Origin of the sequence: Paracoccus haematequi (assembly GCF_900631945.1) — a bacterium.
Taxonomy (GTDB): Bacteria; Pseudomonadota; Alphaproteobacteria; order Rhodobacterales; family Rhodobacteraceae; genus Paracoccus; species Paracoccus haematequi_A.
The window spans coordinates 1-55,046 of the sequence record NZ_UZWE01000014.1; the positions used below are offsets into that span (position 1 = coordinate 1).

Consider the following 55,046-nt stretch of genomic DNA (forward strand, 5'->3'; position numbering starts at 1 on the left):
GGGCATGGGGTCCAGGGGGGTGCGGCGTTGCGGACCTTGATACGCGCGGCGGGATGGGCGATCAATGCGCCGCTTCGGGCGCAATGAAGGAGTTAGATCATGGCCGACCGCAAGATCCTGCTGATCGGTTGCGTTGCAGCCCTTGCCCTGCTGGGCGCGGGCGGCGCCTGGCTGGCAAGCCGCGACGGCGGTGACCGCTTTGCCCAATGCAATGCCGGGGCGGTGGCGGGCGGCATGGACAGTTTCGGCACCGACTTCACCCTGACCCGCCAGGACGGGCAGCGCGTCACGGCGGAACAGGTTTTCACCAAACCGTCGCTGCTGTATTTCGGCTATACCTTCTGCCCCGATGTCTGCCCCCTGGACAGCGCGCGGAATGCCGAGGCCGCGGCCTTGCTGGCCGAACAGGGCAAGGACGTGCAGACGGTCTTCATCACCGTCGATCCGCGCCGCGACACGCCCGAGGTGGTGGCCGATTTCACCAGCCTGTTTTCCGACGACATGATCGGCCTGACCGGATCCGAGGATGAAATCGCCGCCGTCAACAAGGGCTGGCGGAATTACTACAAGGCCAATGACGAGGAGGACCAGGAATATTACCTGGTCGATCACATGACCAATACCTATCTGGTTCTGCCCGGAAACCAGACCGTCGCCTTCTTCCCCCGCGACACCTCGCCCGAGGCGATGGCCGAGCGCGTCGGCTGCTTCGTGGATGCCCTTGGCTGAGAAGTGATTGCCCCCGACCCGTCCTTGCGGCAGTGTTGCTGATCACGCAAGGTCGGTTAGGCATCTTATGGAAGACGATACCCTGTCCCGGACGAATCCCGGTTCCGATCCATCACTGCTGCTGGTGGACGACGATGAAATCTTCGTGACGCGGCTGGCCCGCGCGATGGAAAAGCGCGGCTTTGCCACGCGAACAGCCCTGAGTGTTGCGGACGCCCTGAAGATGATCCACCAGGCGCCGCCCGCCTATGCCGTGGTCGATCTGCGGCTGGAGGACGGCAACGGGCTGGACGTGGTCGAGGCGCTGCGCGAGCTGCGGGCCGACGCGCGCATCATCGTGCTGACCGGATACGGGGCCATCGCGACCGCCGTGGCGGCGGTGAAAATGGGCGCGACGGATTATCTGGCAAAGCCCGCCGATGCGAATGACGTAACGTCTGCGTTACTGTCCAGCGGCGAATCCCTGCCGCCGCCGCCCGATAACCCGATGTCCGCCGATCGGGTCAGATGGGAACATATCCAGCGGGTTTACGAGCAATGCGACCACAATGTCAGCGAAACCGCGCGGCGTTTGCATATGCATCGGCGCACCCTTCAGCGTATTCTTGCCAAACGCGGACCCCGTTAACAAACGCGGACCCCGTTAAAGATATTAAGCCGTCTTGTAATTGAAAGGGACTTGTATCAAATTGCGAATTAGCAATTCAATACGGGTGTAGACGAAATGAACTTTGACTTGGACAAGATGACGCTTAAGGAACTGCGTGATCTTCGGGGGAAACTGGACCGCGCGATTAACTCTTATGAAGATCGGAAACGCCGCGAAGCCCTGGCGGCGGTCGAAGAAGCGGCGCGCGAGCATGGTTTCAACCTGTCCGACCTGACCGGCGCAAAACCCCGGCGGTCGGGCACGGTCGCCCCGAAATACGCAAATCCCAGCGATCCGACGATGACCTGGACCGGCCGTGGCCGCAAACCCCGCTGGGTCCAGGAAAGCCTGGATGGCGGCAAGCAACTGGACGACCTGCTGATCTGAATGCCTTTTCGTCAAGGCCGCCCGCCTTGCGGACGGCCTGGATCAGGCGGGATTGTCTGCCGTTTCCATCAGTGTGTGAAAGCGATCCAGAAACGCCGCCCGCGCCTGCGCCGGGGGGCGCAATTGGATATGCAGGACAGACATAATGGCGTCGTTTTGCAGGGGAAACAGGCGCCGGGCCTCGGCTTCGCTGAAACCGGCGATTTGAACGGCCTCCAGCCGGGCTGAAATCCGGTCGGCGGCCTTGATTTTCGTCTTGATTGCCGAGGGCAGGGCCGCTGGCAGGCCGAAACGGCGGTGAATGGCGGCGGCAAGGCGTTCGTCCATTTGCCCGTATTCGGCGCCAAGCGCCGCCTTGACCGGGGAAATCATGTCGCCGATCACATATTCGGGGGCGTCATGCAAAAGCGCGGCCAGTTTCCAGCGGGTTTCGATCCCCGGATTCAGGCGCCCCAGAATATCTTCCACCAGCAGCGAATGTTCGGCGACCGAATAGGGCCAGTCGCCCTGCGTCTGGCCGTTCCAGCGGGCAACGAAGGCCAGCCCGTGGGCGATGTCGGTGATCTCGATGTCCAGCGGCGTCGGATCCAGCAGATCCAGACGCCGGCCCGACAGCATCCGCTGCCAGGCGCGGCGCGGTCGGGCGGCCATGGCCCGTCAGGACAGCCGCTGATCCGCCGGAGCGCCCGCCTGCTGGGACTGGGCGCGGCGCGCCAGTTCCTGGCGGTACAGCGCCACGAAATCGACCGGGTCCATATTGAAGGGCGGGAAGCCGCCGTCGCGCGTCACGTCCGAAATGATCCGCCGCACGAAGGGGAACAGCAACCGCGGGCATTCGATCATCAGGAACGGGTGCATCTGGTCTTCCGGCACGCCCTCGATCAGGAACACCCCGCCGTAATCCAGCTCGGCCAGGAACAGGGTCGAGTTGTCGCCCTTGTTGGTCGAGGTGACGCGGAACTTCGAGATCACCTCGTATTGGTTGTCGCCCGCGCGCTTGCGGGCGTCCAGGCTGACCTGGACGGTGATCTCGGGCTGGACCTCGCCCTGCGGCGCGCCCTTGGTCGCCACCGCGTTTTCAAAGGACAGGTCGCGGATATATTGCGCCAGGATCTGCATCCGCACTTGCGGGGCTGCGGGCGCCGCGCCGTTCGGGTTGGTTTCGTCGGCCATGGGTCTTTCCTTGAAGGATCGCTGTCGACGGCTTTCTATCAGGCGCGGGTCATGGCCTCAATGCCGCGTCCAGCCGGAATTGCCGCGCGGCGCGGGGCGGCCGTCATCGTCGGCCAGATCCTCGGGCAGGTCCACGGGGGGACGGCTGCGGGCGGGCGGCACGTCCTCGACCACGTAATCCGCGTCGATCACGCCGTCGGCATAGGGCGGGCGATGGGTCTCGCGCCGGGTCATGTGGACGGTCGTGACCCGCATCCGCCGCGAGGCCTGGCGCATGATCAGGTCGCGCACCGGCGGGATCAGCAGCAGCAGCCCGACGATGTCGGTGAAAAAGCCCGGCACGATCAGCAGGAGGCCCGCCAGGATCCGCATCATCCCATGGGCCAGCGGCCGGGCCGGGTCGCGCAATTCCGCCAGGCTGCGCTGTGCCTGCGCCCAGGCCTGGTTGCCCTGGCTGCGGATCACCGCCACGCCCAGCACGAAGGCCAGCACCACCAGGGCCAGCGTCGCCCAGACCCCGATCAGCCCGCCGACCTGGATGAACAGCGCGATCTCGACGATGGGCAGCAAGATGAACAGCCACAACAACCACATGCGGATTCCCCTTCCGGGCCGGGGATAACTGGACTTGCCCCGCCCTGATCCCTACATAATGGCGCAGATCGCAGATACCAGCCAAGACGGATATGAGGCCAATCGCATGAATAACCCGCTGTTGCAGTTGCTTGTCCTGGCAGGGATCGCGATTTTCCTGATCCTGCGGCTGCGCAATGTCCTGGGAACGCGCGGCGGGTACGAGCCTCCTCAGGTCGATGCCCCCGAAGCCCCGCGCCCCCGCTTCGACGTGATCGAGGGCACCGCGACCGAGGAGGATCATGACATCCTGGACCACGCCCCGGCGGGCAGCGCCACCGCCCGCGCCTTGGCCGCGATGAAGGCGGCCGAGCCGTCCTTCGGCGTGACGGATTTCCTGAACGGCGCGAAATCTGCCTATGAGATGATCCTGATGGCCTTCGAACGCGGCGACCTGTCCGAGGTGCGGGCGTTCCTGGCCGAGCCTGTGGCCGAGGCGTTCCAGTCGGTCATCGACGCGCGCGCCGCCAACGGCCAGACGGTGACCGCCCAGTATGTCGGCACGCGCGAAACCGCCCTGGCCGGGGCGGAATACGACCGCGACACCGGCATGGCCGAGATTTCGGTCCGCTTCGTCGGCGAACTGATCGCCTCGACCCGCGACGCCGACGGCAACGTCATCGAGGGCGATCCCAAGGCGCCGCGCAAGCAGCGCGACACTTGGACCTTTGCCCGCCGCATGGGCCAGGACGATCCGAACTGGCAATTGGTCGCGACCGGCTGATGGCCCGGCGCCGGGGCCTGACCCCCGAGGACCGAGAACTGTGGTCGCGCGTCGCCCGCAGCGCCGTGCCGCTGCATCCCGAACGGCCCCGGCCCGCCGCAGAGTCCGACATCCGCCCGGCCCCCAAACCCCCCGCGCCGCCGCCGCGCGCGCCCCTGGCCGATTTCAGCATCGGTCAGGCCGCCCAGTCGCGTCCTGCCGCGTCCCTTACGCAGGTTCATTCGCCCGCGCAGCGGCTGTCGCAGCAGCCCCTGCGCATGGATCACAAGGTCCATCGCCGCATGGCCCAGGGCAAGATCGCCCCCGAGGCGCGGCTGGATCTGCATGGCCTGACCCTAGCCGCCGCCCATCCCCAACTGATCGGCTTCATCCTGTCCAGCCATGCCCAGGGGCGGCGGCTGGTGCTGGTCATCACCGGTAAGGGGCGCGGCGATCACGGCCCGCTGCCGACCCGCCCCGGCGCGCTGCGCCATCAGGTGCCGCATTGGCTGCACATGCCGCCGCTGGCGCCGGTGGTCCAGCAGGTGACGGCCGCGCATTACCGGCACGGGGGCGAGGGGGCCTATTACGTCTATCTGCGCCGGGGCGGCTAGAAGGCGGGCGACAGCACCACTTGGACCGCCTGTTCGACCCGGCTGACCGCGCCGCCGATCAGGTCGGGGCCGGACCCGCCCCGGTCGGGCAGGATCCGGTCCAGGTCGCGGGTTTGCGCCAGGATGCTTTGCAGGGCCGGGGAATCGGCCACGTTGAAATGCCCATAGCCGGTGTTGAAGGCGCCGGTATCCACCACGACGACATTCAGGTCGGCCACCGGACGCGCGTCGGGGATATTGCCCAGCCGCAGCGGCTCGTCCGAGATCAGCGCCGACAGTTGTAAAGCCCGGTCGCGGGGCGAGGTCATGATGATGAAGGGGTCCGGCAGGAGCCCGATGGCGCGGACCTGGGACCGGAACAGCCGCAGATCCAGGTCGGGCGAGATCAGGATCACCGAATCGATCTGGTCAAGAAGGTCGCGCCGCCCCGACAGCGCCATCTGGCGCAACCCCTCCATCAGCAGCTGCCCGCCCATGGAATGCGCCATCAGCACGATCCGCCCCCGGCCCCGCGCCTGCGCCAGCAGATCGATCACCTGGACCAGCCCGTCGCGCGAATACAGCGCCGCGTCCCGGTCCCCCGAATAGGCATAGGGCTTCATCCGCGACGGCCAGGAAAAATGCGCGTGGATCCCCGGCAGTTGCAGGTCGTGCGCCAATTGGGCGGTGCGATAGACCCCCTCGGCGAAGCTGTAGTTATAGCCATGCACGAACAGGATGATGTCGCGGTCGTCCGGGGCATGGCGGGCCAGGTCGCGTTCGATGGCGCGGCGGAATGCCGTGGCATCGGCCAGGCGGCCGCCGCCGCTGATCAGGAACTGGCTGTCGGGGTCGCCGTCGGGCCGGGGATAGGCCAGATTGCCCGGCCCCCGGTCCACGGGAACCGACACGTCGAGGCGCGAATACCAGGGCTGCGGCATGTGTTCGCCCGACAGGCCGCGTTGCGAGGCGACCCAGATCGTTTCCGCGATGGGCGGCTGGAACCCCTGAGGCGCCATCACCAGGGCACCGCGCGGCGCGCAGGCCGCCAAGACCAGGACGAAGGACAAAAGAAGATGCCGCACACGCCACCTCTACGGAAACGGTTGCGGCAAACCTGTCAGAGAAATGCGTGCTGGGCCAGTCCCCAAGCGCCTAGCCGTAATTGGCCTTCGGCCCCATGAAGTACCAGATGATCAGCCCGACCACCGGCAGAATGGCGATCAGCGCGATCCACAGGATCTTGGTGCCCAGACTGACATTCGTGTTGATGACCGAGGCGATGGCCCAGACATCCAGCACGAAGATGATGATTCCGAAGACGTAACCCATATCGCCCTGTCCCGTTGTTCCGCTTCGCTAACCCTAGACCGGGGCGGGCGGTTCCGTCAAAGGACGTAACGCGACAGATCCGTGGACCGCGCCAGGTCGCCCAGGTGGCGTTCGACATAGGCCGCGTCGACCTGGACCGTCTCGCCGCCCTTGTCGGGGGCGCTGAAGGACAGTTCCTCGAACACGCGCTCGATCACGGTGTACAGCCTGCGGGCGCCGATGTTTTCCACCGCCGCGTTCACCTCGGCGGCGATGCGGGCCAGCGCCGCGATGCCGTCGTCGGCAAAGCCCACGGTGACGCCCTCGGTCGCCATCAGGGCGGTATACTGGCGGGTCAGGGCGTTGTCGGTCTCGGTCAGGATGCGGATGAAATCGTCCTCGGTCAGGGCGCGCAGTTCGACGCGGATCGGCAAACGGCCCTGCAATTCCGGCAGCAGGTCGCTGGGCTTGGCCACATGGAAGGCGCCGCTGGCGATGAACAGGATATGGTCGGTTTTCACCGGGCCGTATTTGGTGCTGACGGTCGTGCCCTCGATCAGCGGCAGCAGGTCGCGCTGCACGCCCTCGCGGCTGACGTCGCCGCCCCGCGCATCGGCCCGCGCGCAGACCTTGTCGATCTCGTCGATGAAGACGATGCCGTTCTGCTGCACGGCGTCCAGGGCGGCGGCCTTGACGGCGTCGTCTTCCAGCAGCTTGTCGGCTTCCTCGGCGATCAGCAGGTCATAGCTTTCCGACACGGTGACCTTGCGCCGGACGCGCCGCCCGCCGAAGGCCTTCATCAGCCCCGACAGATCCATCATGCCGCCCAGGCTGGCACCGGGCTGGCCGGGAATCTCCATCGCGCCCAGCGGGTTCGAGGTGTCCTGCACTTCAAGTTCGATCACGGTGTCGTCCAGTTCGCCGCGCTTCAGCTTGTCGCGGAACATCTGCCGGGTGCCCTCGCGCGCGTCCTTGCCTGCCAGGGCCTCGATCACGCGATCCTCGGCGGACTTGTGGGCGCGGGCCTTGACCGCCTCGCGCATCCGTTCGCGGGTGTCGATCATGGCGGCGTCGGTCAGGTCGCGGATGATCTGTTCCACGTCGCGGCCGACATAGCCCACCTCGGTGAACTTGGTCGCCTCGACCTTGATGAAGGGGGCGTTGGCAAGCTTGGCCAGGCGGCGGCTGATTTCCGTCTTGCCGACGCCGGTCGGGCCGATCATCAGGATGTTCTTGGGATAGACCTCGTCGCGCAGGTCGTCGCCCAGTTGCTTGCGGCGCCAGCGGTTGCGCAGCGCCACGGCCACGGCGCGCTTGGCGTCCTTCTGGCCGATGATGAAGCGATCCAGTTCGGATACGATCTCGCGCGGGGTCAGGTCGGTCATGGGTCTGCCTTTGTGGTCTGTCCGGCAGATATAGGTTCAGGCCGGAAATTTGAAGGGCGGCGGAACAGCGCGGCGGCCGACGGGCGGGTCAGGACGCCGGATCCGCCTCGTGCCGCATCAGCAGGCAGCCGCCGGTGCGGCCAAGGAACTCCGGGATCGGCCGGAACCCCGCCTTTTCATAGGCCCGCACCGCCCGCAGGTTGGCGGCATCGGGGTCGATCAGGATCGTCCGGTGCCCCTCGGCCCGCAGCAGGGCGACGAACCCCGCCAGCGCGCCAGAGCCGATGCCGCGCGACAGCAGGTCCGCCGGGCCGATGGACAGATCGACCCCCACGGCATCGTCGGGCAGGTCCATCACCCAGGGCGCCTCCGTGATCCAGGGGTCCACCCGCGCATCCGCGATGCGCCAGACCTGGACATAGCCCACGGGCCGGCCGTCCAGCCGGAACAAGAAGGGCCGCGTGCTGTCGCGGCCCTCGATCATGTCGCGGATAAAGCCAAGCTCGGTTTCGGCGTCGTCCCGCCACCAGTCGCGCCAATGCGGCTGCGCCAGCCAAGCCGCCAGCAGTGGCAGGTCGGCGGTGGTGACCGGCGTGAAGGAGATGTCAGCCGCCAATGACCTCGACCGTCAGGTTGCCGTTGGTATAGACGCAGATATCCGCCGCGATGGCCATCGCCTTGCGGGCCACGGCCTCTGCGTCGCCGCCGCCTTCCAGCAGCCCGCGCGCGGCGGCCAGGGCGAAGTTGCCGCCCGATCCGATGGCGGCCACGTCATGTTCGGGTTCCAGAACGTCGCCCGCGCCGGTCACGACATACAGTTCGCGCCCGTCGGTGACGATCAGCATGGCTTCGAGATTGCGCAGGTATTTGTCCATGCGCCAGTCCTTGGCCAGGTCGACGCAGGCGCGCTGCAACTGGCCCGGCGCGGCTTCCAGCTTCTTTTCCAGCCGTTCCAGCAGGGTAAAGGCATCCGCAGTCGATCCGGCGAAGCCCACCACCACGTCGCGCCCGCCGGGGCTGAGGCGGCGAACCTTGCGGGCGGTGCCCTTCATCACCGTGGGGCCGACGCTGACCTGTCCGTCGCCCGCGACCACCACCTTGCCGCCGCGCCGCACCGCCAGGATCGTGGTGCCGTGCCAGCCGGGGAATCTGTCATCTGCCATCGGGATCTTCCTTACCGTTCGGCTTGCAGATATGGCCGCGCCCCCGGCTTCGCAAGCCATCGCCCCTTCGCCCGGTGCCGAGAGGATGCCGACGACCGGCGGTCGGCAGCCATGAAAAAGGGCGGCCGGCCCGTGCAAGGCCGCCGCCCCTTCACCGGCAGGGACAGGTCAGATCGATTCGTCGATCCAGCTTTTCAGCGCGGCCTTGGGGGCGGCGCCCATGCGGTTCGACACGACCTCTCCGCCCTTGAACAGGAACAGGGCCGGGATGCCGCGGACGCCCAGGGCGGCGGCCTGTTCGGGGTTTTCATCGACGTTGATCTTCACGATCTTCACGCGGCCCGCATATTCGGCGGACAGTTCTTCCAGGGCCGGGCCGATCTGCTTGCAGGGGCCGCACCATTCCGCCCAGAAATCCACCACGACCGGGGTGTCGGACTGACGGACTTCGCTGTCGAACTGGTTGTCGTTGACATGCACGGTGGCCATGCTTTCGCTCCTTCATGGGTGCCGGCGGGAATGCGGCAAGGCAGGTTCTACAGCTAGGAAGCCATGGCGCGCCGGTCAAGGGCGGCCATGACCTGATCCAGGACCGGGTCGGGGATCGGCATCAGGCTGCGGGCGGCGGTCCACAGCACCGCGATCCGCACCGGCCGTCCGGGCCAGATCATCCGCAGCGCGGCGCGATAGGCGGCCATCTGGCGCAGGATGCCTTCGGGCGTGTCCTCGGGGCGACCGGGGACGACGGCGTTCGATTTATAGTCCACCGCCAGGATCCGGTCGTCGGTGACGATCAGCCGGTCGATGGCGCCATGGATCATGCCCAGGCCCGGCAGCGGCGCGGTCAGCGCGACCTCGGACAGGATCTGCGCGCCGGGACCGGGCGCCATGATCCCGGCCAGGTTGGGGGCGGTGATGACCGCCGCCGCCTCGGCCAGCAGTTCCGCCAGCTCGGCCGCGTCGGGCAGCCCGCCATCGGCCCCTGCCAGCAGGGCGCGGGCGCGTTGCGGCCAATCGGCGGGCGGCAGGTGCGGCAGGCGCTCCAGCAGAAGATGCAGGCGGGTGCCGCGCAGCATGGCCGCCGTCGGATCGCCGTCCCCGTCCGGGCCGCCGATCACCTTGGCCCCGCCCAGGGCGGTGGCGGCCATTGCCCGCTGGCGCGGCGGCGGCGGCGGGGCGGGCCGGTCGGACCAGTCGGGGCGGCGCATCTGCGGCGGGGTCGCGCGCGCCAGGCTGACCGGCAGATCGGGCCAGTCGCCGAAGGACAGGCGCTGCGCGGTGCCGATGCCCTCGATCTGGATGTCGGCGCGGGGCAGGGCGCAGCGTTCGGCGCCGGTGGCGATCATCGAATGCCAAGACTCCAGCCCGGATCCGCAATCGCCCGCCGCTGCCACGATCAGCCAGCTTTCCGCCCGCGTCATCGCCACATACAGAAGCCGCCGCCGTTCCTGTTCCTGACGCAGTTCAAGATCGGTGACGGCGTCCGCCACCGGGTCGGGCCGATCGGCGGCGCTGCCGCGCCAGGCGGGCCGGTCGTCCAGGCGGATCAGCGGCTGGCCGCGCCCGGCCCGGCGCTTGCGGGTTTCCGGCAGGATCACCACCGGGCTTTCCAGCCCCTTCGATCCATGGACCGTCATCACCCGGATCAGCCCGCCGCCGCCGCCCGGCAACTGCCGCTTGACCTGCACGTCGTCGCGGCCCAGCCAGACCAGGAACCCCGTCAACGAGGGCGTTTCCACCGCGTCATAGGCCAGGGCCTGCGACAGCAATTCGTCGATGCCGTCCTCGGCCTCGGGGCCAAGGCGGGCAAGCAGGGCGGCGCGGCCGCCGTGGCGCACCAGCAGGCGCGAGATCAGTTCATAGGGCCGCAACTGGTCGGCCTTGGACATCAGGTCGTTCAGCACCTCGTAGGCCGGGCGATGCGGCGACGCGCGCAGCCGTTGCCACAGGAATTCCCGGCCGCGCCCCGCCGCCAGGCGATACAGGTCGTCCTCGGTCAGCCCGAACAGGGGGGACCGCAGGATCGCGGCCAGGCACAGGTCGTCCTCGGGGGTCGAGACCACCGACAGCGTGGCGGTGATGTCGCGCACCGCCAGTTCGGCGGCCAGCTTCAGCCGGTCGGCGCCCGCCACGGGCAGGCCCGCTGCCTTCAATTCGCGGATCAGGTCGTCGAACAGCCCGGCCCGGCGCTGCACCAGGATCTGGATGTCGCCCGGCCCGATGGCGCGGATCTGGCCGGTCTTGGCGTCGGTGATGGGCGTGCCGATGATGGCCCCGACCTCGCGCGCCACCGCACGGGCCAGTTGCGTGTCGGCGGCGTTTTCGGCGGGGGCGTCCACCGGCGTCGTCCAGTCGCCGCGGTCGGGCTTGTCGGGTTCCGGCAGCGGCGGCCAGATGTCCACGCGGCCGGGCAGCCCGTCCCGGAAGGCGATGTGGCGGGGCGGGTCGCCCAACCCTTCGGCCGCGTCGCCCTGGAACACCGTATCCACCAGCGACAGGATCGCCGGGGATGACCGGAACGAATGGGCCAGCCCGCGCTGCTGCATGGGCTGGGCCACGGCCTCGAAATCCTGGCGAAAGCGGTCGCGCATCGATTCGAAGACCGCGATGTCGGCGCCCTGGAAGGAATAGATCGACTGCTTCGGATCGCCCACCACGAACAGGGTGCGCGGCCGGTCATGCGCGCCCTGACCGCTTGTGAATTCGTCGGTCAGCCGCCGGATCACCCGCCACTGTTCGGGGCTGGTGTCCTGCGCCTCGTCCACCAGGATGTGGTCGATGCCGCCGTCCAGCCGCCACAGAACCCATTGCGCCATGCTGGATTCCTCCAGCAGTTCGGCGGTGCGGCGGATCAGGTCGTCGAAATCCAGCCAGCCCTGCGCGGATTTTTCCACCGCCACCAGCCGGGTGAACCTGTGCGCGAAGCGGTGCAGGGCCAGGGTCTTCTGCGCCAGCGTCAGGCCCAGGGCCAAGGGGCGCGCATCGGCCACGCGGGCCATCAGCGCGTCCAGATCGGCCATGAAGGGGGCGCAGGCGCCCTGGCGCAGCGCCTTGGTCGGGATATCGCCGATCTTGGGACCGAAGGGGGACTTGGCGGTCGCGCCGAACAGCAGGCATTTGCACAGCAGATGCAGGTCGGCCAGGCCCGGTTCGCGCCAGTTGCCCTGGGCAAGCTGTTCGGCCAGCTTGCTGTCCTTGGCGCCGCTGCGCGACAGGATCGGGATCAGCGCGCCCAGCAGGTCGCCCTCGGCCCCGTCGAAGGCGCGGGCCAGCAGCGCCGCCTGATCCAGCCCCGGCGGCAGGCCGAAGGACCGCCAGATCGACGCGGGATCGGGATCGCGGGCGAAATCGGCCTCGGACAGGCCGGACAGGAATCCGTCCAGGTCGTTGCCCGAGACAAGCGAGGTCAGGTCGCGGATCGCCGGATCGCCGTCGGCGGCCATCCGGTCCAGGATCTGCGCGCGCAGCACGCGGGCCGAGCGGTCGTCCAGTTCCCGGAACCCCATCGGCACGCCCGCCTCCAGCGGGAAGCGGCGCAGCAGGGCCGCGCAGAAGCTGTGGATGGTCTGGACCTTCAGCCCGCCCGGCGTCTCGATGGCGCGGGCGAACAGGCGGCGCGCTTCGGCCAGGTCGGGCTCGCGGTCCTCGCCCAGTTCGGCCAGTTCGCGGCGCAGATCGTCCTCGGGCAGCATCGCCCATTGGCCCAGGCGGCGCAGAAGACGGTTCTGCATCTCGGTCGCGGCGGCCTTGGTATAGGTCAGGCACAGGATGCGTTCGGGCGCCGTCCCCGCCAGCAGCAGCCGCGCCACCCGGTCGGTCAGCACGCGGGTCTTGCCCGACCCGGCATTGGCCGTCAGCCAGGTAGAGCGCAGCGGATCGGCCGCGGCGATCTGGTTCAGGCTGGCCTCATTCATGCCCATTCCCCTGTTCGACCCCGACCTTTTCCACATGCGGCGCATCGGCCAGCGACCATTCGCCGAACCGCGCCAGATGATCGTAATCGCCCGCATAGCTGGTCTGTTCGGGCGCCCGCATCGAGGTGAAGCCCGTGTCCCCCGCCAGATAGGCCGCGATCAGCCGCACGAAGCCTTCCCAGTTCTCGTCCTCCAGGTCGGGGGAATGTTCGCGGATCTGGGTCTCGCCCTCTCCTCCCAGCTGGATATAGCGGATGCCCGCGACATCGACCGGGCCAATCGCGTCGAAGCCGCCGCGCCGGGCCATCGCGGCTTCCAGGATCAACTGCTTGTCGAAAGCCGCGATCTGCTTGTCGGTGGGCGGCTTGCCGGATTTGTAGTCATAGATCATCACCCGCCCGTCATGCAGCAGGTCGATCCGGTCGGGCTTGGCGGTCAGGATGAAGTCCATCCCCCCCAGGGCCACCTTGCCGCGCGTTTCGACGATCACCGGGCGACCCTCGGCCAGGCGGACCAGTTCGTCGGCGACGATCCGGTCGGCGATCCGCTCCATCCGCGCGGCCCAGAAGGCGCGGGCGGCGGGCCAGGGCACGTCGCGTTCCAGGATCGCGGCGGTCAGGGCCAGGAACCGGGCCTTCAGCGCCGCGTGGGTCATGCCGGGATCCGGCCTGGTGCCCAGCCAGGCCTCGACGATGGAATGCAGCGTCTGGCCGCGCAGGGCGGCATCGGGTTCGGGACGCAGCGCGGGAAGCGGGCGCAGGCCCAGGACGCGCTTGGCATAGACCGCATAGGGGTCGCGGATCAGCAGCGACACATCCGTCACCGGCAGGTCGCGGAAGGGCGGCGCGGGCGGGATCGGCGCGGGCCGGGGGCAGGGCGGCAGCGCGCGCGCGGGCCGGGACACCGCCGCGGCCAGGGCCAGCCAGGCATCGCCCCGCGCCCGCATCGCCGCAAGCGCCTGCGGCCCGCTGCGTTCGGGCAGCCCGCCCATCAGGTTGGTCAGCCGGTTCAGCCAGCGCGAGGGGATCGTTTCCGCCTCGGCATCGCGGCGGGCGCGGGTCAGGATCACCTGGTCCAGGCCCATCGCCTGCTGGAAGTCATGCGCGGCCAGACCGATCTGGCGTTCCGGCAGCGGCAGCCCGGCGGCCAGCCGCATCTGCCGCGACAGCCAGGGATCGGGCGTCAGTTGCTGGGGCCAGCCGCCTTCGTTCAGGCCCGACAGGATCACCAGGCCGTGGCCGACGATCCGCGCCTCTCGCGGGCCGCGGATATGCAGGTAATGGGCGTCGCCGTCGATCCGCACGGATTGCTGGTGCAGTTCGTCCAGCAGCAGGGCGCAGAAATCCTGCGCGCCCAGATCCGGGCCTTGGGCCGCGTGTTCCGCCAGATGATCCATGGTCGATCGCAGCAGCGCGCCCTCTCGCTCCTGCCACAGCCGGGATGCGGCGGCATCGCCGCCCGGTCCTGCGGCAAGCGCGTCGGCCAGGCGGATCAGGTCGCGCAGCCGGTCGGGCAGGGGACGGGGCGCGCGGTCCTGGGCCAGCGGCGTGATCCGGTCCAGCATGTCGGCCAGCCATTCCGCCCAGGTCTTGCGCAGCGCGTCGCCCCTGGAGGCCCAGTTGCGCAGGCATTCGCCGTCCGGGAAGGCCGGGCCGTTGCGGCGCAGTTCCAGTTCCAGGTCGCGGGCCAGCAGCCGCGCCTCGTTCGCGCCCACCAGGGGCGATCCGGTCAGGGCCAGCGGATGCTTCAGCAGCACCAGCAGGCGGTCGATGCTCAGCGTCTCGCCGAACAGGGCGGCGATCTGGCGCAGGAACAACCCGTGCCCGGTCAGCGACAGGGGCTGGCCCGCGCTTTCGTCCGGGCACAGCCGCCAGCGGTCCAGGGCGGCGCTGACCCGCCGGATCAGGTTGCCGTCCGCCGCGATCAGCGTGGCGGGGGCGTGGCGTTCGGCGGCGTCGCGCAGGATCAGGGCGATCACCTCGGCCTCTTGCCCCGGCTGCTCGGTCTCGATCAGGGTCAGCCCCTCGGTCGGCGCGATCAGGTCGGGCAGGCGCGGGCCTTCGGCGATCCACTGGTCGGTGACGGGCGCGGGGCGCAGCGCCAGCGATACCAGCCGGTTGCGCGCGGGCACCGGCGGCGGGGTGGCGGTCCAGCGGGCCGGGCGGCCCAGGGCGCGGATCAGGGGCGCGAAACGAGCCTGGGGATGATCCTCGGACGCGTGGTCCAAACCGTCCCAGACCGATTGGGGCTGGTCGAAATCGAAGCCCGGCAGCACCACCGCGCCCTCGGGCAGGCTGGCCACCGCCTGCATGAACAGCCGCGTGGCGCCGTGCGATCCGGTCGATCCGGCGACGATCACCGGCCCGTCGGGCAGGCCCACGCCCCGCGACCAGTCGTGCAGCAGGGTTTCCGCCGCCAGCCTCTGGCGCGCGGCCCGGTCCATCGGCGGGCCGGCCAGGTGGAACCGCGCGGCGATGCGCAGGAAGACCAGGGCGTTCTGCCAGTGCCGGGCGTGATCGCCGGTGTCGATGCCTTCCAGCGCGTCGGGGGCCAGGCCCTCGGACTGCATTTCCTGCATCAGATCGGCCAGCGACCGGGCAAGCGCCGCGATGGAATGGCCCGATGCCAGATCCGGCCGCGTCCTCAGCAGCCCCGCCACCAGCCGGGCCAGTTGCAGCCGCCGGGCCAGGGGCGCGGCCTCGGGCTGGTCCAGCAGCGAAGGGATGTCCAGGTTCGTGACCGGCAGAAGGCGCGGCAGCAGCAGCGGGCCGCGCAGGTCGAAGGCGCATTTCAGTTCCGCAAGCGTGCGCGCGGCATTGGCATAGATGGTGACGCGGGCCATCGCCTCGGGCGGCTGTCCGGCCATGCGGTCCAGGAAGCCCGTCACGAATTCATGGGCGAAATCGACGCCCGGCGGCAGGGCGAAAAGGCCGCGGAAGGCAGGCTCACGCATCCAGCATCGCCTCGGCCAGGGGGATCGCCTGGGGATAGCCCACGTCGCACCAGCCGCCGGGATGGGCGATGCCGAAGGCCCGGCCCTCGGCGATCAGCAGATCCCACAGCCGGTTCAGCGAAAAGGCGGCATCGGGGATCCGGGCCAGCCGGTCGGGGCGGATGATCTGCGCGCCGCCATAGACGAAATCGCCCCGGCGGCTGATCCGGCCCGCCGCATCCAGGCTGAAATCGCCGGCCCCCTGCCGCCCGGTGGCCCGGTCCAGCGGCACCAGCATCAGCAGCGCCTCCATCTCGTCGCGCCAGGCGGCGTTCAGGGCGGCCAGCGGGTTCGGCCCGGTCCAGACCACATCGGGGTTCAGCGTCATCACCGGGCCTTGTCCCAGCAGAGGCAGCGCCTGGCGCAGACCGCCGCCGGTGTCCAGGATCGTGCCCGGTTCGTCGCTGATCGCCACGTCGCGATCCGCCAGATGCGCGGCGATCTGGTCCCCCAGGTAATGCGTGTTCACGACCACCGGCCCTGCCCCGGCGTCTCGGCCCAGATCCAGCGCCCGGTCCAGCAGGGTGCGGCCCGCCACCGGGATCAGCGGCTTGGGCAGGCTGTCGGTCAGCGGCCGCATCCGCGTGCCAAGCCCGGCGGCAAAGATCATCAGCGGGCGCATCGGGCGCGGATCCTTTCGATGACGGCGGCGTCCGGGGCGGGCAGTGCGGCGACCGCCCGCGCCAGGGGCGCAAGCGCGGGATGGGCCAGGTTGCGCTGCACATGGCCCCAGACGCGCGGCATGAAATCCAGATAGCGCGGCTTGCCGTCGCGGATGCACAGCCGGGTGAAGATTCCCAGGATCCGCAGGTTCCGCTGCGCCCCCAGCAGCGCATAGGCGGCGCGGAAGCGGTCCGGGTCCAGCCCGGACGCGGCCAGATAGCGGCTGACGCAGGCGGCCTCGATGCCGGGGTCCACGTCGCGCCGCGCGTCTTGCAGCGCCGAAACCAGATCATAGGCGGGATGGCAGGACACCGCGTCCTGATAGTCGATCAGGCCCAGCGGCGCCTCGCCCCGCCAGATCAGGTTCTCGGCATGGAAGTCGCGCAGGGCCAGCACCGGGGGAATGTCGGCGGCAAGGTCGGCATGAAGCCGGTCGATCAGGGGGGCGATGTCGTGGCCGCCCGTCGCGCCCGCCGCCTGGGGATACCACTCGGCGAACAGGCCCGCCTGGTCGGCCAGGGCCGGCCCGTCCAGGGCGGCCACGAAATCCGGCACCGGATGGCGGTGCAGATCGACCAGCAGATCCGCGATCCGATCATAGATCGCGGGCGCCAGCGCCGGGTCGCGTTCCAGCACGCGGGCCACCAGATCGTCGCCCAGATCCTGGACCAGCAGCAGCCCGGCCGGATCCTGCGCCAGGATCGCGGGCGCGCCGAAGCCGTGGCCGCGCAGCCAGCCGGTCATCGCCACGAAGGGCGTGCAGGCGCCCGAGGGATCGTCCATCAGCACCGCGCGGCCCTGCGCCGCCTCCAGCCGGAAATAGAGCCTGGCCGAGGCGTCGCCCGCCAGCGGCAGGATCCGCGCATCCCCCCATCCCGCCTGCGCCACGAACCCCGCGCGGGCGGCAATGCGGGCGGCGTCCGGGGCGATCAGGGTGATGTCGCGCAGATCCGGGTCATCCTGGGCGGCGATGCTGATGGTGATCGCGCCGTCCGGCAGGCGTTCCAGCCGGTCGGGCCATTCGATCAGGCAGATGGCCTCTGTCAGCGCCTCGTCCAGGCCCAGTTCGGCCAGTTCGGACGGATCGGTCAGGCGATACAGGTCGGCGTGCCAGATCTCGGTGCCCAGGGGGTCGTCATAGGTCTGGACCAGCGTGAAGGTCGGGCTGGGCACGTCTTCGGCCGCGTCACCCTGGCGGGCGCGGATGAAGGCGCGGGCGAAATGGGTCTTGCCCGCCCCCACCGGCCCGTCCAGCAGGATCGTGTCGCCGGGCCGCGCCGTGGCGGCCAGCGTCCGCGCCAGGGCGGCGGTCAGGTCTTGGTCTGCGGTCAGGCGCGTCGTCATGGGGCCGTTCTAGCCGCTTCGGCGGGCGGGGGGAACCATCCGTGAACGGACCCCGGTGGCCTTTGGCGCCGAACCGGCTAGACTGCGCCGGACAGAACGGAGGCCCCGATGTTGCGCACAACCCTTGCCCTGACCCTTGCCCTGGCCGGTCCCGCCGCCGCGACGCAGGAATACATCCTGCCCACCCTGTTCGACGTGGCGGGCGTCGCCACGGGGGATGTCCTGAACATCCGGGCCGAACCGAACGCCCAGGCGACGATCATCGGCACCCTGGCCCCCGACGCCCGACGGATCGAGGTTGTCGAGGAACGGCGCGGCTGGGGCCGGGTCAACACGGCCGAGGCGTCGGGCTGGGTTTCCATGCGCTATCTGGCCTATCGCACCGATGTCTGGCAGCCGGGCGCGCTGCCCGCCGGTTTCCGCTGCCTGGGGACAGAGCCGTTCTGGGACGCGAGGCCGGAAGCGGGCGACCTGGTCCTGCGCAGCCCCGAGGATCAGGCGGGCGACCGCCGCCCCGTTCAGACCGTGCTGGATACGGGCATCTTCCGCGATCCCGCGCGGGTGGTCGTGGCACGGGACGTGACGCTGTTTGCCCAGCCGCAGATCTGTTCGGACGGCATGTCGGACCGGCTGTTCGGCCTGTCCGCGACGATCGTGCTGCATGGCGACCAGCCCAGGCTGCTGTCGGGCTGCTGCACGATCCAGCCCTGACAGGCCCGCCCTGTCATGGTTGCGGAGCGTGGCGGGGATGACGGCCCTTGTTCTGGTCGCCGCAAGGCGCTTCGCAGGCTGTTCGCGTCCGATCCCCTGTCGGCGGGCAGGTGGCGCGGTGCGGGACATCCGTCCAGAAGCGCCGGGACGGCAGAGATGTCGGCCTTGTTGCCATCGTGTCGATCTTTGGGCCGTGTCGTCAGCCTGTCCGATCGCAGCCCGCCGGTCGGCGGATGGGCGCGGCAGCCCGGTTTTTTCTTGACCTGGCCCGCAGCCGGTCCATCATTCCCGGACCCAGCGAATGAGGCCAGGGATGACGCGACTTCGTGTGAATGGCCGGGATCACGATCTGGACGTGGATCCCGAAACGCCGCTGCTGTGGGTCCTGCGCGACGAACTGCGCCTGACCGGCACCAAGTTCGGCTGCGGCATCGCGCAATGCGGCGCCTGCACGGTGATGCTGGACGGAATGCCCCGGCGGTCCTGCGTGACCCCCATCGGCATGATCGAGGGCAGCGAGGTCACCACCATCGAGGGCATGGAAGGCCCCGAGGTCGCCGCCGTGCAGGCGGCCTGGACGGCCATCGACGTGCCGCAATGCGGCTGGTGCCAGTCCGGGCAGGTCATGTCGGCGACCGCCCTGCTGCAACAGATCCCGCAGCCCAGCGACGAGGACATCGACAACGCGATGGCGGGAAATATCTGCCGCTGCGCCACCTATGTGCGGATCCGGCAGGCCATCCACGACGCCGCCCGGACGCTGGAGGGCTGACCATGTCCATTCCGACGACGCGCCGGGGATTTCTGGCAGGCGGGACCGGGCTGCTTCTGGCTGTGACGCTGCCGGTCGGGCGGGGTCGGGCGCAGATGACCGTGGCCGGGCCATTCGCGCCCAATGCCTTTGTCCGCATCGGGACCGACGATCTGGTCACGGTGATGATCAAGCACCTTGAGATGGGGCAGGGGCCCTATACCGGCCTTGCGACCCTGGTGGCCGAGGAACTGGACGCCGACTGGTCGCAGATGCGGGCCGAAGGCGCGCCCGCCGACGACAGGCTGTATGCGAACCTCGCCTTCGGGGCGCAGGGGACCGGGGGGTCCACCGCCATCGCCAACAGCTTCATGCAGATGCGCAAGGCCGGCGCCGCCGCCCGCGCCATGCTGGTCGCCGCAGCGGCCGAGGAATGGGGCGTCCCCGCCTCCGAGATCACCGTCAAGGCGGGGGTCGTCGCGCATGAGGCCTCGGGCCGGTCGTCCGGCTTCGGCGCGCTGTCGACCGCCGCCGCCCGCCAGCCGGTGCCCGAGGATCCGCCGGTCAAGGCCCCCGCCGATTTCGTGCTGATCGGCACCGACCGGCCCAAGCTGGACAGCGCGTCGAAATCCACCGGCACCGCGCAGTTCACCATGGATGTCTATCGCGACGGGATGCTGACCGTGGTGGTGGCGCATCCGCCCCGGTTCGGCGCGACCCTGGCCCGCGTGGACGACAGCGCCGCCCTGGCGGTGAAAGGGGTCGAGATGGTGCGGACCGTGCCCTCGGGCGTGGCGGTCTATGCGACTAACACCTATGCCGCGATGAAGGGCCGCGACGCGCTGATCCTGGAATGGGACGACAGCAAGGCGGAAACGCGCAGCTCCACCCAGATGTTCGCAGCCTTCGCCGAGGCCGCCGCCCAGGGTGGCGAGACGGTCGAGGAAGAGGGCGACCTGTCAGCCATCGACGGCGCGGCCAGGGTGCTGACGGCCGAATACCGTTTCCCCTATCTGGCCCATGCGCCGATGGAACCCCTGGATGCGGTGATCGAGACCAAGGGCGGCAAGGCCGAGCTGTGGTTCGGCAGCCAGTTCCCGTCCTTTGACAAGCCCACCATCGCGGGCGCCCTGGGCATCGCGCCCGAGGACGTGACGATCAACGTGCTGATGGCGGGCGGATCCTTCGGTCGGCGGGCGCAGGGCTCGGCCCATCTTGCGGCCGAAGCCGGTGCAATCGCCAAGGCCGCCGGGCGAGACGGCGCCTTCAAGCTGGTCTGGACCCGAGAGGACGACGTGAAGGGCGGCTATTACCGCCCGATGACCGTCCACCGCCTGCGCGCCGGCCTGGATGCGGACGGTGCCATCGTCGCCTGGGAAAACGTCGTTGCCAACCAGTCGATCATGGCGGGTACGCCGATGGAGGCGATGCTGAAGGGCGGCCCGGACAACAGCTCGTTCGAAGGCTCCACCGGCCTGCCCTACCGCCTGGGCGCGCGGCGCATCGGTTGGGCGCGGATGGAAAGCCCGGTCAGTGTGCTGTGGTGGCGGTCCGTGGGGCACACCCACACCGCCTATGCGGTCGAGACCTTCCTGGACGAGGTTCTGGAGGCCGCCGGAAAGGATCCCGTGCAGGGCCGCCTGGACCTGCTGCCGCCCGAGGCCGCGCGCGAACGCGCCGCGATCGCCGAGGCCGCCCGCATGGCCGATTGGCAGGGACCGCGCCGCGACGGCAAGGGCTATGGCATCGCTTACGCGAAAAGCTTCGGCACCTATGTCGCCGAGGTGGTCGAGGTCGAGGATCGCGGCGGCACCCCGCGCGTCACCCGCGTCTGGTGCGCCGTCGATTGCGGCATCGCCGTCAATCCCAACGTGATCCGCGCGCAGATGGAGGGCGGCATCGGCTATGCGCTGTCCGCCGCGCGGCACAGCCGCATCACCCTGGCGCCGGGCGGGACGGTCGAGCAATCCAACTTCCACGACTATCCGATGCTGCGGATCGCAGAGATGCCGGCGGTCGAGGTCTCGATCATCCGCAGCGCCGCGGATCCGACCGGCGTCGGCGAACCGGGCGTGCCGCCGCTGGCCCCGGCGATGGCCAATGCCTGGCGCGCCTTGAACGGCGCCCGGCAATACCAGCTTCCTTTCGGCGGAGCGATTTCATGAGATCAGTCACGGCCGTTCTTGTCCCGGCGCTGTTCTGCGCCGCGCCGCTTTGGGCGCAGGACGACCTGCAAACCCCCGACGCCTTCGATGCCATCGCCGACAAGGCCGAAAGGTCCGCCGCCCTGTTTCAGGAAATGGGCAAGGTGCTGACCCATCCGCGCTGCCTGAACTGCCACCCGGTCACCGGCGGGCCGACGCAGGGCGACGACATGCATCCCCACGATCCGCCCGTGGTGCGCGGAGAGGCCGATTTCGGCGCGCCGGGGATGACCTGCAACACCTGCCACGGGGCCGAGAATGTGACCCTGACCGGCGGCCAGGGCAGCATTCCGGGGCACGAACCCTGGTCGCTGGCCCCGGTCAGCATGGGCTGGGTCGGCCTGTCCCTGGGCGAGATCTGCCAGCAGATCAAGGATCCCGAACGCAACGGCGGCAAGACGCTGGAAGAGCTTCACGAACACAACGCCCATGACGGCCTGGTCGGCTGGGGCTGGCACCCCGGCGTGGGCCGCGAGCCCGCCCCCGGCAGCCAGGAAATCTTCGGCCAGCTGACGCGGGCCTGGATCGACACCGGAGCCGCCTGTCCAGGATGACGGTCACCCCGTGACCGCCGCCGCGACGCGCAATCCCCTATCCATGTCGCGGAACTGGCGCTGTTCCTGTTCATCGTCGGCCCGGATTGCAGCCCGCGCGCCTGGCGGCCCTGGTCTGGCTGGATCGGGCTGGCTGTCGGATCCCCCGCTTCGTCCTGACCTCGACCGCGATCGTCATCATGGCCTCGTTCCGGGACGGGAAGGCGCGGGCGGCAGGGTCTCAGGCTGGCCGATTGCCCGATGCCTGAAGGAAGCGGGCCAGGCGCCGTGCCTCGGTCCACATGTCGTGATCGCGGGAGGCGCGGATTTGCCCTTGTCGGGCCATGGTCAGCGCGGGCAGCGGCATGGTCAGGCAGTCCCGCATCGCCCGCGCCAGCTGCCGTTCATCCCCGGCCTCGACCAGCCGCCCGGTGACATTGTCCTCGACCAGTTCGGGGATGCCAGCAATGTTGGTGGCGATCACCGGCAGGCCGGACGCCATCGCCTCCATGAGGACGACCGGCAGCCCCTCGGCGAACGAGGGCAGGACGAACAGGTCGGCCTCGGCCATCCGGGCGGCGACCTGCTGCTGGTTCTGGGCGCCGGTAAAGGCGATCCTGCCGCCCAGCCCCAGGCCTGAGGCCATCGCCTCAAGCCCGGCGCGGTCGGGGCCGTCGCCGACGATGGTCAGGACGGCATCGGGACAGTCGCGGGCGATCCGGCCGAACGCCCCGATCAGGACGGATACCCCCTTGACCGGCACCAGGCGGCCGACGAACAAGAGGCGTCGCAGGGGCGGCGTCCGGTCGGCCCGGCGATAGGCGGCGGGGTCGATCCCGCAGCGAACGATCTGCAACTTGGGCCAGTCCCGGCTGTCGCATCGCTGCCGGGCCTGGTCGCGGCAGAACGCGCTGATGCAGGCGACGAAATCCGCCGATGCGATTTTGGCGGCCATCTGCCGCGACGGGCCTTCCAGGAAATCGTCCGGGCCGTGCAGGGTGAAGCTGAACGGAATCCCCGCCAGAACCGAGGCATAGAGGCTGACCGAGGCCGAGGCCATGCCAAGCTGGTTGTGGATCCGCGTGGCGCCGGATCGGTCCAGAAACCGCGCCAGCACCATCGCCTCGATCAGATAGGCCACTTGCCGGGTATGGCCGCCGATCCCCGTCGCGCCGCTGTGTCGCAACATGCCTGCGGCCCGCGCCAGTCGCCGGGGCCTGCGGATTGCCCGACCCACGGCGGCCAGCAGGGTCAGCGGCCTGCAAGCGGCGGCCAGCAGATAGAAGGTGGTCCCCGCCGCCGTCCGTTCATCAGGGCCGATCAGATGGGCGGGTTGGGGCCGGTTGACCGAACAGGTCGTCACCCGCAGCCCCATGGCGCGCAGGGCGGCGACCTCGCGCAGAATGAAGGTATGCGACACGGCGGGATAAAGGCCCGTCAGATAAACGATGTGATCCGAAGGCAAACCTTATCCCCAGGCCGAAGCGGCGCGATTATCACATGACGGCCGTGTTTTTATTCAATGCCGCCGTTTTTCCAAAGCTGATTTTTGCTGGTTGGTAAATGCGGGTCAGCCGCTGATTTGGTCGGATTTGTCTAGTCAAAACCGTTGTGAGGTTGAGGTCTATAATCACGCCACAACCAAAGCGGAATTAAAAATTGGTTAATTTTTAAGGAACTGTCCAAATCGACAGGTTTTCGGCGAAAGGACTGCCGATAAAGATCGCGTGATTTCCCTGTCGGCGGCCGCATGGCGATCCGGGGACAATAAGAGAAGCATGTTCTGCCGAATATCCGGGCTGTCGTTTTGTTGAGTTTTTTGGAGTGACATGTTATGAATCAGAATATCCGCATTCCGCGCAGCCTGTCGCCGGCCCGGCCCTATGAAGGCAGGGCCGCACCGGATTTCGGCACGACTGTCCGGCATCATGTCCTGCTTGTGGACCTGAACAACTTTTCGACCTTTCCGACCCTTGCCATCGGGCTGCTGATCGCCGCGCTTCGCAACACGGGGCAGACGGTCGAACTGCTGTCGCCGCTGGCCCATGACGTGCCCGCCGCCGCCCGCGAGCGGCAGGAAAACGTCTTCGATCATCTGCGCCGCCGGATCAGCCTGACGGACATGCCGCAGGCCTATGCCCTGCGCGACCTGTTGCGAAAGGCTTACCGCGCCCGGCACGAACGTCCGCATCCGACCGTCCTGAAGCAGGCGGCGCGCGCCATTGCCCGGCGGCCGGACGTGATCCTGATTTCGGCCTATCTGCAACATATGACGACGATCCGCGCCCTGGCCGCGCTGGCCAGAGAGGCCGGCATTCCGGTGATCGTCGGCGGGCCGATGTTCAACCTGACCCATGTCGCCCAGGAATGGCGCCAGGTTCCGGGCATCTCGATGCTGTTCGGGGGCGAGGCCGACCTGGTGCTGCCCGACCTGCTGCGGACCTTCCTGGCCAAGGGGGACGTGCTGCAATATCCCGGCGTGACGCTGGCGGATGGCCGCAGCTCGTCCGTCGCGCCTCCTCTGCGGCCGCTGGACGCCACGCCGATCCCGGATTTCACCGATTTTCCCTGGGACCGCTATCCGGTGCGCATCGTGCCCCTGATGACGGGGCGCGGCTGCCAGTGGGACCGCTGCCTGTTCTGTTCGGACGTGATCTCGGCCTCGGGCCGCAAGTTCCGCACCCGCAGCATCGACAGCGTGCTGCTGGAGATGCAGGAACAGGCGCGGCGCCACAACACCGCCAGCTTCCTGTTCCTGGACCTGAAGCTGAATTCCTGGCCCGACATGATCCGGGGCATCGCGGGCCGGATCCAGCATTATGTCCAGGGGGCCGAATGGGTCGGCACCGTCCATGTCGATCAGCGCGACGACAACGGACTGTCGCGCCGCGACCTGATGGCCGCCGTGGACGGAGGAATGCGCCGGGTGTCCCTCGGCCTGGAAACGGGCAGCCAGGCCTTGCTGGACCGGATGCGGAAAGGCAGCAGCGTCGAACGCAATTCGCAGTTCATCCACGACGCCCATGCCGCAGGCCTGTCGATCCGCTGCACCATGTTCAAGGGCTTCCCCGGCGAGACGGCGCAGGACATGGAGGCGACGGAACGGTTCCTGGAAACCCATGGGCACATGCTGGACCGGGTGCGCTTCAACAATTTCAGCCTGTACACCGACACGCCCGTCTGGCGCGACATGGTGGGCACTGCGGAAAGCGGCGCCGAACTGGCGCTGACCACCAGCGATCACGCCCGCGCCCAGTTCGGCTATCGGCGGCTGCGGCCGTTCGGGCGGGATTACCGCCGGTCCAAGGCGCGGGTGCTGTCCATCGTCCACCAGATCAACCGGCGCCCTCTGCGCGATTCGGCACGGCAGTTCGACGGGCTGATGTGATGGCCCTGTTTCGAGGACGCTGGCAGCGTGCCGATGCGCTGCACGGAAGCCCCTTGCAGCGACGGCTGCGGCGCCTGTCGGCCCTGGAAAGGAGAGAGGAGGCGCGCGCCTTCCTGAACGCCTTCCACGATGCCACGGGGGCGGGAAAGGCCGCCCGGCAGGCCCGCTGGTCCGCGGTCCGGCGAGAGCTTGCCCGGACCGGCCATTACGAACACACCCCCGACGAGCTGGCCTATGGCGCGCGCCTGGCCTGGCGCAACAACGGGCGCTGCATCGGCCGGCTGCTGTGGGAAAGCCTGGATGTCGTGGACTGCCGCCACCTGACGGATCCCGCGCAGATCGCCCAGCGGGTCTTTGCCCATCTGGACGAGGCGCATGGCGACGGGCGCATTCGATCGATCATCTCGGTCTTCGCGCCGGTCCGGGGGACGGACCTGCCGGCTTGGATCGAAAGCCCCCAGGCGATCCAGTACGCGGCCCATGTCCAGGCCGACGGGCGTGTGACCGGCGACCGGCAGAACCAGGAAATGACGCGCATCGCCATGTCGCTGGGCTGGCGGCCGCCACTGGTGCCGGGGGCGTTCGATCCCCTGCCGCTGATGATCCGGGACCGGGACGACCGGCGGCACATCGTCGACCTGCCGCCGTCCTGCATCCGCGAGGTGCCGATCACCCATCCGGGCTTTCCCGCTGTCGCCGAATTGGGCCTGCGGTGGTATTCGGTTCCGCTGGTCACCGGCCATATCATGACCATCGGCGGGATCGACTATCCCTGCGCGCCGTTCAACGGCTTCTACATGGGGACCGAGATCGCATCGCGCGATTTCGCAGACAGGAAACGCTATGACGTTCTGGGCGATCTGGCCCAGGCCGTCGGGATCGTGCCCGATCACCGGGCCGATCCGCTGTGGAAGGACCGGGCGCTGACCGAATTGAACGCGGCGGTCCTGCATTCCTATCGCCAGGCCGGGGTCACGATGCTGGACCATCACAGCGCCTCGGACCAGTTCATGACGTTTCACCGGCGCGAACAGGCGGCGGGGCGCTGCGTCGCGGCCGACTGGCGCTGGATCGTGCCGCCCCAGGCCACGGCGGCCTGCGATGTCTTCCACCTGAAGATGCGGAATTTCCACCCGGTTCCGAACTTTTATCGCGACCGGGGCGACGAGGGGCTGCGGATGATGCCCTGGTACGGCGACCGGCATCGCCGCCGCAGCCTTGTCTGGCTGGACCGCTTTCACCGCCGCTGGAAAATCTGGAAGCGGATGGCGGGTTAAGGCCCGCCGCCCGCGTCGCCGGGAGGCGACGATCTCCCGGACCGCCTCGCGCCCCCCGGCCTGGACGGCGGGTTGCAGATCCAGGCCCAAGGCGCGGGTCGCGACCTTTAGCTTGGCGCGGGTCTTGGAACCGCGTTCGCGCAGGACCAGCGGATGACCGGAACGCTGATCCGGCCGCAACTGCCCGGCGCCCGCCAGATCGTGCGTGTGCGCCACAAAGGCGATGATGGGTGACGAACCGAGAAGCTGGCAGTCGAAGCTCCTCAGGGTCGGGATCTGGCCCAGAGCGCTCAGGTCGGCTTCGCCTGCGCTGGTCGGCGTCACCTGCTTGCGCATCCGGTTGAACAACAGAACGTCGTATTCTTCTTCCCGCTTGCGGACCTGATCGGAAATGGCGGGCGGGGTCGGCAGCAATTCCTGGGCCGCGCGGGAAAAGCCCCAGGGATGGCGACGAACTGGAAGGCCCGCAACGGGACACAGCGCCTCGCAGCCTCGGGAAATTCTATGATACCATCGGAAGTAACGATTTGATTTGTAAAAGGCCGTGCGGCTTTCGTGAAGGTCCATACCCGGAGACCACGCCATGCATCCCATCCTGATCCTGATTCATCTGGCCGCCGCCGTCATGCTGTTGCTGTGGGCGGTCAGGATGGTGCGGACCGGGGTGGAACGTGCCTGGGGGCTGTCCCTGCGCCGCACCCTGCGACAGGCGAGGGGCGGATCGGCGGGGATCGCCATGGCCGGGATGATCCTGGCCGTCGTGCTGCAAAGCTCGACCGCGGTGGGGGTGCTGGCGGTGGGTTTTGCCGCATCGGGGATGCTGGGGGTGACGGCGGGCATCGCGGCGATGCTGGGGGCGGATCTGGGATCGGCCCTGGTCGTGAAGCTGCTGTCCTTCGACCTGTCCGACCTGATCCCGATCCTGCTGCTGGCCGGGACGACGATGTTCCTGAAGGTCGAGAACCGCCAGATCCGCCAGATCGGCCGCATCGTCCTTGGCATCGGCTTCATCCTGCTGTCGCTGGGCATGGTGGCCGAGGCGACCGAGCCGCTGCGCGACAGCGCGGTGCTGCCGCAGGTCGCGGCCTATCTGCGCGGCGATCCGCTGACGGCCTTTGCGCTGGCGGCGCTGCTGGCCTGGGGGCTGCATTCCTCGGTCGCGGCGCTGCTGCTGTTTGCCAGCTTCGCCTCGGGTGGGCTGCTGCCGGCCCAGGCGGCCGCGCCGATGGTTCTGGGTGCCAATCTGGGCGGCGCGCTGATCGCGGCCTGGCTGACGCGCGGGACGGCGCTGCCCGAACGCCGCATCCCGATGGGCAATCTGATCTTTCGCGGCACGGGCGCGGTCGCCGCGCTGATCCTGCTGCAAGTCGTGCCGCAGCCGTTGCAATACCTGGGCGGCGATGCCGGGGTGCAGCTTGTCAATTTCCACGTGCTGTTCAACGCCGCGCTGCTGATCGTGGCATTGCCCCTGGCGGGGACGATGGACCGGCTGACCGCGCGCCTGTGGCCCAAGCCCGATGGCGCCGAGGCGATGCCCGGCTATCGCAGTTCGCTGGACCCGTCCTCGCTGTCCCAGCCCCGGCTGGCGCTTGCCAGCGTGCAGCGCGAACTGCTGCGCATGGCCGAGGCGGTCGAGGCGATGCTGCGTCCGGTCGCCGACGTGCTGGAGGGCGGCGACGCCCGCCGGATCGCCCAGCTTCGCGCCATGGATGACGAGGTGAACCAGCGTCACACCGACATCAAGCTGTTCATTGCCCGGATCAATCGCGGCGACCTGACCGAGGACGAGGCGAAGCGCAGCCTGGAACTGGCCGCCATGGCCATCGACTTCGAGGCGATCGGTGATCTGATCGCCAAGAACCTGCTGGCCCAGGCGGACGAGAAGCTTCAGCGGCAGCTGCGGTTTTCGGCGGAAGGATGGGAGGAGCTGTCCCGGATGCACGCCCGTGTCCTGGCCAACATGCAGCTTGCCCTGCATGTGATGGTCAGCGGCGACCTGTCCGCCGCCCGCCAGCTTGTGGCCGAGAAATCGGTGCTGCGCCGTCTGGAACGGGAAAGCCACGACCGCCATCTGGCGCGGCTGCGCAGCGGCCAGGCCGAAAGCATGGAAACCAGCGACCTGCACCTGGAAGTGGTCAGATCCCTGAAGGAAATCAATTCTTTGTTGGTGAAGGTGGCCTATCCCATCCTGACCCGGAACGGCGATCTGCTGGAATCCCGGCTGACGCGCGAAGAAACATCGAAGAATCTTATGATCTGATCCCTGGGGCGGTGCGAGGCTTTGCCGTGGCAAACGATCAACGACCGCCGCCACGGCTGCCTTCCCGGACGCAGCGGTGGCCGGTGCGATGGCGTCGGCCATCCCACGGGTTGCGCCATGGCCCCCAAGCGCGCAGACTGGACCCGTCATGAAGGGGGAGACGGGGATGAAATATCCGGCACTTGCCATCGCGCTGCTTCTGGGCAGCGTTGCCATGGGACAGGCCCAGCAGGCGACCGATGCCGTCGCGCCCGAAGGCGCGACCGAGACGCCCGGCCGGGGCGACGCCTTCGGTCCCCTGACCGAGGCGGCGCGCGCGGCCCTGACCGCCAAGGCCGAGGGCAGGCCCGTCGCCGGGCAGGACTGGATGGTCAGCGCGGCCCATCCCCTGGCAGTCCAGGCAGGCGCCAGGATCCTGGCGGCCGGGGGCAGCGCGGCGGATGCGATGATTGCGGTGCAGGCGGTGCTGGGTCTGGTGGAACCGCAAAGCTCGGGCCTGGGGGGCGGGGCCTTCCTGGTCTGGTATGACGCCGCGACCGGCGAGCTGACGACGCTGGACGGGCGCGAGACCGCGCCCCTGGCCGCGACGCCCACGCTGTTTCTGGACGATGCCGGGCAGCCGATGGAGTTCATGGACGCCGTGGTCGGCGGCCGTTCGGTCGGCACCCCCGGCACCCCCGCCCTGCTGGAGGCCGCGCATCGCAGATGGGGCCGGGCGAATTGGGCGGGCCTGTTCGACGACGCCCTGCGGCTGGCCGAGGAAGGCTTCACCGTCTCGCCCCGCCTGGCCGATCTGGTCGCGGCCGAGGGTGACGCCCTGCAACCCGATCCGGCAACGGCGGCCTATTTCTTTCCCGGCGGAAAGCCGGTCGCGGCAGGGGCATTGCTGAAAAACCCGGCCTATGCCGACACGCTGCGCAGGTTGGCGGACCAGGGCGCCGACGGGTTCTATCGGGGCGAGGTCGCGGAAGGCATCGTTGCCGCCGTGCGGGGCGCGGACAATCCCGGCCTGCTGGCCCTGGGCGATCTTGCCGCCTATCGCGTGGTCGAACGCCCCGCCGTCTGCGTGGAATACCGCGCCCACGATGTCTGCGGCATGGGGCCGCCCTCGTCCGGGGGGCTGACCGTGGGGCAGATCCTGGGGATGCTGGGCGGTTACGATCTGGCGGCACTGGGGGCGGAAAACCCGGACAGCTGGCGGCTGATCGGCGACGCCTCGCGGCTGGCCTTTGCCGACCGGGGCCGCTTCATGGCCGACAGCGACCATGTGCCGATGCCGACCGAAGGGCTGATCGATCCCGCCTATCTGGCCGAACGGGCCAAGCTGCTGGCGGGCGACGACAGCCTGCCCGAGGTCGCGCCGGGCCAGCCCGGCTGGTCCCACGCGGCGCTGTGGGGGCAGGACGCGTCGCTGGAATTGCCCTCGACCACGCATATCTCGATCGTGGACGGGCAGGGCAATGCGCTGTCGATGACCACCACCATCGAGAACGGCTTCGGGTCGCGGGTGATGGCGCATGGCTTCCTGCTGAACAACGAACTGACCGATTTCAGCTTCGAGACCCATGACGCCGACGGCTGGCCCATCGCCAATGCGCTGGCGCCGGGCAAGCGGCCCCGGTCGTCCATGGCGCCGACCATCGTGCTGAAGGACGGCAAGCCCGCGATGGTGATCGGATCGCCGGGCGGCAGCCGCATCATCGGCTATGTCGCACGGGCGATCATCGCCCATCTGGACTGGGGCATGGACATCCAGAAGGCCGTGGCCGCGCCCAATCTGGTGAACCGCTTCGGTCCCATGGATGTCGAACCGGGGCTGCCCGCCGCCCTGGCCGACGGCCTGACCGCCTTGGGATTCGAGCTGAAGGAGACCGATCTGACCTCGGGCCTGCAAGGCATCGTGATCGGCCCCGAGGGGCTGTCGGGCGGCGCCGATCCCCGGCGCGAAGGCATTGCCCTGGGCGGCTGAGCATGAAAAAGGGCGCGCCTGACGCGCGCCCTTTCCGTCGTGGGAATGCCGCCGCTTATTCGTCAGCCCAGGCGAATTCCGGGGCGTTTTCCAAGGCCGCGCGGTTAGCGGTGAAGACGATGAAATATTCGTTTTCCGAATCGCCGTCGCGGATGGTGCGCAGGTCGTCCATGGACACCGCCACCGTCCGTTCGCCCAAGCCCAGGAAGCCGCCGATATCGACCAGCACGGCCTTGACCTGGCCGTCCTGGCTCAGCACCAGGTCGCTGATCTCGCCGATGTCGTTCCAGTTCTGGTCGACCTCGGTATAGGTCGCGCCCACGTCCACCTCGGTTTCCGAGCTGTAGAGGCGCTTGCCGATGAAGGTTTCGGCCGACATGTCGCCCGCCATGGCGGTATAGCCGAAGCCATCGTCCGCAGCCGCGGTGGTCGTCGCGTCCGCGGCAGGCGCGGTGGTCGCGGTATCCGCCGCGGGGGCGGTGGTCGTGGCGGCATCGGCGGCAGGGGCGGTGGTGGCGTCGGTCGCCGTCTGCGCCATCACGGGCAAGGCAAGCATGGCGGCAAGGGCGGTGGAAGCAAGCAGCTTGGTCATGGGCAATGGTCCTTCTTGTCTGCGTCTGTAAGGGTCCGGCCGGGCCGGCTGTCCAGTCAACAGCCGGGACGGGACAGGGTTCCCACACGATTTGGCAAACTGAATGTGAAGTGGGGCGGTGGGCCGCGAAACCGTGGCTTTCTTTGCGTTCGATCAACGACGCCCCGGCCCGGTCGGGGAATTCTGAACGTCAGGATTTTGGGGATCGGACATGCTGGGCAAGGCGCTTTCCAGATGGACATTGGCGTGGTTCGCCTCGGCGCTGGCATTTCTGCTGGCGGCCCTGGTGCTGGCTTGCCTGGGCCTTGCCGGACCCGGCCGCTGGTCGGGGGCAGGGGCCCTGGCCGCCGTGCATCTGTTCGCGCTTGGATGGCTGAGCCAGATGATGCTGGGTTCGCTGATCCAGTTCGTGCCGGTGCTGACCGCGCGCACGCTGATCCTGCCCCGGCTGGCGCTGCCCGCGCTGATCCTGTGCGGCCTGGGGACGTTGGAGCTGGCGGCGGGTTTTCTGGCGCTGGAGGGCTGGCCCACGGGCACGCTGCTGGCGGCGGGGCCGGTGCTGCTGGGGCTGGGCTTCGCGCTGGCCTTGGCGATGCTGGGCGGGACGCTGGTCGCCGCGCGGGCCTGGCGCACCCAGGACGGCGCGACGGTGCTGACGGCGCTGCTGGCGCTGCCGGTCCTGTGGGGAACCGGGACGGGCATGGCCTGGGCCTTCGAGGGCGCGGGCTGGGCCGCCGCGCTGCTGCCCGACGGGCTGGCGCCGCATATCCTGCTGGGCGGGGGCTTCTGGCTGACCCTGGCGGCGATGGGCGTCAGCTATCGGCTGTTTCCGATGTTCCTGATCGCCCCGGATGGGGGCAGCCGCCTGCGCCGCGCGGCGCTGATCGCGGCGGGGGTGGCGCTGGCGCTGCTGCTGGCCGCGCTTGGCACCCTGCTGGCGGGCGGCGATCCCTGGCCCCTGGCCTGGGGCTGCGCCGCCGTCTGCGCCCTGGCGACGGGCCTGTATCTGGCTGAAATCCGCCGCATCTGGCGCAGCCGCCGCGCCCCCCGCCCCGAGGTCAACATGCTGTGGAGCCGCGCCGCCCTGGGCTTCCTGGCCCTTGCCGCGCTGCTGGCGATTCCCGCGCTGACCCTGGGCGGTGCCTGGGCCGAGGCGGCCGTCTTTGCCGCCCTGGCCGGGTGGCTGTCCACGCTGACGCTGGCGCAGATGGTCAAGATCACCAGCTTCCTGACCTGGATCCAGGTCTTCGCGCCCCGGATCGGGCGCGCGCCGGTGCCGATGGTCCACGACCTGACCGATGCCCGGATGGCCGGGCGGTCCTTGGCGTTGTGGGTCGCGGGGGCCCTGGGGGGCACCCTGGCGCTGGCCGCGCAAAGCCCGGCGACCTTCGAGATCTCGGCCCTTGCGCTTTTGCTTGCGGCGCTGCTGCATGGGCACGAACTGATCGCCATCCGCCGCCTGCGCCACCTGCCCGGCCACCTGCGTCCCGACGCGCTGCCGCCGATGATCCTTCCCCCTTCCGACCGGAGTTTCGACTATGACAACCCCCGCCCCGCATCGGCTTGATGTCCGCCCCTCGCTTGCGCAGGGCCAGGATCCCTTTTCCCAGATCATGCAGGCCGTGGACGGCTTGCAGCCGGGTCAGCCGCTGCTTCTGATCGCGCCGTTCCGCCCGGTGCCCCTGTTCAACGTGATGGCCAATCGCGGCTTTTCGGCCAGCGACCGGCAATTGCCCGATGGCGGCTGGCAGGTGGAATTCACCCCCATCGCGGGCGAGGCGGTCGAGGAGGGGCTGGCCCCCGGATCCGCGCCCGGCGCCGCGCTGTGGCCCGACCCGGCCCGCACACTGGATCTGTCGGGGCTGATGCCGCCCGAGCCGATGGTCCGCATCCTGGAAACCGTCGACCGCATGGCGCCGGGCGAGGTGCTGTTCGCCACGCTGGACCGCGAGCCGATGTTTCTGTTCCCCGAACTGGCGATGCGCCATCACGAATGGGCGGGCAATTTCGCGGCCGACGGGGCGACCTATCGTCTGCTGGTGCGACGCGGGAACTGAGGGGGAAACGGCCATGGCCGACTTGCAGGACAGGGTCCGCGACAGGCTGCGGACCGTGCTGGACCCGGAAACCGGCCGCGATCTGCTGGCCATGGGCATGATCTATGGCATCCAGGCGGACGACCGCGGCCATGTCGGGATTCAGATGACGACCACCACGCGCGGCTGCCCGCTGGCGGATTTCCTGCGCCTGGGCGTGGAAACCGCGCTGCAATCGCTGGAGGGCGTGGCCTCGGTCGATGTGCGTCTGGTCTGGGAACCGGCCTGGACGCCGGACCGGATGGCGCCGCTCTGATCGAAAAGTTCCGACGGGGCCGGTTCCCGGCAGGATACTCGGCCTGGCACGGGCGGGATCGGGAAACGCACTGCGTTTCCCCGCCCTTCGCGCCGCATCGCGATCAAAGACGGCGCAGCCCCAAACCACGGAAGGCCCGGCGGTTCAGGTAGGGAGGTCGCGACGTGGCGAAGGCGATGGCCTTCGCCAATCAAGGACTATCCTTCTTTCCGTCACGGCGCTACGCCCCCGCCTGCGCCCCGGCGGGCTGGCGGCGGCGCAGGATCAGCATCGCGCCATGCTCGGCCACGAACAGCCCGAAAGCCCCCATCCACAGGATGCCCGCGGCCTCCATCAGGCGGGGTGATCCGGCCAGATCCGCCAGGGGCCGGGCCAGGGCCGCGGCGAACAGGAACAGATAGGACAGCGTGGTCAGCCGCGACGCGGCAAGCGCCCGTCCGATATGGCCGCGCGTGGCCCGCGTCATGACCGCCAGCATCATCGCCCCGATCACGCCCACCGTCAGCACATGCAGCGCCGAGACCGGCTGCACGACCCCCGCGACCGATGCCGCGACCGCCAGGAAACCCAGCGGCACGAAGCCATAGGACAGGTGCAGCACCCACAGCAGCGGTTCCGACCTGATCGCCCAGCCGCGCCAGCGGGCCAGCCGGGCGGCGTTCAGCAGCGCCGCCGCCGCGCAGGCCAGGGCGGCAGCGCGTGATTCAGGAGCCAGGGTCCAGGCGGCAAGCGCCAGGGCCGACAGAGCGATCACCCCCATGTCGAAGCGGTTATAGGGAACCGGCATCGCCGCCGCGCCCTGCCGGTTCAGCCAGTTGCGAGTGAAGCTGGGAATGATGCGCCCGCCGATGATCAGCACCAGCACGACATAGCCCGCCACCGCCGCCCGCAGCCACAGGCCCGGATCGCCGCCCAGCAGCACCGCGCCGTGAAAGCCCAGGTTGCCCGCCATGACCGCCGTCACTCCGGCCAGCACCTTGAGGTCGTTCCACTTGCGCCCTGCGACGATTTCCCGCGCCGCGATGGCCAGCAGCAGGGGCAGGAAGGCGGCGTCGATCGCGGCGGCCGCCCACGGCCCGGTCAGCGCGGCGGACGCCATCGCCGCCCGGCCCGCCGCCCAGACCGAAAACAGGCCGATCAGCGCCGGACCCGAGACCGGCAGGCTGCCGGTCCAGTTGGGGATCGCCGTCAGCAGGAACCCGGCCAGCACCGCCGGGGCGAAGCCGAACACCATCTCGTGCGCGTGCCACAGCGCCGGGCCGTAATCGCCGCCCAGCGGCAGGCCGTGGATCAGCGCGGCGATCCACAGCGCCATGGCGGCCACCGCCCACAGCGCGCCGCCCAGGAAGAACGGCCGGAAGCCATAGGACCACAGCGCGGCGCCGTCGGCGCGCAGGCCGCGGGGGATTCGGGGACGTTTCTCATCAGACATGGCGCGTTCCTTTCGTAATCGTCACCCTGACCGATAGGCCGGAAAAACGCCCGCTCTTTGCGTTGCCGCAAGCATCGGGGCGAAAGGCCCGCACTTGGTTGATCCAGCACAACGTTTGCCGCGACGCGGCGTGGCATTGTTCCCTCAACCGGAATGAACCGGGTCCGATCCTGTCACCGAGTATGAAGGAACAAGCCATGACCAACCTGTCCGTCAGTCGCCGCACGATCCTTGCAGGCGCAGCCATCGCGGGCGCGCTGAGCCAGGTCCGCGTCGCCTCCGCCGAAACCGCCGAGGCCGCCAAGGTGCTGACCCCGGCCGCCGCCACCGACGTGGACAGCCTGCCGCGCGTCAAGGTGGATCTGGTCGATCCGCCCTTCGTCCACGCCCATGAACAGGTCGCGACCGGCGGTCCCAAGGTCGTCGAATTCGAGATGACCATCGTCGAGAAGAAGATCACGCTGGACGACAGCGGCGCGGAATACTGGGCCTCGACCTTCAACGGCACCGTGCCGGGACCGCTGATGGTGGTCCACGAGGGCGATTATGTGGAACTGACCCTGATCAACCCCGACACCAACGAACTGATGCACAACATCGACTTCCACAGCTCGACCGGGGCGCTTGGCGGCGGCGGCCTGACCCAGGTGAACCCCGGCGAACGCTGCGTGCTGCGCTGGAAGGCCACGAAACCGGGCGTCTTCGTGTATCACTGCGCCCCTCCGGGCATGGTGGCCTGGCACGTCGTGTCCGGCATGAACGGCGCCGTCATGGTGCTGCCGCGCGACGGGCTGAAGGACCGCAACGGCAAGCTGGTCAGCTATGACAAGATCTATTACGTCGGCGAACAGGATTTCTATGTCCCGCGCGACGAGGCCGGCAACTGGAAGACCTATGACAGCCCCGGCGAAAGTTACGAGGATGTGGTGGCTGTCATGAAGACCCTGACGCCGACGCATGTGGTCTTCAACGGCGCGGTGGGTGCGCTGACCGGCGACAACGCCATGAAGTCCAAGGTCGGCGAGACGGTGGCCTTCGTCCACAGCCAGGCCAACCGCGACACCCGGCCCCACCTGATCGGCGGGCACGGCAACTATGTCTGGGCGACCGGCAAGTTCAACAACCCGCCCGAGGAAGGCCTGGAAACCTGGTTCATTCCCGGCGGCACGGCGGGGCTGATGATCTATACCTTCGAACAGCCGGGCGTCTATGCCTATGTGAACCACAACCTGATCGAGGCTTTCGAGCTTGGCGCCGCCGCCCATGTGATCGTCGAGGGCGAGTGGAACGATGACCTGATGAAGCAGGTCGTGGCCCCCGCCGCCGCCGTCTGATCCGGCCGTGATCCCCGCCGTCCCCGCGCCTTCCCGCGCGGGGACGGCCCATCCCCTTTCCCCAAAATCCCGGAGCGAAGGACATGCACGCCACCGTTGTTCTGCTGGCCGGGGCCGTCGCCGGCGCGCTTGGCCTGTCGCTGTGGCCACTGGATCATCGCCCCGCGCCCGACCTGCCCCGCATGGTGCGGCTGGATCCCCAGCCCTTCGAACACCGCCTGGACGGCGACTGGCGCCAGGCGGGCCGGTCCTCGGATGCGCCGGTGCAGATGACCCGGATCCCCGCCCCCGTCGAGATCATGGAAACCGCCGTCAGCACCGGCCAATGGCTGGATTGCGTGGCGGCGGGCGCCTGCCTTGCGCCGGGCGGCCCGGTCGACCGCCCCGACCTGCCGGTGACGGGGGTCAGCTGGCTGGACGCGGTGGCCTATGCCGAATGGCTGTCTGCCGAAACCGGGCAGGTCTGGCGCCTGCCCGCCGATGTCGAATGGGCCTATGCCGCAGCCGAAATGTTTCGCGACGACGCCCTGGGCGTGCGCAGCGATCCCGACAACCCTGCGGTCCGCTGGCTGGCGGAATATGCCGCCGATGCGGCCCGCAGCCGCGAACTGGACCGCGAAATCCGGCCGGTGGGCAGCCTGAACGTCAACTCGAAAGGCATCCGCGACATCGGCGGCGCGGTCTGGGAATGGACCTCGACCTGTTTGCGCCGGGTCGACCAGGACGCCTCGGGCGCGATCCTGCGCCAGGACGACATCTGCGGCATCTACATCGTCGAGGGGCTGCACCGCGCCGCGGTCGCCGATTTCGTGCGCGATCCCAAATCCGGCGGCTGCTCGGTGGGGGTGCCCCCCGCCAACCTGGGTTTCCGCCTGGTCCGAGAGGTCGCCGACTGACCGAACGTCCCCGGCCCTCCGAAGGCTTTGCGTCCCCCTTCGTTTTGCGGCACTAACAAAGGAACCCAAGGTGAAGGCGCAAGACGTGGCAATCGACGTATCCCAGGTGCGCAACCTGCCCCTGTTCCGGCAAATGGAACCGGCGGCCCTGGCGCGCCTGATGGCGCGCGCCACGCCGCGCCGGGTGGCGCAGGGGGGGCTGGTCTTCGAACAGGGGGCCGAGGCGGTCGCGTTCTATCTGCTGCTGCACGGGCGGCTGAAGGTGACGCAGGTGACGCCCGACGGCCAGCAGGTGATGGTCCGCGTGGTCCATCCGGGCGACCTGTTCGGCTTTGCGCGCGCCCTGGCCCGGCCCGACTATCCCGGCACCGCGCGCGCCGCCGTCGAATCCATCGTGGTGGGCTGGCCGATGGCCGACTGGGACGCGGTGGTGGAAAACAACCCCCGTCTGGCGATCAACGCCATGCAGACCATCGGCCAGCGCCTGGACGAGGCCCATACCCGCCTGCGCGAGATGTCCACCCAAGAGGTCGAGCGCCGCGTGGCCCATGCCGTCCTGCGGCTGGCCGAAAAGGCGGGCCGGATCGAAGCGGCGGGCACCCGCATCGACTTTCCCATCACCCGCCAGGACATCGCGGAAATGACCGGCACCACGCTGCATACCGTCTCGCGACTCTTGTCGTCGTGGGAAAGCCAGGGCCTGGTCGAGGGCGGGCGCCAGAAGCTGACCGTGGTGGATGCCGAGGGCCTGGCCCGCATCGCCGACCCCGAGGATTAAACGGCCCCTTGTTTGCGTTTTCGCAAAGTGCAGGGGGGTGCGGGGGCCTAGATCCCTGATCAACGGACCGTTTCCCGGTCCGCGACTTCAGGAGAAAGACCCATGAAACGCGCCCTCTTCCTTGCCCCCGCCTTGGCCCTGACCTTCGCCCTGTCCGGCGCAGCCTTCGCCGCCGAGCACGAAGTCCACATGATGAACAAGGGCGAGGCCGGGATGATGGTGTTCGAACCCGCCTTCGTGAAGGCCCAACCCGGCGACGTGATCCACTTCATCCCCACCGACAAGAGCCACAACGTCGAGGCGATCAAGGAGATCCTGCCCGCAGGGGTCGAGCCGTTCAAAAGCAAGATCAACGAGGAATATTCGCTGACCGTGACCGAACCCGGCCTTTACGGCGTGAAATGCACGCCGCATTTCGCGATGGGCATGGTGGGGCTGATCCAGGTGGGCGACGCACCCGCGAACCTGGATGCCGCCAAGACCGCGAAGATGTCGAAAAAGGCGCGCGAGCGCATGGACGCCGAGATCGCCCAGGTCCAGTAACCCCCACCACCCGGCGGGGCGGCCCAGGGCTGCCCCGCCTTGCTCTTTTTCGGAAAAGGCCAGTCCATGAGCATGAAACTGTCTGCCGCCCACCGCCAGATCGCCTGCCAGTCGCGGCTGTTCTCGACCCTGCCGGTCGAACTGCGCGAGGGGCTGCTGGATGCGGCCCATATCGTGCATCTGCGGCGTGGCCAGGTGCTGTTCCAGCATGGCGACAGCGCCGCCGCCATCCATATCGTCGCCGAAGGCTGGATGAAGCTGTACCGGATCGCCCCCAACGGCGCCGAGGCGGTGGTGGGCGTGATGACCCGCGGCCAGAGCTTCGGAGAACCGATCGCGCTGCGCCAGGCGGCCTATCCCGTGTCGGCCGAGGCGGTGACGGCCTGCGACCTGATCGCGGTTCCCGCGCAGGTCTTCCTGACCCTGCTGAAGACCCATCCCGAGGCGGCGATTTCCATCCTGTCGGCGACCTTCATGCATCTGCAAGGTCTGGTCGAACAGATCGAGCAGTTGAAGGCCCGGTCCGGGGCGCAGCGGGTGGCGGAATTCCTGCTGGAACTGTGCCCCGAGGGCGCGGAAAGCGCGACCGTCGTGCTGCCCTATGACAAGGCGCTGATCGCCGGGCGGCTGGGCATGAAACCCGAAAGCCTGTCGCGCGCCTTCGCCCGGCTGCGCGAACTGGGCGTGCGCGTGAACCAGTCGAGCGCGGCGATCTCCTCGGTCTCGCGGTTGCAGGATCTGGCGCTTGCCGATGCCTTTGGGGCGATCAGCCGGGTCATGTGAAGGCCAGCGCGGCCAGTCCCCAGATCGCCGCCATCCACAGCGCCAGCGGCACCGTCAGCGCCGGCAGCCAGCCGGGCGCGGCGCGCAGGTGCAGGAATCCGCCCAGGATGGCGCGGGCCTTGAACCAGGCGACCGCCAGCAGCCCGGCCATCGCCGCCAGTCCCGGCAGCGGCGCCAGGGCGACGGTCGCCGCCGTCAGCGCGATCAGGATCAGCCAGGTGCGGGTCGGCGCGCTCATGATGCGGGGCCGATCAGATAGATCGGCGGCAGGATCATCACCCAGACCAGATCGACCATGTGCCAGAACATCGCGCCCGCCTGCACGCCGTCCGGCCGGGCGCGGATCGCGACCAGCCCCAGCACGGCGACGCCCGCGATCACATGGGCGGCGTGAAAGCCGGTCAGAAGGAAATAGAAGGTGAAGAAGGGATGGCTGTCCATCCCGGCACCAGCAGCCAGGTCGCGCGAATATTCCAGCGCCTTGATCGCCAGGAACACCACCCCGCCCAGGGCGGCGGGCAGCAGCGCCAGCCGCGCCGCCTGCCTGTTGCCCCTGGCGGCCGCCCGTTCGGCGCGGGCCGCGAACAGGCCCGAGGTGACCAGCACCACCGTGTTCAGGGCCGCCATCCGCCCGTCCAGCATCCCGCGCGCGGCGGCGAAGCCGGACGGATCGGTCAGTTGCATCGCCATCATCGCCGTGATTCCCGCCGCGAAGACCAGCAGTTCCGACGCGATCAGGATCCACATGATCAGCTCGCCGGGAAGGTCGTCGATGTCCATCACATCACCAGTTGGCGATAGATGTCCGGCAGCGCGGTCGTCAGCCGGTCGGGATCGCGGATGACCGAGAACCCGCCCTGTCCGAAGATGCGCGGGAACCAGCTTTGCGCGTCGCGGTCGATGGTGATGCCGAAGACCGCGTGCCCGGCCCGGCGCGCCTCTCGCACGGCCATGGCGCTGTCCTCGATGCCGTGGCGGCCCTCGTAATGGTCCAGGTCGTTGGGCTTGCCGTCGGTGATGACGATCATCAGCCGCCGCGACCGGCCTTCGGCGGCCAGCCCCGCCGAGGCGTGGCGGATTGCCGTGCCCAGCCGGGTATAGAAGCCGGGGCGCAGGGCGTGGATGCGCGCCTCGACGGTCCGGCCCATCGGTTCGGCGAAGGCCTTGCAATCGTGGATCCAGACCCGGTCGCGCTTCAACGAGGAAAAGCCCTGGATCGCGAATCGGTCGCCGCAGGCGTCCAGCCCCCAGGCCAGCGCGGTCAGGGCCTCGCGCGCGATGTCGATGACCGGGCGGCCGGTGACGGCGCTTTCCGTCGACCGCGATACGTCCAGCAGGATCGACACCGCCAGATCGCGGTTTTCGGGGCGGGACTGCTGCCAGATCCGGTCGCTGCCGCGGCCCGTGGCGCGCAGGTCGGTGACCGACCGCAGCGCGGCGTCCAGATCCAGGTCATCGCCGTCGGGCTGGGCGTGGCGGATCAGCCTGGCCGGGCGCAGGGCCTGGAACTGGCGCTTGACGGCCTCGATCCGGCGGCGGGCGGCGGGGTCGGTCACGCCCGCCCAATCGGGCGCGGGTTCGACCGGCGCGGCCAGCACGCGGCAATGATCGGGCATCCAGACGCCGCCGCGCGCGTCCCATTCGGGATAGGTGAAGCGGCCGGCGACGCGTTCGCGGTCCACATCCTCGGGCGCCAGATCCAGATGCAGCTTCAGCTTGGTCGCCGGGGCCTTGCTGATCTGGCCCAGCACGATTTCCTCGTGATCGTTCGCGGCCTTTTTCGCGTTGTCCAGATCGTCGTCCTCGACCCGGCGGTTGATGTTCAGCATCTCGGCCCAGGTCAGCATCGCCTCGAATTTATACAGGATGATGCTGTCCTTGCGCTCGGCCTGGTCGGCCTTGAGCCGTCGGGTCTTGCGGGCGGTGCCGTCGCCCGATTCCTCGGGGGTGCCGTCGGTGGGCGCGGTCGCGACCTCGTCGGCGACGCCTCGGCCCAACCCGCGCAGGTCGGGCCACATCGGCACCGGCAGGACGGGGCGATAGCCGCGCGGCGCGGCCCAAGGGGCGGGCGGCCGGGCGTAGTCCCGCAGCAGCGCGGGCTGGGGCGGTGTCGGATCGCCCAGCAGGTGACGCACCAGCCCCTCGACGGCGGCCTCGGTCCCGCGCAGGGCGGGACGCTGGCGCAGCGCCAGATGGGCGGCGCACAGCCGCTGCCACGTCCTGCGCAGGCCGGGCGCGGCCTCCAGCGTGGCGCGGGTCATCGCGACCCCCGCCGCCATCGCGGCCAGATCGGCCCGCAGCGGGTCGGGTTCGGCGGCAAAGGCGAGCGCATGGGCAGAGGCGGCGGCCAGCCACAGATAAAGCGCTTCGTTGTCGGCCCGGTCGGGAAAGACGCCCAGTTCGACGGGCAGGCGCAGCGCCTCTCCGTCGAAGCTGGCGCGGGCGACATGTTCGGCGTCGAAGGCCAGCTTGCGGCGCCAGGAAATGCGGTGACGGCTGGATTGCAGCGCCACCGGCTTCAATTCGACATCGGCATCGCCCCCCAGGCCGCGGAACAGCACGGCGATCCGGCCGCGCATCTCGTCGAAGCGCACGGCGGCGTCGGGGAAATACTGCGGCGGATCCATGCGCGAGGCCAGCAGGTGCCACAGCTTGCCGACCGTTTCCTCGGGTTCCCAGGGGGCAATTTCCAGATGGGCCATCGTCTTATCCCAGCACCGCGACGACCAGATCCTGCAAGCCCTTGCGGATGTCGGCATCGTCGGTCAGCGGCTCGATCATGGCGGCGCGGATGGCGCGGTCCATGTCCATGCCGCCCGCGATCAGCGTCGCCGCATAGACGACCAGTCGCGTGGACACGCCCTCCTCCAGATCCTGGCCCTTCAGCCCGCGCAGCTTGTTCGCCAGCCGCACCAGCAGCGACACGCGATCCCGGTCCAGGCCGCTTTCGCGCGCCACCACGGGGATTTCGTGTTCGGGCCGGGGGAAGGTGAATTCCAGCGACAGGAAGCGCTGCCGGGTGGAGGGCTTCAGCGTCTTCATGATGTTCTGGTAGCCGGGGTTGTAGCTGGCGACCAGCATGAAGCCCGGCGCGGCGTGCAGTTCCTCGCCCGTGCGGTCGATAGGCAGGATGCGGCGGTCGTCGGTCAGCGGGTGCAGGACCACGGCCACGTCCTTGCGGGCCTCGACCACCTCGTCCAGATAGCAGATCGCGCCTTCGCGCACGGCGCGGGTCAGGGGGCCGTCCACCCAGACGGTCTCGCCCCCCTTCAGCAGATAGCGCCCGATCAGGTCGGCGGCCGACAGGTCGTCGTGGCAGGCGACCGTATAAAGCGGCCGCCCCAGCCGCGCCGCCATATGCGCGACGAAGCGGGTCTTGCCGCAGCCTGTGGGGCCCTTCAGCAGCAGGGGCAGGTCTTTGGCATGGGCGGCGGCAAAGATGTCGCATTCGTCGCCCTGGGGCAGGTAGAAGGGGGCGTCGGCCCCCTTCAGATCGAAAGTTCCGTCCATGGTTTCACTCCGCAGCGATGTGGTCGGGGTTGTGGGCCAGGCGGTCGCGCTCCACCGGGCCGGGGCGCACCACCTCGCGGCGCGGCATCAGCAGCGAATAGATCAGCAGATAGGAACCGATGACCACAGCCGCCCCGGCGCCCAGGCGCATCCAGTAGAACAGGACGATCTGGTCCTGAACCTCCATGTAGTACTGGCCCAGGACGCGTTGCAGATGGGTTTGCAGCGTGCCCGCGAAGGTCAGCACGAAGGTCATGAACAGCATCCCGCCCGACATCAGCCAGAAGGCCGCCATGTTCAGCACCTGGTTATAGGGATCGCGCCGTTTCAGGATCGGCAGCGCATAGGTGAACAGCGCGAGGTTCAGGCAGACATAGGCGCCATAGAAGGCCAGGTGCCCGTGCGCCGCCGTGACCTGCGTGCCGTGGGTGTAATAGTTCACCCCGTGCAGCGTGTGCAGGAAGCCCCAGACGCCCGCCCCGAAGAAGGCCAGCACTGAACAGCCCAAGCTCCACAGCAGCGCGGCCTTGTTGGGGTGGTCGCGCCGGCCCTTCCAGACCATGACGAAGGCGAATGCCATCATCGCGAAGAACGGCACCACCTCGAAGCTGGAGAAGATCGAGCCGATCCACTGCCAATAGGAGGGCAGGCCGATCCAGTAATAATGGTGCCCGGTCCCCAGGATGCCGGAAAACAGCGCGGTGGCGACGATGACATACAGCCATTTTTCCACCACCTCGCGGTCCACGCCGGTCAGCTTCAGCATCAGGAAGCCCAGGATCGACGCCATGATCAGTTCCCACACGCCCTCGACCCACAGGTGGACGACGTTCCACCAGTATTGCTTGTCAAGCGCCAGGTTCGACGGGTTGTAGAACGAGAACAGGAACAGCAGCGCCAGCCCCCACAGGCCGATCAGCAGGATCGAGCTGATGACCGTCTTGCGCCCCTTCAGGACCGTCATGGTGACGTTCCACAGGAAGATCAGCGCGGCGACGACGATGCCGACCTTGACCCAGATCGGCTGTTCCAGGAACTCGCGCCCCTGTCGGCCCAGCAGGAAGTTGCCCTCGAACAGGTTGAAGAAATAGGTGACGACCACGCCCGCCGTGCCCAGCACCAGGATGGCCAGCTGAAGATAGGCGGCCTTCACCGAATGGATTTCCCGCTCGGCCTCCTCGGGGATCAGGAAATAGGCGGCGCCGAAGAACCCGGTCAGCAGCCACACGATCAGCGAGTTGGTGTGCAGCATCCGGCCGATGCTGAAGGGCAGGGTTTCCGACAGGAAGTTCGGGTTGACGTAGATATAGCCGATCACCAGGCCCATCGTCACCTGGACGGCGAACAGGATCAGGGCGACGTAGATATACGCCAGGGCGACTCTTTGCGATTGATATTTCATGATGTTCACTCCTGCTCAACCGGCGTCGTTGGGCGGCCAGTTCTGGGTGTTGATCTTGCTGGTCCACAGCAGGAAATCGGACAGGCCGCGAATATCCTCGTCCGAGAGGTTGAACTGCGGCATCTGGCGGCGCCCCTCGACGCCCGAGGGCTGGGCTTCCATCCAGCCTTTCAGCGTTTCGAAGGCGGCCTCGGGATCGTCCTGGACGCCCCAGCGGGCCATGACATTGCCGACCTCGGGCGCGAAATAGGCGCCCTCGCCCAGGATCGAATGGCAGTTCACGCAGGCCTTGGCTTCCCAGACATGCTTGCCGTGGGCGACGCTCTCGGTCAGCGTTTCCTTGTCGGTCGAGACGTTGACGATGTACCAGTGGCCATGGACGAACAGGCCGATGAAGATAAGGATAAAGAACAGCGACCCGCCGTAAAAGATATTCCGGGCCATGCTCTTTGTCAGGACTTCGCGCATGGCGAGGATCTCCCGATAGTGTTGCGATGGGTGCACCATCGTCGCTCGGGGCGGGGCGATCCTTGTCCAAAGTCAAAGAAGCCGCATTAAATTCGTGCAGGATGAAGACAGGGTGTCGAAAGGGAAACGACCATGGACGATCGCTGGCCGGTCTGGAAACTCGCGCTGTTGCTCTATGTCTTCGCGGCGGGGGCGGTGGCGATCAACCTGTTCATGCTGGGGCTGCTGGGCCAGGCCGTGGGCCTGCCCGCGCTGTCGCCCGAGACGTCGGTTCTGGCCGCGATCCCGCTGGGGATCCCTGCCGCCTGGGCTTCGGGGATGTGGGCGCGCCGCCTGATGGACCAGGCGACGTCCTGAGGCGCCGGGCTGGTCACTCGGCACCTGCGGCTTTCGCGGCATCCCCTCCGATGACGCCTTCGACCTTTGGTGCGCGCGCCCGGCGGGGCGGCATCAGGCCATGGTGGCGATGTCCATGACGAAGCGGTACTTCACGTCGCCCTTCAGCATCCGTTCATAGGCCTGTTCGATCTGGTCGGCGCGGATCATCTCGATCTCGGCCACGATGCCGTGGGCGGCGCAGAAATCCAGCATCTCCTGCGTCTCGGGGATGCCGCCGATCATCGACCCGGCCAGGCTGCGGCGGCGCATGATCAGGTTGAAGACGTTGGGCGAGGGGTGCGGCACAGCGGGCGCGCCGACCAGCGTCATGGTGCCGTCGCGCTTCAGCAGCGCCAGGAAGGCGTCCAGGTCGTGGGGCGCGGCGACGGTGTTCAGGATCAGGTCGAAGCTTTGCGCATGGGCCGCCATCTCCTCGGCATTCCGCGATACCACCGCCTCATCGGCGCCAAGCGCCTTGGCATCCGCGACCTTCTCGGGCGAGGTGGTGAAGGCCACCACATGCGCGCCCATCGCATGGGCCAGCTTGATGCCCATATGGCCCAGCCCGCCAATGCCGACGACGCCCACCTTCTTGCCCGGTCCCGCGCCCCAGTGGCGCAGCGGCGAATAGGTCGTGATCCCCGCGCAGAGCAGCGGAGCCACGGCGGCCAACTGGTCCTCGGGATGGGTAATCTTCAGGACATAGCGTTCATGGACGACGATGGCCTGGGAATAGCCGCCCAGCGTATGGCCCGGCGCGTCGGAGGTGGGGCCGTTATAGGTGCCGACCATGCCGTCGCAGTAATTCTCCAGCCCCGCGGCGCAGTCGGGGCAGTCCCGGCAGCTGTCGACGATGCAGCCGACGCCCACCAGGTCGCCCGGTTTGTATGCGGTGACATGGGCGCCGACCTCGGTCACGCGGCCCACGATCTCGTGGCCCGGCACGCAAGGGTACAGCGTCCCCGCCCATTCGCTGCGCACCTGATGCAGGTCCGAATGGCAGATGCCGCAGAAGGCGATCTCGATGCGCAGGTCATGCGGGCCGGGAACGCGGCGGGCGATTTGCAGCGGACCAAGGGGCTGGTCGGCGGCATGGGTTCCGACGGCGCGGATGGTCATGGGATGTCCTTTCATGTCCTGCGGGCCAAGGCGACACTGCCTCAATGCGGCCATTTCGACCAGCGGGAATCATATCCGGGCAGGGTGATCCTCAGGCGGCCGTCCTGAGTGTCCAAAGCCTCGCCCAGAAGGGCGACGGCCTGGCCCCGGCATGTCGCGCCCAGGTCCAGATCCAGCCGCGCGGGCTTGTCGGACAGGTTGTGCAGGATCACCAGGTCATGGTCGGCGCCGCCATAGCGCAGCGCGACCACGCCGTCCGGCGCATCGCCGATGGGGCGGCATTCGCGCCGCCCGATCGCGGGGTGTTCCAGCCGGATCGCCGCCAGCCGCGCGACATGGTTCAACAGCGATCCGTCGTCCTGCCACTGGTCGTCGGCATTCACCCCGTCCGGGCCGAAGGCGCCGGTCACGACGGGCTGCGTCAGCCGCGACTTGGCGGCGGTGGAAAAGCCGCCGTTGCGGCCTTTTGACCATTGCATCGGGCTGCGCACGGCGTTGCGCCCCGGCTGGGACAGATCCTCGCCCATGCCGATCTCATCGCCATAGCAGATCAGCGGCGCGCCCGGCATCGCGAACAGCAGGCTGAGCGACATCCGCAGCCGGGGACCGTCGCCGCCCAGCATCGGCGCCAGCCTGCGGCGCAGCCCGCGTCCGAAGATGCGCATGTCCTTGTCGGGGCCAAGGGCGGCGACGGTTTCGTCATAGGCGCCGGGATCCAGCCGCTCCAGGTCGGCCTCGTCCAGGTTGCGCAGGAAATTGGCCCAGACGCCGTTGTCGGGCGGCGGCGGCAGGCGGGCCAGCCCGTCCAGCAGCGGCCGGGCGCGACCCACGGCCAGGGCGTGCAGCAGGTGGTTGTTCAGCGAAAAGTTCAGCATCGCGTTCATCTGCCGGCCGTCGAAGAATTCGGGCAGTACCGATTCGTCCTCGTCCACCTCGGACATGATCAGGGCGTCGGGGATGCGGGCGGTGACATGGCGGAAGATGTCGCGCAGCACCCGGTGTTCGCGGTCCTTGCCGCCTTGGGGATCCAGCGGCTTTTCGATCATGTGGGCCGCGGCGTCGATGCGGAAGCCGGCGATGCCGAAGCTCATCCAGAAGTCGATGATGCGTTCCAGTTCGGTCCAGACGGCGGGGTTTTCGTGGTTCAGGCTGGGCTGGAAGTGATAGAAGCGGTGATAGTAATATTGCTGCGCCACGGGGTCATGGGTCCAGGTCGAATCCTCCTGCCCCGGAAACATCGGCCCGCGTCCGGGGGCGGGCCGGGGCGGATGGTCGGTCCAGACATAATAGTCCCGAAAGGGCGACCTGGCGTCGTGGCGGGCCGACAGGAACCAGGGATGCCGGTCCGAGGTATGCTGCGCCACCAGATCCAGGATGACGCGGATCCCTCGGGCGCCGGCCTGGACCACGAAGTCCAGGAAGTCGTCGAAGCTGCCGTAGCGCGGATCGACCTGAAGGTAATCGGTGATGTCATAGCCGTTGTCGCGGTTCGTGGACGGGAAGAACGGCAGCAGCCAGACGCAGGTCACGCCCAGCCGGGTCAGGTGGTCCAGCTTGCCGGTCAGCCCGGCGAAATCGCCCACCCCGTCGCCGTCGCTGTCGCAGAAGCGTTCCACGTCGATGCCATAGATGACGGCGTTCTTCCACCATTCGTCCGCCTCGCTCATGTCCGCATCCCCGCTGGCTGATGTCACAGCGCAAGTCGCAATGCCGGGGGATTGTTCCCAAAGGGAACTTTCGGCCCTGCGCCCGGCTTCCCGCAGGGCAGGGATGACAAGGGCGACCCATGACGCATATCGGATACCACGCCTCGCATGAGCAATACGACCCCCGGACCCTGCGCGACCTGGCGATCCGAGCCGAGGCGGCGGGCTTTGCCGCGATCAAGTGTTCCGACCACCTTCAGCCATGGAGCGAACGGCAAGGCCATTCCGGCCATGCCTGGGCCTGGCTGGGCGCGGCGATGGCCGGGACGACGGTGCCCTTCGGCAATATCGCCGCGCCGGGATACCGCTATCACCCGGCGGTGATGGCCCAGGCGGCGGCGACGCTGGCGCAGATGTTTCCGGGACGCTTCTGGCTGGCCATCGGCACCGGAGAGGCGCTGAACGAAGGTGTGACCGGCGCGGCCTGGCCGGACAAGCCCGAACGCAACGCCCGGCTGCGGGAATGCTTCGACGTGATGCACGCCCTGCTGCGCGGCCGGACCGTCACCCATCGCGGCCGCGTCACCGTGGTCGAGGCGCGGCTGTGGTCGCTGCCCGATACGCCGCCGCCGCTGTTCGGGGCCGCGGCGACGCCCGAGACGGCGCGTTTTCTGGGCGGCTGGGCCGAAGGGCTGCTGACCCTGGGCGGCGATCCGGTCCAGGTCGCCCGCGTGATCGACGCCTTCCGCGAGGGCGGCGGCGCGGGCAAGCCAGTCCACATCCAGCACGCGATCTCGTGGGCCGACACGCAGGATCAGGCCATGGCCAACGCCTTGGACCAATGGGCGCCCGTGGCGATCGGCGGAGAAATCAACTGGGACATCCGCCGCCCGTCGGATTTCGACCTGCTGGGCCAGTTCGTCGGTCCCGACCGGATCGGGCGGGCGGTGCGCGTCTCGGCCGATCCGGGGCTGCACCGGGCCGACCTGGCGGCGCTGGCCGATCTGGGCGCGGACACGATCTTCGTCCACAATGTCGGGCGCAACCAGGAGGCCTTCATCGACATGGCAGGCCGAGACCTGCTCGGTTAGCCTACAGCTTGTCGCGCCAGCGGTTCACCAGCGGATAGCGGCGGTCCAGCCAGAACGCCTTGGTCGAGATGCGCGGGCCGGGCGCGGCCTGATAGCGTTTCCATTCGCTGCCATACAGCAGGCGTTCGACCTTTCGCACCGTCTCGGCGTCGAAGCCCTGACCCACCAGGTCGGCCAGCGACAGATCCCGTTCGACCAGCCCGTCCAGGATCGCGTCCAGAACCTCGTAGGGGGGCAGGGAATCCTGGTCCACCTGGTCGGGGCGCAGCTCGGCCGACGGGGGCTTGCTGATGATCTGCGGCGGGATCACTTCGCCCGCCGGTCCCATCATCCAGTCGCGGTGATTGGCGTTGCGCCAGCGGCAGGTTTCGAACACGCGGGTCTTGTACAGATCCTTGATCGGGTTATAGCCGCCGGCCATGTCGCCATAGATCGTGGCATAGCCCACGCCCACCTCGGACTTGTTGCCGGTGGTCAGCAGCATGCCCCCGAACTTGTTGGAAATCGCCATCAGCATCACGCCGCGCAGGCGGGACTGGATGTTTTCCTCGGTGATGTCGGGTTCGGTGCCTTCCATCAGATGCGCCAGGGCGGCCCCCACCGCGTCGCGCGCGCCGTCGATGCGCACCGTGTCCAGCCGCGCGCCCAGCCGCGCCGCGCAATCGGCGGCATCGTCCAGGCTGGCCTGGGACGTGTATTCGCTGGGCAGCATCACGCAATGCACGTTCTGCGGCCCGACGGCATCCGCCGCGATGGTCGCCACAAGCGCGGAATCCACCCCGCCCGACAGGCCCAGCACGACCTTCGAGAACCCGGACTTGCGCAGGTATTCGCGCAGGCCCAGCATCATCGCCTGGTAATCCTGTTCCCATTCGTCGGGCTGGGGCGCCATCTCGCCCGGCTCGGCCCGCCAGCCGTCGCCGGTCAGGGTAAAGTCGACATGCGCCAGCGTTTCGACAAAGGGCGGCAGTTGCACGACCTTGTGCCCGCCGGGGTTCAGAACGAAGCTGGCGCCGTCGTAAAGCTGGTCGTCCTGGCCGCCGACCATGTTGACATAGACCAGCGGCAGCCCGGTTTCCACGACGCGCCCGACCATGTGGCCCATCCGCAGATCCAGCTTGTTGCGGTGATAGGGAGAGCCGTTCGGCACCACCAGGATCTCGGCCCCGGTTTCGGCCAAAGTCTCGGCCACGTCGGGCGCCCAGCCGTCCTCGCAGATGGGCGATCCGATCCGCGCGCCCGCGACGGCATAGGGACCGCTGATCGGGCCGCTGTCGAACAGCCGCAATTCGTCGAACAGCTGCTTGTGGGGCAGGCGGTGCTTCAGGACGCGGGCCACCAGCTCGCCGTCCTTGAAGACCCAATAGGCGTTGTACAGCTTGTCGCGGTCGGCCCAGGGCCCGCCGATGCCGATGGCCGGGCCGCCGGTGCAGGCGGCACCCAGGGCGCGGATCGCATCCTCGGCCTGGCGGGTGAATGCGGGCTTCAGCACCAGATCCTGGGTCTGATAGCCGGTGATGAACATCTCGGGCAGGGCCAGCATGTCGGCGCCCGCGTCGCGCGCGGCCTGCCACGCGTCGCGCGCCTTGGCGGCATTGCCGTCCAGATCGCCCACGGTGGCATTCAACTGACCGATGGTCAGACGGAAACGGTTCGTCATGATGCAGCCCCTGGTCCTTCTTCCATTCGTGATAGGCGATGGCGCGCACAAGGAAAAGTCGGGCTTTGCGCATGCGGTTCCGCTGCGCTAGACCATGGGACAAAAGACAAAGGGCATTGTGGCGATGAAGGCGGCAAGTTGGGCGGCTGTTGTAGCGCTGTTGGCGGGGACCGTGGCGGCGGACGCGCAGGTCGTGACCAAGCAATACGACGACGGCGGCGTCTATGAGGGCACCTTCCGCAACGGCCGCCAGCACGGCCAGGGCAGCTATACCCTGCCGAACGGCTATCGCTATGAAGGCGACTGGGTGGAAGGCGAGATCCTGGGCCAGGGCCGCGCCACATTCCCCAACGGGTCGGTCTATGAAGGCCAGTTCGCCGAAGGCAAGCCCAACGGCAGCGGCACCATCACCTATGCCGACGGCGGCACCTACAAGGGCGACTGGGTTGCCGGAGAGATCACCGGCAAGGGCGAGGCGCGCTATGCCAACGGGTCGGTCTATGTGGGCGATTTCGTCAAGGGGCTGCACCAGGGCAAGGGCGTGCTGACCCAGCCGAACGGCTATCGTTACGAAGGCGACTGGAACGCCGGGGTCAAGGAAGGCCAGGGCAGGATCACCTATCCCGACGGCGCGGTCTACGAGGGCGGGATGCTGGCCGGGCAGCGGGCGGGCAAGGGCAGGCTGACGATGGCGGACGGCCTCGTCTATGACGGCATCTGGTCGGCGGGGCAGATGTCGGGCACGGGCATTCTGGTCCAGGGATCGGGCGACCGCTACGAAGGCCAGATGCTGAACGGCCGCCGCGAGGGCCGGGGGGTCGCCACCTATGCCAACGGCGATGTCTATGACGGCGAATTCAAGTCCGACCGGCGACACGGCCAGGGCACCTTCACCGGGACCGACGGCTATGTCTATACCGGCCAATGGGTCGACGGCCGGATGGAGGGGCAGGGTCAGATCACCTATCCCGACGGGTCGGTCTATCGCGGCCAGATGAAGGCCGACCGCCCCGACGGCACCGGCAAGATCACCTATCCCGACGGCGCCACCTATGAGGGGCAATGGGCCGCCGGCGTGATCCAGGGCGAGGGCAAGGCCACCTATGCCAACGGCATGGTCTATGAGGGCGGCTTCCGTAACGCCCGCAATCACGGGCAGGGCCGGATGACCTATCCCGACGGCTATGTCTATACCGGCGCCTGGGCCGACGGTCAGCGCCATGGCGAAGGCCAGGCCACCTATGCCGACGGCACCGTCTATACCGGCAGCTTCGTCAACGGCCTGCGCGAAGGCCAGGGCAAGCTGACCACGCCGGACGGCTTTTCCTATGAAGGCGGCTGGAAAGCCGGAGAGATCGACGGCACCGGGGTCGCCACCTATGCCAGCGGCGACCGCTATGAGGGGAATTTCGTCGCGGGCAAGCGCCAGGGGCAGGGCGTGATGCGGTATGCCAGCGGCGAGGTGGCATCCGGCGAATGGGACCAGAACCGCCTGGTCGAAAGCGGCCCCGCCCCCGAGGGCCAAGCCGACGCGCCCCCGATGCCCACCGAGGCGCCGAACCCCTGAGAAAGCGCGTTCCCCAACGCGCCCACGACAATTCGCTTCACTGGTATGGAAGTATGGTATAATAAGGCCGCAGGAGGCATCATGGACATTGCCCGGATCACCATCGCGCCCAGCACCTCGGCCCAGGTCCACGACTGGCTGCGCAAGCGCGTGCAGCAAGGCGACCTGCCGCCCGGAATGCGCATCAGCGAAACCGAGGTCGCCGCCGCCATCGGCATCAGCCGCCAGCCGGTGCGCGAAGCCTTCATCCGCCTGGCCAGCGACGGCCTGGCCGAGGTCCGTCCGCAGCGCGGCACCTATATCAGCAAGATCTCGGTCCAGGCGGTTCTGTCCGCCCGTTTCATCCGCGAGGCGGTCGAGGCCGACCTGGCCCGCATCGTGGCAAAGGCCCGCCCCGCCGAGATCCTCGACCGCATGGCGGACGAGATCGCCCGCCAGCATCACGCCGACACCGCCGGTTCGGTCGAGGATTTCATCGAATCCGACGACCGTTTCCACCACATGCTGGCGCTTGCCGCCGGTCAGGATGCCGTCTGGGCCGACCTGGAGCGGCTGAAGGCGCAGATGAACCGGCTGCGGCACCTGTCGATGCGCGCCTTCGACCGCAGCTTCACCATCGGCCAGCACCAGGCGATCCTGGACGCCCTGCGCCAGGGCGACGCGGACGCGGCGGAAGGCGCGATGCGCACCCATCTGCGCCAGATGCTGACCGAGGTGCCGCAGATGGCGGCGGCCCAGCCCGACTATTTCACCGCATAAGGAGCCCGCGATGCGACACACCTGGCGTTGGTTCGGTCCGAACGACCGCGTGTCGGTGGACGACATGCTGCAAGCGGGCGTCCAGGGCGTCGTGACGGCGCTGCATCATCTTCCCACGGGCGAGATCTGGTCGCCCGAACAGATCGCGCTGCGCCAGGCCCAGCTTGCCGCGATGCGCGACGGCGCGCCCTCGGGCCTGGAATGGGAGATGGTCGAGAGCCTGCCGGTCAGCGAACAGATCAAGACCCAGACCGGCGACTGGCGGGACCATGTCTCGAACTGGATCGCGTCGATGCGCAACCTGCGCGCGGCGGGGATTCGGGTGATCTGCTATAACTTCATGCCGGTGCTGGACTGGACGCGCACCGACCTGGAATGGCGCCGTCCCAACGGCGCCCGCTGCATGAGGTTCGACCTGATCGACTTCGCGGCCTTCGACATCCACATTCTTGAACGCCCCGGCGCCGCGCAGGATTTCCCGGAAGACGTGCGGGACGCCGCCGCCCGCCGCTTTGCCGACATGGACGATGCGACCCGCCAGCAGCTTGCGGGCAATGTGGTTTTCGGCCTGCCCGGCGCGGCCGAGCATCTGACCATGGCCGACGTGCGCGACCTGCTGCAAACCTACGCCCCGGTAACGGACGCGGTGCTGCGCCGCCATTTCCACGACTTCCTGGAACAGGTGGCCCCGGTCGCGCAGGATCTGGGGATGCGGCTGTGCTGCCATCCCGACGACCCGCCCTTTCCGCTGCTGGGCCTGCCCCGCGTGATGTCGACCGAGGCCGATTTCGCCGAACGCATGGCGGCGGTGGATCTGCCTGCCAACGGCATCACGCTGTGTTCGGGATCCTTGGGCGCGCGGCATGACAATGATCTGCCCGGCATGATGCGTCGCCTGGGCGACCGGGTGCATTTCCTGCATCTGCGCAACGTGCGCCGCGACAGCGACACCGTGCCCGCCAGCTTCTTCGAGGACGAACACCTGTCCGGCCAGACCGACATGGTGGCCCTGATCGACGCCATCCTGGCCGAGGAGGCCCGCCGCCGCACCGCCGGGCGCGACGACTGGCGCATACCCATGCGCCCCGACCACGGCCAGGACATCCTGGACGACATCGGACGCGGCGGCCAGCCGGGCTATCCCGCCATCGGGCGGCTGAAGGGTCTGGCGGAACTGCGGGGCGTGGAACTTGCGCTGTCGCGCAATCACCGGGCCGCCTGATGCGGATCCTGTCCATCGGCGAGGCCATGGTCGAACTGGGCCAGTCGGACCAGCCGGGCCTGTGGCGGCTGGGGATCGCGGGCGACACGCTGAACACCGCCTGGTATCTGCGCCGCCTGCTGGGGGCGGATGGGCGGGTCGATTACCTGACCCGCGTTGGCACCGGGGCCTTTTCCCAGCGGATGCTGGATTTCCTGGCGGCCGAGGGGATCGGCACGGCCCATATCGGGCGCGACCCCGACCGCGAGATCGGCCTTTACGCGATCAGCCTGAAGGATGGCGAACGCAGCTTCGCCTATTGGCGCGACACATCGGCGGCCCGGCGGCTGGCGGACGATCCGGCAGCCCTGGACGCCGCGCTGGAGGGCGCGACGGTCGCCTATTTCTCGGGGATCACCGTGGCGATCCTGTCGCCCCAGGGGCGTGCGAACCTGCTGGCTGCCCTGGCACGCGCGCGGGCTTCCGGGGCGCGGATCGTCTTCGACCCGAACCTGCGCCCGCGTCTGTGGGAAGATGCGGCGACGATGCGGCAAGGCATCAGCAAGGCGGCGGCGGGGGCCGATCTGGTCCTGCCTTCGTTCGATGACGAGGCCGCGCATTTCGGCGATGCCGACCCGCAGGCGACGGTCGCGCGCTATCTGGCGCTTGGGGCGGGGCAGGTGGTGGTGAAGAACGGCGGCGGGCCGATCCGCTTCGGCGGGCGGGACGGGTGCGGGACCGCGACCGACCTTGAGCCTGAAACGCCCGTGGACAGCACGGCGGCGGGTGACAGCTTCAACGCG

At 68.6% G+C, this 55,046-nt stretch carries 52 protein-coding genes and 1 pseudogene (1 of these 53 running past the window's edge); 27 read left to right on the forward strand and 26 right to left on the reverse strand.

What is annotated here, in order from left to right; genetic code table 11:
• Positions 1-99 precede the first annotated feature (99 nt).
• From PARHAE_RS00590 to PARHAE_RS00600, 3 genes are all read left to right on the forward strand, one after another.
• The gene (locus PARHAE_RS00590; protein WP_126152667.1) at positions 100-729 is read left to right on the forward strand and encodes an SCO family protein; all 630 of its coding nucleotides are present in this window, start codon (positions 100-102) and stop codon (positions 727-729) included.
• Between the two features lie 67 nt (positions 730-796).
• Positions 797-1,357 carry an ActR/PrrA/RegA family redox response regulator transcription factor gene (locus PARHAE_RS00595; RefSeq protein WP_126152668.1) on the forward strand — a complete coding sequence of 187 codons (561 nt, stop codon included), beginning with the start codon at positions 797-799 and terminating at the stop codon, positions 1,355-1,357.
• Positions 1,358-1,453: 96 nt separating this feature from the next.
• On the forward strand, positions 1,454-1,765 hold the full coding sequence (locus PARHAE_RS00600) for an H-NS histone family protein (protein WP_126152669.1): 312 nt from the start codon (positions 1,454-1,456) through the stop codon (positions 1,763-1,765).
• 42 nt (positions 1,766-1,807) lie between these two features.
• Here PARHAE_RS00600 and PARHAE_RS00605 read toward each other — a convergent pair whose 3' ends face one another.
• The 3 genes from PARHAE_RS00605 to PARHAE_RS00615 are packed head-to-tail and all read right to left on the reverse strand — an operon-like array spanning position 1,808 to position 3,532.
• Positions 1,808-2,416: an HD domain-containing protein gene (locus tag PARHAE_RS00605; protein WP_126152670.1), complete on the reverse strand. Its 609-nt coding sequence runs from the start codon at positions 2,414-2,416 to the stop codon at positions 1,808-1,810.
• Positions 2,417-2,422: 6 nt separating this feature from the next.
• Complete coding sequence (secB, locus tag PARHAE_RS00610; RefSeq protein ID WP_126152671.1) at positions 2,423-2,938, reverse strand: protein-export chaperone SecB; 516 nt, start codon at positions 2,936-2,938, stop codon at positions 2,423-2,425.
• Positions 2,939-2,995: 57 nt separating this feature from the next.
• Positions 2,996-3,532, reverse strand: a complete 537-nt coding sequence (locus PARHAE_RS00615) for an FxsA family protein (RefSeq protein WP_126152672.1) — start codon at positions 3,530-3,532, stop codon at positions 2,996-2,998.
• Positions 3,533-3,638: 106 nt separating this feature from the next.
• On the opposite strand from PARHAE_RS00615, the gene PARHAE_RS00620 reads away from it, so the two are divergent.
• Positions 3,639-4,295, forward strand: a complete 657-nt coding sequence (locus PARHAE_RS00620; RefSeq protein ID WP_126152673.1) for a Tim44/TimA family putative adaptor protein — start codon at positions 3,639-3,641, stop codon at positions 4,293-4,295.
• Complete coding sequence (locus PARHAE_RS00625) at positions 4,295-4,888, forward strand: Smr/MutS family protein (RefSeq protein WP_126152674.1); 594 nt, start codon at positions 4,295-4,297, stop codon at positions 4,886-4,888. Before PARHAE_RS00620 ends, PARHAE_RS00625 begins: the two co-directional genes overlap by 1 nt.
• Here the strand turns inward: PARHAE_RS00625 and PARHAE_RS00630 are convergent.
• The 10 genes from PARHAE_RS00630 to tsaE all read right to left on the reverse strand — a co-directional run bounded on the left by PARHAE_RS00630 (position 4,885) and on the right by tsaE (position 17,639).
• Entirely contained in the window at positions 4,885-5,952 is a 1,068-nt protein-coding gene (locus PARHAE_RS00630; protein WP_241232614.1) for an alpha/beta hydrolase, read from the reverse strand. The genes PARHAE_RS00625 and PARHAE_RS00630 overlap by 4 nt on opposite strands.
• A gap of 70 nt (positions 5,953-6,022) precedes the next feature.
• Positions 6,023-6,199: a PLD nuclease N-terminal domain-containing protein gene (locus PARHAE_RS00635; RefSeq protein WP_126152675.1), complete on the reverse strand. Its 177-nt coding sequence runs from the start codon at positions 6,197-6,199 to the stop codon at positions 6,023-6,025.
• A 56-nt stretch (positions 6,200-6,255) separates the two neighbouring features.
• Positions 6,256-7,563, reverse strand: coding sequence for an ATP-dependent protease ATPase subunit HslU (gene hslU / locus PARHAE_RS00640; RefSeq protein ID WP_126152676.1), 1,308 nt, complete (start codon positions 7,561-7,563; stop codon positions 6,256-6,258).
• An 88-nt stretch (positions 7,564-7,651) separates the two neighbouring features.
• Positions 7,652-8,179 carry a GNAT family N-acetyltransferase gene (locus PARHAE_RS00645; protein ID WP_126152677.1) on the reverse strand — a complete coding sequence of 176 codons (528 nt, stop codon included), beginning with the start codon at positions 8,177-8,179 and terminating at the stop codon, positions 7,652-7,654.
• Positions 8,169-8,726: an ATP-dependent protease subunit HslV gene (gene hslV, locus PARHAE_RS00650; protein WP_126152678.1), complete on the reverse strand. Its 558-nt coding sequence runs from the start codon at positions 8,724-8,726 to the stop codon at positions 8,169-8,171. The genes PARHAE_RS00645 and hslV overlap by 11 nt, the downstream gene beginning before the upstream one ends.
• A 168-nt stretch (positions 8,727-8,894) precedes the next feature.
• Positions 8,895-9,215 carry a thioredoxin gene (gene trxA / locus PARHAE_RS00655; RefSeq protein ID WP_126152679.1) on the reverse strand — a complete coding sequence of 107 codons (321 nt, stop codon included), beginning with the start codon at positions 9,213-9,215 and terminating at the stop codon, positions 8,895-8,897.
• Between the two features lie 53 nt (positions 9,216-9,268).
• The gene (addA, locus tag PARHAE_RS00660) at positions 9,269-12,646 is read right to left on the reverse strand and encodes a double-strand break repair helicase AddA (protein ID WP_126152680.1); all 3,378 of its coding nucleotides are present in this window, start codon (positions 12,644-12,646) and stop codon (positions 9,269-9,271) included.
• A complete protein-coding gene (addB, locus tag PARHAE_RS00665; protein ID WP_126152681.1) occupies positions 12,633-15,593 on the reverse strand; it encodes a double-strand break repair protein AddB in 2,961 nt (986 codons plus the stop codon). Before addB ends, addA begins: the two co-directional genes overlap by 14 nt.
• Entirely contained in the window at positions 15,586-16,254 is a 669-nt protein-coding gene (locus PARHAE_RS00670; protein WP_241232615.1) for a nucleotidyltransferase family protein, read from the reverse strand. Before PARHAE_RS00670 ends, addB begins: the two co-directional genes overlap by 8 nt.
• Entirely contained in the window at positions 16,242-17,639 is a 1,398-nt protein-coding gene (gene tsaE / locus PARHAE_RS00675; RefSeq protein ID WP_126152682.1) for a tRNA (adenosine(37)-N6)-threonylcarbamoyltransferase complex ATPase subunit type 1 TsaE, read from the reverse strand. Before tsaE ends, PARHAE_RS00670 begins: the two co-directional genes overlap by 13 nt.
• 108 nt (positions 17,640-17,747) lie before the next feature.
• On the opposite strand from tsaE, the gene PARHAE_RS00680 reads away from it, so the two are divergent.
• The 4 genes from PARHAE_RS00680 (at position 17,748) to PARHAE_RS00695 (ending at position 21,859) form a co-directional block, all read left to right on the forward strand.
• Entirely contained in the window at positions 17,748-18,350 is a 603-nt protein-coding gene (locus PARHAE_RS00680; protein ID WP_126152683.1) for a COG3650 family protein, read from the forward strand.
• Positions 18,351-18,663: 313 nt separating this feature from the next.
• Positions 18,664-19,122, forward strand: coding sequence for a (2Fe-2S)-binding protein (locus PARHAE_RS00685; protein ID WP_080620214.1), 459 nt, complete (start codon positions 18,664-18,666; stop codon positions 19,120-19,122).
• 2 nt (positions 19,123-19,124) lie between these two features.
• Positions 19,125-21,266 carry a xanthine dehydrogenase family protein molybdopterin-binding subunit gene (locus tag PARHAE_RS00690; RefSeq protein ID WP_126152684.1) on the forward strand — a complete coding sequence of 714 codons (2,142 nt, stop codon included), beginning with the start codon at positions 19,125-19,127 and terminating at the stop codon, positions 21,264-21,266.
• Positions 21,263-21,859, forward strand: a complete 597-nt coding sequence (locus PARHAE_RS00695) for an Isoquinoline 1-oxidoreductase subunit (protein WP_126152685.1) — start codon at positions 21,263-21,265, stop codon at positions 21,857-21,859. The genes PARHAE_RS00690 and PARHAE_RS00695 overlap by 4 nt, the downstream gene beginning before the upstream one ends.
• A 220-nt stretch (positions 21,860-22,079) precedes the next feature.
• Here the strand turns inward: PARHAE_RS00695 and PARHAE_RS00700 are convergent, their stop codons facing one another.
• The gene (locus PARHAE_RS00700) at positions 22,080-23,303 is read right to left on the reverse strand and encodes a glycosyltransferase (protein WP_126152686.1); all 1,224 of its coding nucleotides are present in this window, start codon (positions 23,301-23,303) and stop codon (positions 22,080-22,082) included.
• A gap of 369 nt (positions 23,304-23,672) precedes the next feature.
• Here PARHAE_RS00700 and PARHAE_RS00705 point away from each other — a divergent pair, with 369 nt between their 5' ends.
• Positions 23,673-25,226, forward strand: a complete 1,554-nt coding sequence (locus PARHAE_RS00705; protein ID WP_126152687.1) for a B12-binding domain-containing radical SAM protein — start codon at positions 23,673-23,675, stop codon at positions 25,224-25,226.
• Positions 25,226-26,503 (forward strand): nitric oxide synthase oxygenase, encoded by a 1,278-nt coding sequence (locus tag PARHAE_RS00710; RefSeq protein WP_126152688.1) that lies wholly within the window; start codon positions 25,226-25,228, stop codon positions 26,501-26,503. The genes PARHAE_RS00705 and PARHAE_RS00710 overlap by 1 nt, the downstream gene beginning before the upstream one ends.
• 33 nt (positions 26,504-26,536) lie before the next feature.
• Here the strand turns inward: PARHAE_RS00710 and PARHAE_RS22040 are convergent.
• Positions 26,537-27,097: pseudogene (locus PARHAE_RS22040) on the reverse strand (LysR family transcriptional regulator); the annotation flags it as partial.
• On the opposite strand from PARHAE_RS22040, the gene PARHAE_RS00720 reads away from it, so the two are divergent.
• On the forward strand, positions 27,087-28,763 hold the full coding sequence (locus PARHAE_RS00720) for a Na/Pi cotransporter family protein (protein WP_126152689.1): 1,677 nt from the start codon (positions 27,087-27,089) through the stop codon (positions 28,761-28,763). The pseudogene PARHAE_RS22040 and the gene PARHAE_RS00720 overlap by 11 nt on opposite strands.
• Before the next feature lie 166 nt (positions 28,764-28,929).
• A complete protein-coding gene (ggt, locus tag PARHAE_RS00725; RefSeq protein ID WP_126152690.1) occupies positions 28,930-30,732 on the forward strand; it encodes a gamma-glutamyltransferase in 1,803 nt (600 codons plus the stop codon).
• 55 nt (positions 30,733-30,787) lie between these two features.
• On the opposite strand, the gene PARHAE_RS00730 is transcribed toward ggt, so the two are convergent.
• Positions 30,788-31,324: a PRC-barrel domain-containing protein gene (locus PARHAE_RS00730; RefSeq protein WP_126152691.1), complete on the reverse strand. Its 537-nt coding sequence runs from the start codon at positions 31,322-31,324 to the stop codon at positions 30,788-30,790.
• 211 nt (positions 31,325-31,535) lie between these two features.
• Between PARHAE_RS00730 and PARHAE_RS00735 the strand changes: the two genes are divergently transcribed.
• Genes PARHAE_RS00735 through PARHAE_RS00745 form a run of 3 tightly spaced genes read left to right on the forward strand, consistent with a single transcriptional unit; the run spans position 31,536 to position 33,676 of the window.
• Positions 31,536-32,891 carry a hypothetical protein gene (locus PARHAE_RS00735; RefSeq protein ID WP_126152692.1) on the forward strand — a complete coding sequence of 452 codons (1,356 nt, stop codon included), beginning with the start codon at positions 31,536-31,538 and terminating at the stop codon, positions 32,889-32,891.
• Positions 32,863-33,381: a DUF2249 domain-containing protein gene (locus tag PARHAE_RS00740; protein ID WP_126152693.1), complete on the forward strand. Its 519-nt coding sequence runs from the start codon at positions 32,863-32,865 to the stop codon at positions 33,379-33,381. Before PARHAE_RS00735 ends, PARHAE_RS00740 begins: the two co-directional genes overlap by 29 nt.
• A gap of 13 nt (positions 33,382-33,394) precedes the next feature.
• Positions 33,395-33,676 (forward strand): metal-sulfur cluster assembly factor, encoded by a 282-nt coding sequence (locus PARHAE_RS00745; protein WP_126152694.1) that lies wholly within the window; start codon positions 33,395-33,397, stop codon positions 33,674-33,676.
• Between the two features lie 220 nt (positions 33,677-33,896).
• On the opposite strand, the gene PARHAE_RS00750 is transcribed toward PARHAE_RS00745, so the two are convergent.
• Positions 33,897-35,108, reverse strand: coding sequence for an NnrS family protein (locus tag PARHAE_RS00750; protein ID WP_126152695.1), 1,212 nt, complete (start codon positions 35,106-35,108; stop codon positions 33,897-33,899).
• A gap of 197 nt (positions 35,109-35,305) precedes the next feature.
• Here PARHAE_RS00750 and nirK point away from each other — a divergent pair, with 197 nt between their 5' ends.
• From nirK to PARHAE_RS00775, 5 genes are all read left to right on the forward strand, one after another.
• Positions 35,306-36,442 carry a copper-containing nitrite reductase gene (gene nirK / locus PARHAE_RS00755; RefSeq protein ID WP_126152696.1) on the forward strand — a complete coding sequence of 379 codons (1,137 nt, stop codon included), beginning with the start codon at positions 35,306-35,308 and terminating at the stop codon, positions 36,440-36,442.
• An 83-nt stretch (positions 36,443-36,525) separates the two neighbouring features.
• Positions 36,526-37,338, forward strand: a complete 813-nt coding sequence (locus PARHAE_RS00760) for an SUMF1/EgtB/PvdO family nonheme iron enzyme (RefSeq protein ID WP_126152697.1) — start codon at positions 36,526-36,528, stop codon at positions 37,336-37,338.
• Between the two features lie 70 nt (positions 37,339-37,408).
• Complete coding sequence (locus PARHAE_RS00765) at positions 37,409-38,116, forward strand: Crp/Fnr family transcriptional regulator (protein WP_241232616.1); 708 nt, start codon at positions 37,409-37,411, stop codon at positions 38,114-38,116.
• A gap of 102 nt (positions 38,117-38,218) precedes the next feature.
• A complete protein-coding gene (locus PARHAE_RS00770; protein WP_126152698.1) occupies positions 38,219-38,659 on the forward strand; it encodes a pseudoazurin in 441 nt (146 codons plus the stop codon).
• A 66-nt stretch (positions 38,660-38,725) separates the two neighbouring features.
• Positions 38,726-39,442 (forward strand): Crp/Fnr family transcriptional regulator, encoded by a 717-nt coding sequence (locus PARHAE_RS00775; RefSeq protein ID WP_126152699.1) that lies wholly within the window; start codon positions 38,726-38,728, stop codon positions 39,440-39,442.
• Here the strand turns inward: PARHAE_RS00775 and PARHAE_RS00780 are convergent.
• From PARHAE_RS00780 to PARHAE_RS00805, 6 genes are read right to left on the reverse strand one after another with little or no spacing between them, the layout of a single operon-like run.
• A complete protein-coding gene (locus tag PARHAE_RS00780) occupies positions 39,435-39,680 on the reverse strand; it encodes a cytochrome C oxidase subunit IV family protein (RefSeq protein ID WP_126152700.1) in 246 nt (81 codons plus the stop codon). The genes PARHAE_RS00775 and PARHAE_RS00780 overlap by 8 nt on opposite strands.
• Positions 39,677-40,222 carry a cytochrome c oxidase subunit 3 gene (locus PARHAE_RS00785; protein ID WP_126152701.1) on the reverse strand — a complete coding sequence of 182 codons (546 nt, stop codon included), beginning with the start codon at positions 40,220-40,222 and terminating at the stop codon, positions 39,677-39,679. Before PARHAE_RS00785 ends, PARHAE_RS00780 begins: the two co-directional genes overlap by 4 nt.
• Complete coding sequence (locus PARHAE_RS00790) at positions 40,222-42,144, reverse strand: nitric oxide reductase activation protein NorD (protein WP_126152702.1); 1,923 nt, start codon at positions 42,142-42,144, stop codon at positions 40,222-40,224. Before PARHAE_RS00790 ends, PARHAE_RS00785 begins: the two co-directional genes overlap by 1 nt.
• 4 nt (positions 42,145-42,148) lie before the next feature.
• Positions 42,149-42,952, reverse strand: coding sequence for a CbbQ/NirQ/NorQ/GpvN family protein (locus PARHAE_RS00795; protein WP_126152703.1), 804 nt, complete (start codon positions 42,950-42,952; stop codon positions 42,149-42,151).
• 4 nt (positions 42,953-42,956) lie between these two features.
• Positions 42,957-44,354: a cbb3-type cytochrome c oxidase subunit I gene (locus PARHAE_RS00800; protein ID WP_126152704.1), complete on the reverse strand. Its 1,398-nt coding sequence runs from the start codon at positions 44,352-44,354 to the stop codon at positions 42,957-42,959.
• A 15-nt stretch (positions 44,355-44,369) separates the two neighbouring features.
• Positions 44,370-44,822 (reverse strand): c-type cytochrome, encoded by a 453-nt coding sequence (locus tag PARHAE_RS00805; RefSeq protein ID WP_126152705.1) that lies wholly within the window; start codon positions 44,820-44,822, stop codon positions 44,370-44,372.
• Positions 44,823-44,954: 132 nt separating this feature from the next.
• Between PARHAE_RS00805 and PARHAE_RS00810 the strand changes: the two genes are divergently transcribed.
• Positions 44,955-45,179: a hypothetical protein gene (locus tag PARHAE_RS00810; RefSeq protein ID WP_126152706.1), complete on the forward strand. Its 225-nt coding sequence runs from the start codon at positions 44,955-44,957 to the stop codon at positions 45,177-45,179.
• A 93-nt stretch (positions 45,180-45,272) separates the two neighbouring features.
• Here PARHAE_RS00810 and PARHAE_RS00815 read toward each other — a convergent pair whose 3' ends face one another.
• Positions 45,273-46,319: an NAD(P)-dependent alcohol dehydrogenase gene (locus tag PARHAE_RS00815; RefSeq protein WP_126152707.1), complete on the reverse strand. Its 1,047-nt coding sequence runs from the start codon at positions 46,317-46,319 to the stop codon at positions 45,273-45,275.
• Positions 46,320-46,360: 41 nt separating this feature from the next.
• Positions 46,361-47,986, reverse strand: a complete 1,626-nt coding sequence (locus PARHAE_RS00820) for an alpha-amylase family protein (protein WP_126152708.1) — start codon at positions 47,984-47,986, stop codon at positions 46,361-46,363.
• A gap of 119 nt (positions 47,987-48,105) precedes the next feature.
• Between PARHAE_RS00820 and PARHAE_RS00825 the strand changes: the two genes are divergently transcribed.
• Positions 48,106-49,056 carry a TIGR03885 family FMN-dependent LLM class oxidoreductase gene (locus tag PARHAE_RS00825; RefSeq protein ID WP_126152709.1) on the forward strand — a complete coding sequence of 317 codons (951 nt, stop codon included), beginning with the start codon at positions 48,106-48,108 and terminating at the stop codon, positions 49,054-49,056.
• Between the two features lies 1 nt (position 49,057).
• On the opposite strand, the gene PARHAE_RS00830 is transcribed toward PARHAE_RS00825, so the two are convergent.
• Entirely contained in the window at positions 49,058-50,716 is a 1,659-nt protein-coding gene (locus PARHAE_RS00830) for an NAD+ synthase (protein WP_126152710.1), read from the reverse strand.
• Between the two features lie 124 nt (positions 50,717-50,840).
• On the opposite strand from PARHAE_RS00830, the gene PARHAE_RS00835 reads away from it, so the two are divergent.
• The 4 genes from PARHAE_RS00835 to PARHAE_RS00850 form a co-directional block, all read left to right on the forward strand.
• The gene (locus PARHAE_RS00835; protein ID WP_126152711.1) at positions 50,841-52,283 is read left to right on the forward strand and encodes an MORN repeat-containing protein; all 1,443 of its coding nucleotides are present in this window, start codon (positions 50,841-50,843) and stop codon (positions 52,281-52,283) included.
• A gap of 81 nt (positions 52,284-52,364) precedes the next feature.
• Complete coding sequence (locus tag PARHAE_RS00840) at positions 52,365-53,042, forward strand: GntR family transcriptional regulator (protein ID WP_126152712.1); 678 nt, start codon at positions 52,365-52,367, stop codon at positions 53,040-53,042.
• A 10-nt stretch (positions 53,043-53,052) separates the two neighbouring features.
• Positions 53,053-54,264: a mannonate dehydratase gene (uxuA, locus tag PARHAE_RS00845; protein WP_126152713.1), complete on the forward strand. Its 1,212-nt coding sequence runs from the start codon at positions 53,053-53,055 to the stop codon at positions 54,262-54,264.
• Positions 54,264-55,046: the 5' portion of a sugar kinase gene (locus PARHAE_RS00850; protein WP_126152714.1), read on the forward strand. It continues 126 nt past the right edge of the window; 783 of the gene's 909 nt are visible here — the first part of the coding sequence; the start codon lies at positions 54,264-54,266; its stop codon lies beyond the right edge, outside the window. Before uxuA ends, PARHAE_RS00850 begins: the two co-directional genes overlap by 1 nt.

What these genes read in the sequence shown, in the direction of transcription:
- PARHAE_RS00605 (WP_126152670.1), bottom strand. Translation starts at nt 2,416, where the DNA reads ATGGCCGCCCGACCGCGCCGCGCCTGGCAGCGGATGCTGTCGGGCCGG.
- PARHAE_RS00735 (WP_126152692.1), top strand. Translation starts at nt 31,536, where the DNA reads ATGCTGGGCAAGGCGCTTTCCAGATGGACATTGGCGTGGTTCGCCTCG.
- PARHAE_RS00730 (WP_126152691.1), bottom strand. Translation starts at nt 31,324, where the DNA reads ATGACCAAGCTGCTTGCTTCCACCGCCCTTGCCGCCATGCTTGCCTTG.
- addA (WP_126152680.1), bottom strand. Translation starts at nt 12,646, where the DNA reads ATGGGCATGAATGAGGCCAGCCTGAACCAGATCGCCGCGGCCGATCCG.
- ggt (WP_126152690.1), top strand. Translation starts at nt 28,930, where the DNA reads ATGAAATATCCGGCACTTGCCATCGCGCTGCTTCTGGGCAGCGTTGCC.
- PARHAE_RS00760 (WP_126152697.1), top strand. Translation starts at nt 36,526, where the DNA reads ATGCACGCCACCGTTGTTCTGCTGGCCGGGGCCGTCGCCGGCGCGCTT.
- PARHAE_RS00825 (WP_126152709.1), top strand. Translation starts at nt 48,106, where the DNA reads ATGACGCATATCGGATACCACGCCTCGCATGAGCAATACGACCCCCGG.
- hslV (WP_126152678.1), bottom strand. Translation starts at nt 8,726, where the DNA reads ATGGCAGATGACAGATTCCCCGGCTGGCACGGCACCACGATCCTGGCG.
- PARHAE_RS00705 (WP_126152687.1), top strand. Translation starts at nt 23,673, where the DNA reads ATGAATCAGAATATCCGCATTCCGCGCAGCCTGTCGCCGGCCCGGCCC.
- PARHAE_RS00670 (WP_241232615.1), bottom strand. Translation starts at nt 16,254, where the DNA reads ATGCGCCCGCTGATGATCTTTGCCGCCGGGCTTGGCACGCGGATGCGG.
- PARHAE_RS00790 (WP_126152702.1), bottom strand. Translation starts at nt 42,144, where the DNA reads ATGGCCCATCTGGAAATTGCCCCCTGGGAACCCGAGGAAACGGTCGGC.
- PARHAE_RS00685 (WP_080620214.1), top strand. Translation starts at nt 18,664, where the DNA reads ATGACGCGACTTCGTGTGAATGGCCGGGATCACGATCTGGACGTGGAT.
- PARHAE_RS00775 (WP_126152699.1), top strand. Translation starts at nt 38,726, where the DNA reads ATGAGCATGAAACTGTCTGCCGCCCACCGCCAGATCGCCTGCCAGTCG.
- addB (WP_126152681.1), bottom strand. Translation starts at nt 15,593, where the DNA reads ATGCGTGAGCCTGCCTTCCGCGGCCTTTTCGCCCTGCCGCCGGGCGTC.
- PARHAE_RS00750 (WP_126152695.1), bottom strand. Translation starts at nt 35,108, where the DNA reads ATGTCTGATGAGAAACGTCCCCGAATCCCCCGCGGCCTGCGCGCCGAC.
- hslU (WP_126152676.1), bottom strand. Translation starts at nt 7,563, where the DNA reads ATGACCGACCTGACCCCGCGCGAGATCGTATCCGAACTGGATCGCTTC.
- PARHAE_RS00595 (WP_126152668.1), top strand. Translation starts at nt 797, where the DNA reads ATGGAAGACGATACCCTGTCCCGGACGAATCCCGGTTCCGATCCATCA.
- PARHAE_RS00720 (WP_126152689.1), top strand. Translation starts at nt 27,087, where the DNA reads ATGCATCCCATCCTGATCCTGATTCATCTGGCCGCCGCCGTCATGCTG.
- PARHAE_RS00785 (WP_126152701.1), bottom strand. Translation starts at nt 40,222, where the DNA reads ATGGACATCGACGACCTTCCCGGCGAGCTGATCATGTGGATCCTGATC.
- uxuA (WP_126152713.1), top strand. Translation starts at nt 53,053, where the DNA reads ATGCGACACACCTGGCGTTGGTTCGGTCCGAACGACCGCGTGTCGGTG.
- PARHAE_RS00710 (WP_126152688.1), top strand. Translation starts at nt 25,226, where the DNA reads ATGGCCCTGTTTCGAGGACGCTGGCAGCGTGCCGATGCGCTGCACGGA.
- PARHAE_RS00780 (WP_126152700.1), bottom strand. Translation starts at nt 39,680, where the DNA reads ATGAGCGCGCCGACCCGCACCTGGCTGATCCTGATCGCGCTGACGGCG.
- secB (WP_126152671.1), bottom strand. Translation starts at nt 2,938, where the DNA reads ATGGCCGACGAAACCAACCCGAACGGCGCGGCGCCCGCAGCCCCGCAA.
- PARHAE_RS00620 (WP_126152673.1), top strand. Translation starts at nt 3,639, where the DNA reads ATGAATAACCCGCTGTTGCAGTTGCTTGTCCTGGCAGGGATCGCGATT.
- PARHAE_RS00800 (WP_126152704.1), bottom strand. Translation starts at nt 44,354, where the DNA reads ATGAAATATCAATCGCAAAGAGTCGCCCTGGCGTATATCTACGTCGCC.
- PARHAE_RS00635 (WP_126152675.1), bottom strand. Translation starts at nt 6,199, where the DNA reads ATGGGTTACGTCTTCGGAATCATCATCTTCGTGCTGGATGTCTGGGCC.
- PARHAE_RS00690 (WP_126152684.1), top strand. Translation starts at nt 19,125, where the DNA reads ATGTCCATTCCGACGACGCGCCGGGGATTTCTGGCAGGCGGGACCGGG.
- PARHAE_RS00600 (WP_126152669.1), top strand. Translation starts at nt 1,454, where the DNA reads ATGAACTTTGACTTGGACAAGATGACGCTTAAGGAACTGCGTGATCTT.
- PARHAE_RS00615 (WP_126152672.1), bottom strand. Translation starts at nt 3,532, where the DNA reads ATGTGGTTGTTGTGGCTGTTCATCTTGCTGCCCATCGTCGAGATCGCG.
- PARHAE_RS00740 (WP_126152693.1), top strand. Translation starts at nt 32,863, where the DNA reads ATGACAACCCCCGCCCCGCATCGGCTTGATGTCCGCCCCTCGCTTGCG.
- PARHAE_RS00745 (WP_126152694.1), top strand. Translation starts at nt 33,395, where the DNA reads ATGGCCGACTTGCAGGACAGGGTCCGCGACAGGCTGCGGACCGTGCTG.
- PARHAE_RS00625 (WP_126152674.1), top strand. Translation starts at nt 4,295, where the DNA reads ATGGCCCGGCGCCGGGGCCTGACCCCCGAGGACCGAGAACTGTGGTCG.
- PARHAE_RS00820 (WP_126152708.1), bottom strand. Translation starts at nt 47,986, where the DNA reads ATGAGCGAGGCGGACGAATGGTGGAAGAACGCCGTCATCTATGGCATC.
- PARHAE_RS00830 (WP_126152710.1), bottom strand. Translation starts at nt 50,716, where the DNA reads ATGACGAACCGTTTCCGTCTGACCATCGGTCAGTTGAATGCCACCGTG.
- PARHAE_RS00815 (WP_126152707.1), bottom strand. Translation starts at nt 46,319, where the DNA reads ATGACCATCCGCGCCGTCGGAACCCATGCCGCCGACCAGCCCCTTGGT.
- PARHAE_RS00695 (WP_126152685.1), top strand. Translation starts at nt 21,263, where the DNA reads ATGAGATCAGTCACGGCCGTTCTTGTCCCGGCGCTGTTCTGCGCCGCG.
- tsaE (WP_126152682.1), bottom strand. Translation starts at nt 17,639, where the DNA reads ATGACGACGCGCCTGACCGCAGACCAAGACCTGACCGCCGCCCTGGCG.
- PARHAE_RS00770 (WP_126152698.1), top strand. Translation starts at nt 38,219, where the DNA reads ATGAAACGCGCCCTCTTCCTTGCCCCCGCCTTGGCCCTGACCTTCGCC.
- PARHAE_RS00795 (WP_126152703.1), bottom strand. Translation starts at nt 42,952, where the DNA reads ATGGACGGAACTTTCGATCTGAAGGGGGCCGACGCCCCCTTCTACCTG.
- PARHAE_RS00590 (WP_126152667.1), top strand. Translation starts at nt 100, where the DNA reads ATGGCCGACCGCAAGATCCTGCTGATCGGTTGCGTTGCAGCCCTTGCC.
- PARHAE_RS00810 (WP_126152706.1), top strand. Translation starts at nt 44,955, where the DNA reads ATGGACGATCGCTGGCCGGTCTGGAAACTCGCGCTGTTGCTCTATGTC.
- PARHAE_RS00805 (WP_126152705.1), bottom strand. Translation starts at nt 44,822, where the DNA reads ATGCGCGAAGTCCTGACAAAGAGCATGGCCCGGAATATCTTTTACGGC.
- PARHAE_RS00840 (WP_126152712.1), top strand. Translation starts at nt 52,365, where the DNA reads ATGGACATTGCCCGGATCACCATCGCGCCCAGCACCTCGGCCCAGGTC.
- PARHAE_RS00680 (WP_126152683.1), top strand. Translation starts at nt 17,748, where the DNA reads ATGTTGCGCACAACCCTTGCCCTGACCCTTGCCCTGGCCGGTCCCGCC.
- PARHAE_RS00835 (WP_126152711.1), top strand. Translation starts at nt 50,841, where the DNA reads ATGAAGGCGGCAAGTTGGGCGGCTGTTGTAGCGCTGTTGGCGGGGACC.
- nirK (WP_126152696.1), top strand. Translation starts at nt 35,306, where the DNA reads ATGACCAACCTGTCCGTCAGTCGCCGCACGATCCTTGCAGGCGCAGCC.
- trxA (WP_126152679.1), bottom strand. Translation starts at nt 9,215, where the DNA reads ATGGCCACCGTGCATGTCAACGACAACCAGTTCGACAGCGAAGTCCGT.